This window comes from Streptomyces sp. NPDC042100, assembly GCF_055582325.1.
Genome location: NZ_JBVJDK010000001.1, coordinates 1 through 54,568, shown reverse-complemented (window position 1 = coordinate 54,568; position 54,568 = coordinate 1). Strand labels below are relative to the sequence as shown.

Sequence of the window (54,568 nt, the reverse complement as noted above, 5' to 3'; positions counted from 1 at the left end):
GCATGCTGATGACGATCCTCGACGGCAGCATCGTCACCGTCGCCATGCCCGCCATCCAGAACGACCTCGGCTTCTCCCCCGCCGGCCTCAGCTGGATCGTCAACGCCTACCTGATCGCCTTCGGCGCCCTGCTCCTGCTCGCCGGCCGCCTCGGCGACCTCATCGGCCGCAAGCGCGTCTTCCTCGCCGGGACCGGGCTCTTCACCGCCGCCTCCGTCCTCGCCGGACTCGCCGCCTCCCCCGCCGTCCTCATCGCGGCCCGCTTCCTCCAGGGCGTCGGCAGCGCCATGGCCTCCGCCGTCGGCCTCGGCATCCTCGTCACCCTCTTCACCGAACCCCGCGAACGCGCCCGCGCCATCGCCGTGTTCAGCTTCACCGGCGCGGCCGGCGCCTCCCTCGGGCAGGTCCTCGGCGGCGTCCTCACCGACGCCCTCGCCTGGAACTGGATCTTCTTCATCAACCTCCCCATCGGCCTCGCCGCCCTGCTCGCCGCCCTCCCCGCGCTGCCCGCCGACCGCCCCGCGCCCACCCGCGGCCGGGCCGACCTGCTCGGCGCCCTGCTCGTCACCTCCGGCCTCATGACCGGCATCTACGCGGTCGTCGGCATCGAGGAGCACGGAGCCGGCTCCGCCCGCACCCTGGGCCTCGGCGCCCTCGCCCTCGCGCTGCTCGCCGGCTTCTTCCGCCGCCAGGCCACCACCGCCGACCCGCTGCTCCCGCCGCGCGTCCTGCGCTCCCGCCGCGTCGGCGCCGCCAACCTGATCCAGATGCTGATGGTCGCCGCCCTGTTCTCCTTCCAGGTGCTGGTCGCCCTCCACATGCAGCGGGTGCTCGGCTACGGCGCCGCCGAGACCGGGCTCGGGATGCTGCCCGCCGCCGCCGTCGTCGGGCTCGTCTCCCTCGGCCTGTCGGCCCGCCTGATCACCCGCTTCGGCGAGCGCAACGTCCTGCTCACCGGCCTCGCCCTGCTCGTCGCCATGCTCGTCCTGCTCGCCCGGCTCCCCGTCCACGCCTCGTACGCCGTCGACCTGCTGCCCCCGATGCTGCTCGCCGCCGGCTTCGGACTCGCCCTGCCCGCGCTGACCGCGCTCGGCATGTCCGGCGCCGAGGAGGCCGACGCGGGCCTCGCCTCGGGCCTCTTCAACACCACCCAGCAGATCGGCATGGCCCTCGGCATCGCGGTCCTGTCCACCCTGGCCGCCGCCCGCACCGAGACCCTCACCGCCGCCGGCCGCTCCACCGCAGAGGCCCTCACCGGCGGCTACCACCTGGCCTTCGCCGTCGGCGCCGCCCTGCTGGTCGTCGCCTTCGGGCTCGCCCTCGCCCTGCTCAGGACCCCGAAGCCCGCGCCGAGCGAGCTCACCGTCGCGGCCTGAGCGGACGGGTCGGAAGACGGCTCAGAAGACGGCTCAGAAGACGTCGAGCGTCCACGCGCGCCGGGCGGACCGCAGCAACAGGTCCGCCCGCGCCGCCGCGCCCGGCGCCGCCTCCTCGATCCGGCCCAGCGCCACCAGCCGCGACACGGACTCGTCGCCCAGCGCCAGCCGCGCCAGCTCCGCCACGTCCAGCACCAGGTCCGGCGCCTCGGCGGTCGGCACGCAGGAGCCGCCCTTCGGCGAGGCGTCCAGCCGGAAGCGCCCGCCCGCCAGGCCCGCCGCGTCCCGCACGTCCAGGACGAGCGTGCCCTCCGTCGCGTACGTCCGCGGTTCGAGCACCTTCGGCACGTCGAGGACCCGCAGCCACAGCATGTCCGAGTGGGTCACCACCCGCGCCGCCCGCGGATCGGGCAGCAGCAGCGGCAGCGGGTCGTCCGGGGCCCGCCCGCCCGAGCGCACCTCGGTGACCCAGTCGATCGCGCACACGAACCGCCACAGCGCCCGCTCCGCCGCCGGACCGGCCGCCACCAGCTCCCGCACGCTGACCCTGCCGTCCGGCTGGTTCGCGTCGCTCCACTTGTCCTCGGCCGTGTAGGACACGTACCCCTCGGCCTCGCCCGACTCCCCCCGGTACACCGCGTGGTACGGCTCGGTCCACGGCTTGGCGCGGAAGCCGCCGCCGGTCACGAGCTCCCAGTTGCGGGGCGTGCGCGCGGTGACCCCGGCCCACCGCCCGGCCAGCCGCCGGTGCAGCGCGGGACCCAGCGCGCGGATTCCGGCGGCGTCGGTCAGCTCGACCTCCCCGCCGTCCTCCCCCGCGCCCGGCCCGCGCGGGTCGAGACCGGACCTGGCCACGTCGACGGACCACTCGGTCGCCCAGCTCGCCGGACCGAAGCCGAACCGCCCGTAGATCGGGTACTCGGCGGCGATCAGCGTCGCGCAGGCCGCGCCGCGCTCCTTCGCCGCCGCCAGGTCCTCCCGCATCATCCGGCTGAGCAGCCCGCGCCTGCGGTGGGTCGGGGAGACCGTGACGGCGCTGACCGCGTTCGCCGCGAGGGCGGCCCCGCCGACGGTGCTCAGCTCCTGGTCGAAGGAGCGGAAGGTGGCGACCAGCCGGCCCCGGTCGAAGGCGCCGAAGGTACGCGCCAGTTCGTGGTGCGGGAGCTTGTCCGCGACCTCCTCGTCCGGCACGACGGGCGGGTGCAGGAACGCCACCCGGATGGCCCGCAGCCACGCGCGGAACTCGGACTCGTCGATCGGACGCACCTCAAGGCTCATCCGGCCAACCTAAGCGCCGCCCGAAGCCGCCCGCACCCGGGTTTCCGGGGGCGCGCCCAGGCCCCGCGCCGCCCGGCCGCGTCCGCCCAGGGCCCTTGCCGCCGGCCCGCGTCCGCCCCGCCCCGGCCCGGCCCGCTCAGGCCAGCAGGTCGTCGACCTGCGCCTCGCCCTCGCGGTAGCGGCGGGCGATCTCGGCGCTGCAGTCGTCGGCGGTGTGCTGGAGCTCCTGCCGGCGCCGGGAGACCTGCTGCTCGTACCCGGCCAGCCGCCCCATCGCCGTGTGCAGCTCGGCGTCCGTACGGGCCGACAGGTCGGACAGCTCGACCTCGGACAGCATCTCGGCGGCCAGCCGCCGGTACTCCTCGCTGCGCGGCGTCGACAGCGTCACGTGCCGCGCCGACCTGGCCGCCGCCCCGCGCCGCGACGGCGCGTCGGCCAGGATCTCGGACAGCCGGTCCAGGACCGGCGCCTCCGGGTCGCTACGCCGCGCCAGCTCCGCGCGCAAGATGTCGATCCGGCCCTGCAGCATCCGCCGTACGTAGCTGAGGTCCGCCTCGTCGCCCTGCGCGTCGCGCCGCAGCGCCCGCAGCTCGGGCAGCCGCAGCGCGCCGAGATCCGGCCGCGACCGCTCCGGCAGGCCGGGCTCGGCGCTCCGCTGCGCGGGCGGGCGCCCGACGGCGCCGCCGGTTCGGAACAGCGGAACGGGACCGGACGGCGTGTGCCCGGTGCCAGGTGCACTCATGAGATTCGTCCCCTCGACCGGTGCGGAACCGCACCGCCTGACACGCATGGTGCCACTCCGCCCCCGGCCGACGCAGGCGGTCTGCACCCGTTCGGCCCTCGTTCCTTCGGCCGCCGGGACGATCGGTAGGTTGGTACGCATGCGAGCAGTGGTGCAGAGGGTGGACGGCGCGCGTGTCGTCGTCGCAGGGGAGACCGTCGGCGAGATCGTCGGCGAGGGGCTGTGCGTCCTGGTCGGGGTGACCCATGACGACACCCCCGAGAAGGCGGCGCAATTGGCCAGAAAGCTCTGGTCCGTCCGGGTGCTGGAGGACGAGAAGTCCTGCTCCGACGTGAACGCGCCGCTTCTCGTCATCTCCCAGTTCACCCTCTACGGAGACGCCCGCAAGGGCCGCCGCCCCACCTGGAACGCGGCGGCGCCCGGCCCGGTCGCCGAGCCCCTCGTCGACGAGGTGGTCGAGCAGCTGCGGCGGCTCGGCGCGCGCGTGGAGACGGGCCGCTTCGGTGCCGACATGCGCGTGTCGCTCACCAACCACGGCCCGTTCACGGTCCTGATCGAGGTCTGACCCCGCCCGCTTCGGCGGGGGCCGCGCCTACGGCTCGACGACCGTCTCCTGCGCGGCGGCGGTCGTCCCGGCCACGAGATCGGCGTCGACCGGCACGTTCCGCTTCACCAGCGCCAGCGCGATCGGCCCCAGCTCGTGGTGGCGCGCCGAGCTCGTGACGAAGCCGAGCTGCCGCCCCTCCGCGCCGTCGGCGGCGAGCCGCACCGGCGTGCCGTGCCCGGGCAGCAGCACCTCGCTGCCGTCCAGGTGCAGGAAGACCAGGCGCCTCGGCGGCTTGCCCAGGTTCTGCACCCGGGCCACGGTCTCCTGGCCTCGGTAGCAGCCCTTCTGGAGGTGCACGGCGCCGGGGATGAGCCCCAGCTCGTGCGGGATCGTGCGGTGGTCGGTCTCGAAGCCGAGCCTCGGCCGGTGCGCCTCGACCCGCAGCGCCTCGTACGCGAGGACGCCGGCCGCCGGGCCGTGCGTCCCCGCGAAGGACTCCAGGCCGGCGCGCGGCAGGAAGAGGTCCCGGCCGTACGCCGTCTCGCGCACGACCACGCCCTCGGGCGCCTCGGCGACCGAACCGGCCGGCAGGTGCACGACGGCGAAGTCCTCGGTGCGGTCGGCGACCTCGACCCGGTAGAAGAACTTCATCGACTCCAGATAGCCGACCAGCTCGGCGCGGGTGCCGGGCTCGACGTGCGCCCAGACCGTCTCGCCGTCGTCGACGAGGTACAGGGCGTGCTCGATGTGCCCGTTCGCGGAGAGGATCAGCGCCTCGGTGGCCTGCCCCGGCGGCAGGTCGCTGACGTGCTGGGTGAGCAGCAGGTGCAGCCAGCTCAGCCGGTCGTCGCCGGTGACGGTGATGACGCCGTGGTGCGAGAGGTCGACGAATCCGGTGCCGTCGGCGAGGGTCCGCTGCTCGCGGAACAGATCGCCGTAGTGCGCGGCGACGCCTTCGTCACGGCCCTCGGCGGGGACGGCGCCGGGCAGGGACAGCAGGGGGCTCTTCATGTCCCCAAGACTACGACTCGGCGCCGGCTGCCTTCCGGGCGCAGTCCCGGCAGCGGCCGAAGATCGCGAAGTGCTTCATGTCGGTCTCGAAGCCGAAGTCCCGGCGGAGCTTCGCGGTGAAGTCGGCGGCGACCTCGACGTCGGCCTCGATGACCTCGGTGCAGTCCCGGCAGACCAGGTGGAGGTGGTGGTGCCGGTCGGCGAGGTGGTAGGTCGGGGCGCCGTGCCCGAGGTGGGCGTGGCTGACCAGCCCGAGCTCCTCCAAGAGCTCCAGGGTCCGGTAGACGGTGGAGATGTTGACGCCGGCGGCGGTCTTGCGGACCTCGACGAGGATGTCGTCGGGGGTCGCGTGCTCCAGCACGTCCACCGCCTCCAGGACAAGCTGGCGCTGGGGCGTCAGCCGGTAGCCGCGCTGCCGCAGGTCGCTCTTCCAGTCGGTGCTCACCACGCCCCCCAGTGTAGGAGGGCGCGGCGCACCGTGGCACGGCCCCGCTCGGCCTACTTGAAGAAGGCGATGCCGTCGTCCGGCATGTCGGGGAGGTTGCGCGCCATCTCGGCGACCTCCTCGGGGGTGACGACCTTCTTCAGGTGCGCCGACATGTAGGGCCGCAGCGGGACCTCGGGGGTGGCCTTCTCGCCGACCCACATGAGGTCGCTGTTGACGTAGCCGTAGAGGCGCTTGCCACCGCTGTACGGGCCGGAGGCCTCGGTGCGGGCGACGGCGTCGGTCGCGATGTCGATCTGCGGCTTCTGGTGGGCGAGCTCGCCGTACCAGACCTCGACGACGCCCTGGTCACGGACCATGACGACCTCGACCTTGCGGTCCTTGTCGATGCGCCAGTAGCCGCTCTCGCTCTCCAGCGGGCGGACCTTGCCGCCGTCGGCGTCCAGGACCCAGGAGTGCGAGTGGTACTCGAGGAAGTCCCGGCCGTCGTGGCTGAACGTCACGGACTGACCGAAGTTGCACTTCTCGGCGCCGGGGAAGTCGGAGACGCCCGCGCCCTCCCACGTGCCGAGGAGGAACGCGAGGGGGACGAGGTCCGGATTGAGGTCGGACGGAATCGAGATCATGAGCAGCTCAGGCGATCTGTGATGGAGTGGTTAGCGCTGGCCCTGGTACAGCTTCTTCACGGTCAGTCCGGCGAAGGCCAGGACCGCGACGCAGACGAGCGCCAGCAGGACTTCGAAGAAAACGATCACTTTGGTGCTCCTCGACTGAGCGGTGAAGGCGGAACGGGCCGGACCCCAGCTTAGTGGGCCGGGGTCCGGGGTTCTCGGTGAGGTGGGTCTCGGGGTGACGGCGGGGCCGATCAGCCGAGCAGCTGGTTCTGCAGGGTCACGGTCTGCTGGAAGGGCACGGGCGCGGCCTCGCCCGCGCGGGACTGGCGGACGACCGCGAGCGTGTCACCCGCCTGGATGTACGCCCAGCGGGTCTGCTCGGGACCGTAGGGCTTCGGCTCCTCGAAGATGTACGGCCGGGTGCCCTCGACGTCGATGTCGTCGCCGTAGCCCCCCAGCTTCGCGCCCCGCACGCCGGGCGGCAGGATCTCCGGGACGGCGTCGCCGTCGTCCGAGGCCACCAGGGTGTCCTTGAACTCCTCCGCGTACGCGACCGACCCGAACCGCAGCAGGTGGACACTGCTGCGCGTGCCGTCCGGCATGGTCCAGGACCGGACCGCGATGTGCCGCAGCGTCGAGTCGGCGAGGGCCTGGGCGAGACCGGGCCGGTCGTCCTTCTCGTACAGGGACAGGAAGGCGTCCGTGGTCGCCCAGCCGCCGTCCGCCTTCGCGTCGACCTTGGCGCCCGCCGGGGCGGGCAGCAGCAGGCGGCGCACGTCCGCGTGGTGGACCTCGCCTTCGTTGCCGTCGGCGAAGGGCCGGGGGGAGCCCTCGGGCAGCGCCGGAAGGCTGAGGCGCGGGTAGTCCCAGCGGCCGTCGCTCTCGGTGGCGAGGCCGGGGACGTCGGTGCGCTCCATGGAGGTGATGCCGGCGGCCGTACCGGCGCCGACCCCGCCGCAGACCAGGACGGCCGCCGTCCAGCGGGCGACGGCCCCGAGCACCCGCCGCCGCTTCCCGGAAGGAGCGGCGCTCCCGACGGCCTCGGCCTCGACGGCCTCGGCCTCGACGGCCTCGGCCTCGACGGTCTCGGGCGCGGTCTCGGGCGCGGTCTCGGCCGGGACACCCTCGGGCGCGACGGTCCCGTCCTCCTCCACGGCCGTCAGCTGCTCGCTCATACGTACTCCCCCGGGGACTTGATGTGGTCGAGCTGCTTCTTCACCAGCTCGGCGACGGAGGCCTTCTCGAAGGGCTGCGCTCCGTACGCGCGGACGGAGACCAGCAGGTCGGAGTCGTACGCGGAACAGGTCATGCCGCCGAGGTCCGTGTCGGACCGGTCGTCCTTCGTGTCGTTCCCGCCCTCCTCGAAGTCGGGCAGCAGATAGCAGGCCGAGTTCTTGTGGCCCTCGATCTTCGGGCCCTTGGGGAACTTCAGGAGCTCGCCGAGCTCCTTCTTGAGCGCGTGCAGGTCGTGGACCCGCTGCTTGTTCTTCATCCGGATGATCTGGACCTCGACGACGAGGTCGTTCGAGTCCGCGGTGAACGAGCGCACGCCGACGCCCTGGACGCCGAGCCGGTCGATCCGCTTCTCGAAGTCGCGGCGCTTCTTGCCGGAGAGCCCGCGCGCGTCGCCCTTCAGCAGGGCGGCGGCCTCCTTCTCGCCGAGCTCACCGTCGTTCCCGTACGACTCGATGTCCGGCCCGAGCCCGAAGCCGCTCGGGACCGGCAGCAGGAGCCTGCTCATCGGTGTGTCCGCGCGGCCCCGGGCGGCGTGGGCGGCGGGGTCCTCGGCGGGCTTGCCGGACGGGTCCTCCCAGGCGATCGTCCCGGCCGACCGGTCGGCGTTCGAGACGGTCACGGCGGTGTAGGCGATGCCCCCGCCGGCGGCACCCAGCACGAGGACGGCGGGCAGGACGATCCCGAGCCACTTCCGGCCCGGCGCGGGGACCGGGACCGCCTCGGCGGTCCGATGCTGCTCCGTCACAGACGCTCCAGCTGCTTCTCGGCCAGCGCGCGGATGTCGCTCTTGCTGACCTTCTTCGTGTCGTAGATGTTGATGTCGACCATCACGTCACCGCGCTGGAAGACGGCCCGCGCGCGGTAGAGGTCGAGATAGCCGGCTTCCTTGTGCACCGGATAGAGGTAGTAGCGGCCGTTGCCGCTGCCCTTGATCGGGTCGCCGTCGTTGCCGGCGTGCTCCTTCTCCGGCATGTAGTCCCGCTGCCCCTCGGCGTGCTCGACCGCCCCGAGCGCGTCCGACGGCCGGAACTGCACCAGCTTGACGACCGTCGAACGGTCGGCGCCGGAGTCCCAGCTGCGCACGGCGACACGGCGCACCCGGTTCTCGCTGAGGGACTCCAGCATCCAGCTCTCGTCCTTGAAACCCGCGGCGTACGAGGAGAGGTCGTACCAGCCGTCCGGCGCCGCGAACTCGCCCGCGCGGCCGCCGGGCGGCCTCGGCACCAGGAGCCTGCGCAGGTCCCCGTCCGTCTTCGCCTGGCGGTCCTCGGCCACCGGCAGCGGCTCGGGCTCCCGGCCCTTCGGGAGCGGCTTGGCCGGGTAGGCGAGGCCGGGCTGGTTGAGGGCCGGCAGCGCGGTGGGCTCGCGCTGGGCCTGGACTCCGTAGCCGACGGCCGTGCCGCCGATGACGCCCAGGACGGCGGCGATGCCGATGAGCGCGACCGTGCGCCCGATCCGGCGCGGAGGCCGGACCTCGACGACGGTCTCCGTCGCCTGGTCCGGAGCGGATTCCACCGCTTCCGTCGCTTGTGTCGCTTCCAAAACAGTCCCCCCACGAGACGAGAAGCGCGGATTCCGTGACCCGCGCACTCCACTGACACGTGAGATCCACCGGGGGTTGCGGAAGCTCGCATTACAGTTCGGTATATGGCGAAGAAGCTCGTGATCAAGGTGACCGCCGGGGCCGACGCCCCCGAACGCTGCTCCCAGGCCTTCACGGTGGCGGCCGTCGCCGTCGCCAGCGGCGTGGAGGTCTCGCTCTGGCTGACCGGCGAGTCCTCGTGGTTCGCCCTGCCCGGCCGCGCGGCGGAGTTCGAGCTCCCGCACGCCGCGCCGCTGCCGGACCTGATCGACTCGATCCTGGCGGCCGGCCGGATCACCCTGTGCACCCAGTGCGCGACCCGCCGGGAGATCACCGAGGAGGACGTCCTGGAGGGCGTCCGCATCGCGGGCGCGCAGGTCTTCGTCCAGGAGGTCATGGGCGAGGGGACGCAGGCGCTCGTCTACTAGGGCCTGTCGCCTGCCAGGGCCGCCACGGGGGCGGCCCGGCCTCCGCTAGTCGCCGTCCTCCCGGTCCCGGGGGCCCTTCTTCCCGTCCAGCTCGTCCCACCACTCGTCGGACTTCCGGTCCCCGGAGGGGTCGTCCCACCAGCGGTCCTCCGGCCCCCTCCGGTTCGCGGTCATCGCGGCGACCGGGGGGATCAGCATGGCGACCACGCACATGCCGATGGCGACGGGGACCGAGAAGAGGCGCACGACGGCCCAGGCGCCCACGAAGAGGACCAGGCAGGCACCCATCATCCAGAAGTAGACGCGCCTACGCCGTGCGTACACGTCTCCAGCGTACGGCCGGGGGCCTCGGCCGGGAAGGCGCGCGGCGGGCAAGCCGAAGGGCCGTGCCCCGAGCCTGGTGATGGCGTCCAACCCCCCAGGAGGCACGGCCCTCCGGCCGTTCGTGAACCGCGGGTCAGACCGCGATGGCGACCTCGGCCAGGCCGCCCTTCTGGGCCACGACCTCGCGGTCGGCGGTGCCGCCGGGGACCAGGGCGCGGACGGTCCAGGTGCCCTCGGCCGCGTAGAAGCGGAACTGGCCGGTGGCGGAGGTCGGGACCTCGGCCGTGAACTCACCGGTCGAGTCCAGGAGGCGGACGTAACCGGTGACGGGCTGGCCGTCCTTGGTCACGAAGCCCTGGATCGTGGTCTCGCCGGGCTTGATGGTCGAGGCGTCGGGGCCGCCGGGCTGCGCTCCGCACATGGTGGGAATCCTTACGGTCGAGGGGTCCTGGGGAGGAGGGGTTACTTGTTGGCGCCGAGCTCGATCGGCACGCCGACGAGGGAGCCGTACTCGGTCCACGAGCCGTCGTAGTTCTTGACGTTCGGGACCTCCAGCAGCTCGTGCAGGACGAACCAGGTGAGCGCGGAGCGCTCGCCGATGCGGCAGTAGGCGACGGTGTCCTTCGCCAGGTCCACCCGCTCGTCCTCGTAGAGGGCCTTCAGCTCCTCGTCCGACTTGAAGGTGCCGTCGTCGTTGGCGTTCTTCGACCACGGGATGTTGCGGGCGGACGGGACGTGGCCCGGGCGCTGCGACTGCTCCTGCGGGAGGTGGGCCGGCGCGAGCAGCTTGCCGGAGAACTCGTCGGGCGAGCGCACGTCGACCAGGTTCTGCACGTCGATCGCGGCCACGACGTCGTCGCGGAAGGCGCGGATCGAGGTGTCCTGCGGCTGGGCCTTGTACGCGGTGGCCGGGCGGCTCGGGACCTCGGAGCCGTCGACCAGGTCGCGGGAGTCGAGCTCCCACTTCTTGCGCCCGCCGTCGAGGAGCTTGACGTCCTGGTGGCCGTAGAGCTTGAAGTACCAGTAGGCGTAGGAGGCGAACCAGTTGTTGTTGCCGCCGTAGAGCACGACCGTGGTGTCGTTGCCGATGCCCTTGGCGGAGAGGAGCTTCTCGAAGCCCTCCTGGTCGATGAAGTCGCGGCGGACCGGGTCCTGGAGGTCCTTCGTCCAGTCGATCCGGATGGCGTTGCGGATGTGGTTCTTCTCGTAGGCCGAGGTGTCCTCGTCGACCTCGACCAGGGCGACCTGGGGGTTGTCGAGGTTGGCCTCGACCCAGTCGGCGTCGACCAGGACGTCGCTGCGAGCCATGCTGTTCTCCTCCGGGGCAGTGTGCGGCGGTTCGTGCGGTTCGTGCGGGTACGCGCCATCGCCGTCGGGCGATGGTGGTGCTGCTGCGCAAAAGGTGGCCCCGACGTCACGTCGTAGGGCCCGAGGAATACGGGAGCAGTGCGTCCCGCTCAGACCGGGCGACAGAGCATGGCGGCGACGCGGCACAGGTCTACTGCCCGCCGCTTCGTGAGGTCCGCCTGTCGCTTCATGCCCTCGATCGTAGGGACGGACAGGCGGCCGTGTCACCGGTGTGTCGTATTTTGAGACACGATCGTCCACCATGCGGGATGAGAAGAGGGGCCCGGGGCGCCCGGGAGCCCGTGGGGCGACGTGTCCCGGTTCCGCTTCTGCGGATCGGACAGGGGTGTCTCAGTATGTGATCAGCCCGCCTCGGATACGGGCCGGGGCGGGCTGGAATATGCCGATTCGCACGGGTGGCGCGGGTGCGCGGGACGGCGCGCGGGGCGGGCGCGGGACGGGGCGGGCGCGGGGCGTCAGCCCGCCAGGACCACGTCCCGGCCGGTCACCGAGATCGCCAGGCCGTCCGCCCGCGCCTCCACCTTCGACAGCGTCATGCCCTTGGGCAGGCCCTCGATCCGGCGGTCGAAGTCGGTGCGGGCGCGCACCAGGCCCTCCAGGCCCGGGATGCCCTCGCCGGGCACCGCGTCGGCGCGCACCCGCAGGGTGTCGCCCTCCACCAGCGTCACCGTCGACACCACGCTGCGCGTGAGCGAGCGGCCCATCACCCTCACCCCGCCGGTGACCTTCAGCTTGCCGTCGCCGCCGTAGGCGACCTGGACGTCCCGCCCGGAGGCCGCGCCCAGGTCCGCGTACGAGATCAGCGCGGTGCCGGTGGCGGTGGCCGCGCGGGCGCTCGTGTAGCCCTCGCCGAGGGTGACGTCGCGCAGGGAGGCGGTCAGCTCGCCGATCCGCACCGGGCGGCCCCCGGCGCTCGCCCGGACCCCGGTCAGCCGCACCTCGACCTCGTCGAGGCGCTTGCCGGCGACCTGGGTGAGGAAGGGGAAGCCCTTGATGTCCACGTCGGTGGACTCGGCGCGGACGGCTCCCAGGCTCACCCGGCCGGCCGCCTCCGACTCCGCGTAGGCCACCGCCAGCCGGTCCACGCCGACGAGGATCCCGCCGAGCACGATGGCCAGGATCAGCAGAGTCCGCAGTGCCCGCATGGTTCCCATCCCTTGAGATTCCCCCGGGACGGCCCCGGGACGGCGCCGGAAAAGCTTCCGGCCCTCGACACGGTGATCGACGTGTCGGAGGGCCGGACGGTTCCCCGCGGGACTGTGGCGACGGTTACCCCAGGGCGCGTCCCAGCAGGTAGACGGCGGGCGCGGCGGCGGTCAGCGGCAGCGCGATCCCGGCCGTCATGTGCACGAAGCGGGAGGGGTAGTCGTAGCTGGCGACCCGGAGCCCGATCAGGGCGCAGGCCCCGGCCCCCAGGCCGAGCAGCGCGCCGGAGGAGCCGAGGCCGGTGAGCCCGCCCGCGGCGATGCCGCCGCCGGCCGCCGCGAGCAGCGCCACGACCACGGAGACCGGGCCGGGTAGCGGCACCGCGCGGGCCAGCACGGCCACGGCGACCGCGGCGCCGCCGACGACCACGGCGTCCGGGTCGGCGGCGAGGTGCCCGGCGGCCAGCACCGCGAGGGCCGCCGAGGCGACCGTCGCCATCAGGCCGTACATCCGCTCGTCGGGGTCGGCGTGGCTGCGCAGCTGGAGCACGAGCGCCAGCAGCACCCAGACGCCGAGGGTGCCGAGGATCGCGGCGGGCGCGTTCTCCCGGCCGGCGGCGAGCAGGGCGACGTCGGCGGTGACGCCGCCGAGGAAGGCGAGGGCGATGCCCTGCCGGGCCGGCCACATGCCGTTGAGGCGGAACCAGCCGGCGGCGGTGACCGCCTGGAGCAGCACCAGCGGGACCAGCAGCCCGTACGGGCCGACCCAGGCGCCGGCCGCGAGCAGGGCGCCGAGGACGGCGGTCAGCGCGGCGGGCCGCATCCCGGGCTCGATGACCGGCGAGCGGCCCTCGGCGCGGGCCCGCTGGGCGTCGGTGACCCGGGAGTTCCCGCCGAGGGTGGGCGCCGAGTACGCGGGCCCCCCGGGCCCCTCCTCGGCCGCGGGCGGCTCGGCGACGGCGACCGGCTCGGGGGCCTCGTACGCGTAGGCCGGAGGCTGGTACGAAGACCGCGCCGGGGCCTGCGGCTGGTGCTGCGGCGGCTGGTACCGCTGCGGCGGGTGCTCGTACGCGGGCGGGTACGCCGCCGGGGCCTCCGGCGGCAGCGGGTGCCCGGTGCCGGTGCCGTACGTGTGGCCGTACTCCTGCCCGTACCCCTGGCCGTATCCCTGCCCGTATCCGCCCTGGGCCTGCGGCCCGGCGGACGGACCGGCCTGCGGACGGACCGTCGGCTGGTACTGGGTGTCCCAGGTCTGGCCCTCCCACGTCTGGGTGACGTGCGGGTCGTACGGCTGACCGCCCTGGCCGCTCTGCCGCGGCTCGTACGGGACGTGCTGGTCACTGCTCATGGCGTGCGGTTCACCCTCCTGCGAACGGGGGGAGCACCTCGACCGTGCCGCCCTCCGCCAGCCGTACCGTCTCATGGGCGCGGGTGCCGACGGGGTCGCCGTCGATCAGGAACGAGCACCGCAGCAGGACCCGGGCCAGCTCGCCGGGGTGCCTCTCGCGGGCCGCGTCGAGCGCCTCGGCCAGGGTCTGCGCGGCGTACGGCTCCTCGGCCACGCCCGCCGCCGCCTTCGCGGCGGCCCAGTAGCGGATGGTCCCCGCTGCCATAGCGGCACTCCCTTCGTTCGTGTCGCGCCGCCCCCCATGATGGGCTATGGCCGCGCGAGCCAGCGGCCGAGCCGGTCCAGGAGCTCCGGACCGGCCGCGTTCTCCGCGTGTCCCATGCCGTGTTCCAGCCACAGCTCCGCCGCGCCCTCCGGCGCCGCGGCGAGAAGGCCGCGCGGGTGGTCGAGCGGGAAGTACGGGTCGCGGTCGCCGTGCACGACGAGCAGCGGGGTCGGCGCGATCAGCGGCACCGCCTCCACCGGGGAGAGCGGCACCGGGTCCCAGTCCTTGGCGTCGATGCGGGTGCCGAGGCCGTAGCGCCCGACCAGTCGGCCGGTCCGGCGGGTGATCAGCCAGTGCACCCGGCGCATCGAGGGCGTCCCCCGGTAGTACCAGCGCGCCGGGGCGCTGACGGCGGCGACGGCGTCGGTGTGCGCGCCGGTGCCGCGCTCCAGGGCCGCGTGCCGCAGGACCACCGAGCCGCCCATGGAGAAGCCGGCCGTGACCACCCTTGTGTGGCCGAGCGCGCGGGCCCAGCGGACGGCCGCGGCCAGGTCCAGGACCTCCCGGTCGCCGACGGTGGAGCGCCCGCCGGAGCCGCCGTGGCCTCGGAAGGAGAAGGTGACGACAGCGGCGTGGGCGCGCAGGGCGAGGGCGGCGCGCCGGAGCGCGGGGCGGTCGACCGAGCCGGTGAACCCGTGCGCGAGCACCACCGCCGTATCGGTGACACTTGCCGTGGACGGTTCGTAAACCGCCTCGATCCGGACACCGTCATCGGTACGCAACATCACGCGGCGGACGTCGTGATCATGGACGGAAGTGAGCGAGGAAACATCCACCATGTGAAATCGGCCCTCTGCCTCGGAACTCATGTGGGCTATTCTGCTTGCCGGAGGATCCGGGCAACGCAGCCCCCGGGTCCTTTTGTGTTTTCCGACCGTTGTTACGGGCGGATTACCGAAAGCTCTCAGGGCGCGAGAGCCGAAGGCCACGAAGGCCACAACGGAAAGCAGTGCCGCAGACGTCCTCGCAGGGACCGAGGAGGAACCGACGTCATGGACGAGCTAAGCCAGCACGACCGGAAGACCCGGAACACGACGACCCGGGCAGGTGGGGCGCGATGAGCTCACTGCTGCTCCTGACCAATGCCCTCCAGCCGTCGACCGAGGTGCTCCCCGCCCTCGGCCTGCTGCTGCACAACGTGCGCGTGGCCCCCGCCGAGGGCCCGGCGCTCGTCGACACCCCCGGCGCCGACGTGATCCTCGTCGACGGGCGCCGCGACCTCCCGCAGGTCCGCTCGCTGTGCCAGCTGCTGCGCTCCACGGGGCCCGGCTGTCCGCTGATCCTGGTCGTCACCGAGGGCGGCCTCGCGGCCGTCACCGCCGACTGGGGCATCGACGACGTGCTGCTCGACACCGCGGGCCCGGCGGAGGTCGAGGCGCGGCTGCGGCTGGCGATGGGCCGGCAGCAGATCGTCGCGGACGACTCCCCGATGGAGATCCGCAACGGCGACCTGTCGGTGGACGAGGCGACGTACAGCGCCAAGCTGAAGGGGCGGGTCCTGGACCTGACCTTCAAGGAGTTCGAGCTGCTCAAGTACCTGGCCCAGCACCCGGGCCGGGTCTTCACCCGCGCCCAGCTGCTCCAGGAGGTCTGGGGCTACGACTACTTCGGCGGCACCCGGACGGTCGACGTCCACGTACGGCGGCTGCGGGCGAAGCTCGGGCCGGAGCACGAGTCGCTGATCGGGACCGTCCGCAACGTGGGCTACCGCTTCGTCACCCCGGAGAAGCCGGACCGGACGGACCGGGCCAACGTGACGGACCGGGCCAATGTGACGGACCGGGCCGGCCGGATGGCGGCCGAGGAGGCGCGCGTCAAGGAGCCGGTCCGGGAACTCACTCCGGTGGAGGACCGCTGACGTGGCGTATGCCACAACGCGACCTGCCGGTAGGTAGGTCACCCCGCGTAGACTGCCGCGCGTGGCCAAGGTGACGCGGGATGACGTAGCGCGACTGGCGGGTACTTCGACCGCGGTCGTGAGTTACGTCATCAACAACGGACCCCGGCCGGTCGCCCCGGCCACGCGCGAGCGTGTCCTCGCCGCCATCAAGGAGCTGGGCTACCGCCCCGACCGGGTGGCCCAGGCGATGGCGTCGCGGCGCACCGACCTCATAGGCATGGTCGTCCCGGACGCCCGCCAGCCCTTCTTCGCCGAGATGGCGCACGCGGTCGAGCAGGCCGCCGCCGAGCGCGGGAAGATGGTCCTGGTCGGCAACTCCGACTACCGCACCGAGCGCGAGATCCACTACCTGCGGGCCTTCCTCGGGATGCGGGTCTCCGGCCTGATCCTGGTCAGCCAGGGCATGAGCGAGCAGGCCGCGAGCGAGATCGAGGCGTGGGACGCGCGCGTGGTGCTGCTGCACGAGCGGCCCGAGGCGATCGACGACGTCGCCGTCGTCACCGACGACATCGGCGGCGCCCAGCTCGCCGTCCGGCACCTGCTGGAGCACGGGCACCCGTACGTGGCCTGCATGGGCGGCATCCCGAACACCCCGGCCGTCGGCGACCCGGTCGCCGACCACGAGGAGGGCTGGCGGCGGGCCATGGTGGAGGCCGGGCTCTCCGTCGAGGGCCGGCTCTTCCAGGCCCCGTACAACCGCTACGACGCCTACCAGGTGGCGCTCAAGGTGCTCGCCGGCCCCGACCGGCCGCCGGCCATCTTCTGCTCGACCGACGACCAGGCCTTCGGCGTGCTGAGGGCCGCCCGCGAGCTGCGCATCGACGTGCCGACCGAGCTCGCCGTGGCGGGCTTCGACGACGTCAAGGAGGCGGCGCTGAGCGACCCGCCGCTGACCACCGTCTACTCGGACCGCCCGGCGATGGCGCGGGCCGCGGTCGACCTGGTGCTCGACGACTCGATCCGGGTCTCCGGCTCGCGCCGGGAGCGGGTGAAGCAGTTCCCGTCGGCACTGATCGTGCGCCGCTCCTGCGGCTGCGGCTGAGCCGGACGACTCCGCCGGGCGGGGCCGCCCCCGCCCGGTCTTTATATCGGGCATACGGGCTTCTGTCGGGCTTCTCACTCCGCGCTCAGGCCGTTCTCATGAACGGCGCCGATCGTCGTCACCATGACGGAAAACCAGCAGCCCCAGCAGCAGCCGTACTACCCGCCGCGGCCGCCGTACGACCCGGCGGAGCCCATCAGCACCGAGCCGGGCACCACCGTCTGGCCGTCCGGCGGGCAGCACACCCCGGCCGGCGGCTACCCCCCGCCGCCGCCCCCGCACCAGCCCGCCCACGCCGCCCCGGCGCCCGCCCCCGGGCCGCGCCGCCGGGCCAGGCGCGGCGTCGGCCTGATGGCCGCCGTGGCCATCGCCGCGGCGGCGATCGGCGGCGGCACCGCCACCCTCGTCGAGCGCTGGACCTCCGACGGCGCGGCCACCGCGAGCGGCTCGGTCTCCGGCACGAACGTCTCCGCGAGCAGCAAGGGCACGGTCGCCGGGGTCGCCCAGGCGGTCTCCCCGTCGATCGTGGAGATCTCCGCGAGCTCCACCTCCGGCAAGTCCACCGGCTCCGGCGTGATCATCACCGGCGACGGCGAGATCGTCACCAACAACCACGTCATCTCCGGCGCCTCCCAGATCACGGTGCGGACCTCCGACGGCAAGAGCTACCCCGCCAAGGTCGTCGGCACCGACCCCGACAAGGACCTGGCGCTGATCAAGCTGGACGGCGCCGCCGGCCTCAAGGCGGCCACCCTCGGCGACTCCTCCACGATGCGGGTCGGCGACGAGGTCGTCGCGATCGGCTCCCCCGAGGGCCTCACCGGCACCGTCACCAGCGGCATCATCTCCGCCCTCGACCGCGACGTGACCGTCGCCAAGGACGAGGGGGGCCAGAGCGGCCAGGGCCAGGACGGCCAGGGCGGCCAGGGCGGCCAGGGACAGCAGTGGGACCCCCGGCAGGGCTGGCCCTTCGAGTTCGGCGGGCAGCAGTTCAACGGCGACACCGGCTCGTCCAAGACCACGTACAAGGCGATCCAGACCGACGCCTCGCTCAATCCCGGTAATTCCGGCGGCGCGCTGATCAATATGAACGGCGAGATCATCGGAATCAATTCGGCCATGTATTCGCCCAGCTCCGGCGGCGGCTCCACGGCCGGCAGCGTCGGCCTCGGATTCGCCATCCCCGTCGACACCGTCAAGGCCGACCTGAACAGCCTGCGCTCGGGCGGTGCCGCCTGAACACATGGGACGCTGGCCCCATGACTGGCCAGCAGAACGAAGCCGAACGCGCCGAGCGCATCCTCATCGTCGACGACGAGCCCGCCGTGCGCGAGGCGCTGCGCCGCAGCCTCGCCTTCGAGGGGTACGCGACCGAGGACGCCGTCGACGGGCTCGACGCGCTCGCCAGAATGGAGACGTACGCGCCCGACCTCGTCGTCCTCGACGTCCAGATGCCCCGCATGGACGGCCTCACCGCCGCCCGCCGCATCCGCGCCGCCGGCTCCACCGTGCCCATCCTCATGCTCACCGCCCGCGACACCGTCGGCGACCGGGTCACCGGGCTCGACGCCGGCGCGGACGACTACCTGGTGAAGCCCTTCGAGCTGGACGAGCTCTTCGCCCGGATCCGCGCCCTGCTGCGCCGCAGCTCCTACGCGGCGCAGCAGGCCGACCAGCTCCCCGAGGGCGACGTGCTCGCCTTCGAGGACCTGCGGATGGACCTCACCACCCGCGAGGTGACCCGGGGCGGGCGGCCGGTGGAGCTGACCCGCACCGAGTTCACCCTGCTCGAACTCTTCCTCGCGCACCCCCGGCAGGTCCTCACCCGGGAGCAGATCCTCAAGACCGTGTGGGGCTTCGACTTCGAGCCCAGCTCCAACTCCCTGGACGTGTACGTGATGTACCTGCGCCGCAAGACCGAGGCCGGCGGCGAGCCGCGCCTGGTCCACACCGTGCGCGGGGTCGGCTACGTGCTGCGCGGCGGGGGCGCCGAGTGACCAGCCCCGTGACCTGGTTCCGCTCCCGGCCGCTGCGCTCCCGGCTCGCGCTGCTCACCGCGCTCGCCGTCGCGGTGGCGGTGGCGGCGGTCTCGGTGGCCTGCTGGTTCGTGACCCGGGCCCAGCTGGAGGCGGAGCTGGACGACTCGCTGCGCTCGGCGCAGCTCACCACGCAGGACGCCCAGCGGCTGCTGAGCTCCTGCGGGGCGGCCAAGACGCAGCTCCCGCCGCCGTCGCCGCGCGGCGGGCAGACCCTCCAGATCGTCTCGACCGACGGCGACGTGCTCTGCTCCACCGGCCGCTCGGTGATCCCCGCGCAGAGCTCGGACACGGCGGTCGCGCAGGGCCGGCTCTCCTCCGCGCTGCACACGACGAACGCCGCCGACGGCACCGAGATGCGGGTCTACACGTACCCGATGAAGCTCATCCAGCAGCCGCTCTCGCAGCCCGTCGCCGTCTCCGTCGCCCGCCCCACGTACGAGATCGACAACTCGATGTCCACCCTGGCCTGGGTGCTGCTGCTGGTCTCCGGCATCGGCGTGGTCGGCGCCGGGGCGGCCGGGCTGTGGGTGGCCAGGACCGGTCTTGAGCCGGTGCACCGGCTGACCGGGGCGGTCGAGCACGTGGCCGCCACCGAGGACCTGACGGTCCGGATCCCGGTCGAGGGCGAGGACGAGATCGCCCGCCTCTCCCGCTCCTTCAACGCGATGACCGCCGCCCTCGCCACCTCCCGCGACCGGCAGGCGCAGCTCATCGCCGACGCGGGCCACGAGCTGCGCACCCCGCTGACCTCGCTGCGCACCAACGTCGAGCTGCTGGCCCGCAGCGAGCAGACCGGGCGGGCGCTGCCGCCGGAGGACCGGCGGGCGCTGATGGCCTCCGTGAAGGCCCAGATGACGGAGCTGTCGGCGCTGATCGGCGACCTCCAGGAGCTGTCCCGGCCGGACGCGGCGGCGCGCGGCCCGCTGGAGGTGGTGCCGCTGCACACGATCCTGCGGGCGGCGCTGGACCGGGCGCGGCTGCGCGGGCCGGAGCTGACCTTCGTGACGGACCTGGCGCCCTGGTACGTACGGGCGGAGCAGGCGGCCCTGGAGCGGGCGCTGGTGAACGTGCTGGACAACGCGGTGAAGTTCTCGCCGCCGCGCGGGACGATCGAGGTGACCCTGATGCGGGGCGAGCTGACGGTGCGGGACCACGGTCCGGGGATCGCGGCGGAGGAGATCCCGCACGTCTTCGACCGCTTCTGGCGCTCGCCCTCGGCGCGCAGCCTGCCCGGTTCGGGGCTCGGCCTGTCGATCGTGGCGCGGACGGTCGGGCAGGCGGGCGGTACGGTCGCGCTGACCCCGGCGGAGGGCGGCGGCACGGTGGCGACAGTGCGGCTGCCGGGCGCGCCGACCCCGCCCCCGCCGTCACCGGCGCCGCCCGCGCCCGATGGGTCAGTTGTGCCGGATGAGGGACTCGATCAGGCCTGAGCGGGTGTCGGGGTAGTCCATGGGGACGATCCCGAGCCCCTTCCAGCCGGCGCCCTCGCCGTCGAGCAGGGCGTGGACCTGCGGGTTGAGCCGGTCGGCGTTCCAGCGGGGCGGGAGTCCCGCGGCGGTGGACACGAAGTTGACGTAGAACGGGCCGGGCCGGCCGGCCGCCTCGCGGAACTGGTCCCTGATCTTGGGCCACTTGGCGAAGGGCTCGGCCTGGTAGTCGTCCTGCACGTCGAAGTGCGCCCCGTCGGCCCAGCGCAGTCCGGGCAGCCCCCCGTTGTCGGCGAGGAGCACGACCCGGCCGCGGGCCTGGCCGAGGGTGGGCACGCCGTCGCCGATGCGGAAGAGGGGGCGCCAGCCCCGGTTGTCGAGGTAGTCGTCGAAGACCGCGCGGAAGACGGTGTCGGACTCGGAGGAGTACTCCTGCTTGACCCGCATGAGGACGGTCTCGGTGGGGTGCGCGGCGAGGAAGTCCCAGCAGGCGCCGAGGACGTCGCCGAACATCAGGTTCTGGTAGGAGGCCCCGTGGTGGATCGCGAACGATCCCCCGGTCACCCGGCAGCGCACGTCCAGGAAGCGGATGCCGCTGTCCAACTGCCGGGCGACGGTGGCGCTCTGGCACTCGGTCCAGAGCCCCCCGTAGCGGGCCCCCGAGTCGTGGGTGCCGGGGATCGTGAGCCTCTGGAGCGGGGTGGGGTCGCCGTGCGCGGCCATCCAGTCCTGCGTCCCGAGGGCGGTGGCCGCCCGGGCGGAGGGGGCACCCAGGACGAGGGCACCGGAGGCGGCTGCGGCGCCCGCGAGAAAGCGTCGTCGGTCCATGGCGGCACTATGGCAGGGGTTGACGTGGCCCTGCCAGAGGGCGGACGGGACGGGAGGGGCGGACGAGCAGACGGGCAGACGGGCAGACGGGCAGACGGGCAGACGGGCAGACGAGCAGACGAGCAGACGAAAGGGGCGGGCCGCACAAGCGACCCGCCCCTCCCGTACGTACGGCTGACTACTGCTTACCGCCGCTTACCGCCGCTTACCGCCGTTTACTGCACGACCGTGATCCGGTCGGCGGCCGGGACGGCCAGCGGCTTCGCCGCGGAGGAGTTGGCGGCCAGGTAGGCGTTGAAGACGTCCAGGTCCGAGGCGCCGACCAGCTTGTTGGTGCCGGTGGCCAGGGCCGCGAAGCCGTCGCCGCCGCCCGCGAGGAACTCGTTCATCGCGACGCGGTAGGTCTTCGCCGGGTCGATCGCGGTGCCGTTCAGCTTGACGGAGCCGTCGACGACGCGGTCCGCGCCCGTCTTGGTCATGTCGAGCGTGTAGGTGAGCCCCTTCGAGATCTGGAGGATCTTGATGGAGTTCTGGTTCGAGCCGCTGACCTGCTGCTTCAGCGCGGTGATCAGGTTCGCGCCGGAGAGGTCCACCACGTTCATCATGTTGGTGAACGGCTGCACGGTGAACGACTCGCCGTAGGTCACCACACCGTCGCCCTCGGCGCCGGACGCCTTGAAGACGAGGTCGGAGCGGATGCCGCCCGGGTTCATGAGGGCGATCTGGGCGCCGCCCTTGTCCGCCGGGGCCAGGCCCTCCAGCTGCGCGTCGGCGATCAGGTCGCCGAGCGGCTTCTCGTACGCCGTGGAGCCGCGGCCGTTGATGTCGGCGGCGATGTAGCCCTGCGGGCGGTTGGCGACCGGGGCGGCGAGCGCCTGCCAGTCGGTGATCAGCTTGGTGAGGTCCGGGGCCTTCGGGACGTCACGGGTGACGACGTGGTTGGCCGAGGCGACCGCGGTGCGGACGATGTCCTTGGTGCGGCGGTCGTAGGTCAGCGTGGTGTCGGTGTAGAGCTTGCCGAACGAGGACGCCGAGGTGACCAGGCGCGGCTTGCCCGCCGGGTCCGGGATGGAGCAGACGTACGCCTGGTGGGTGTGGCCGGTGACCAGGGCGTCGACCTGCGGCGAGACGTTCTTGGCGATGTCGACGATCGCGCCGGAGACGCCCTCGCCGGAACCGTCGCCGTCACCGTCGCAGTTGTAGTTGTACGAGGCCGAGGCCGGCATGCCGCCCTCGTGGACCAGGGCGACGATGGACTTGACGCCCTTGCGCTCCAGGACCTTCGTGTACTTGTTGATCGTCTCGACCTCGTCGCCGAACTTGAGGCCCTTGACGCCCTCGGCGGTGACGACGTTCGGGGTGCCCTCCAGGGTCACGCCGATGAAACCGATCTTGACGCCGTCCTTCTCCCAGATGAAGTACGGGTCGAGGAGGGGCTTGCCGGTCTTCTCGTTCGTCACGTTGGCCGCGAGGTACGGGAAGTCGGCGCCCTTGAACTTCTTGCCCTGGACGAAACAGCCGGCGGTCGGGTGACAGCCGCCGTCCTGCATCCGGGCCAGCTCGCGCGCGCCCTCGTCGAACTCGTGGTTGCCGACCGAGGTGACGTCGAGGTCGAGCTTGTTGAGCGCGCCGATGGTGGGCTCGTCGTGGAAGAGACCGGAGAGCAGCGGCGAGGCGCCGATCAGGTCACCGGCCGCGGCCGTGATGGAGTAACGATTCCCCTTACGGGCCTGGCGCAGGTGGGTGGCCAGGTACTCGACACCGCCGGCGTCGATCTTCGTGGTGGTGCCGTCCGGGTTGGTCCGGGTCACCTGGCCGGAGGAGCCGGCCGGGGGCTCCAGGTTGCCGTGCAGGTCGTTGAAGGAGAGCAGCTGGACGTCGACCATCCGCCCCCAGCCCTTGCCGTTGGTGCTGTACGACGCGCCGTCGGCACGCACGTCGTCCTGCGACGCGCCGGCGGGCATCGCGGCGACGAGCGCACCGATGGTGGCCAGCCCCGCACCGGCGACGAGAACCCGCCGCCCGGCCCTGCTCGTCTTCGTCCGCTTCACTGCCATCCGCTCCCCTTGAATCCCGGTCTGTCCTGCGAGCGCAGCCTAGGGTCAACGCGCGTAGCGCAACAGGGGTTGGCTGGTTACGAGCTGGTTGCCATTGATCTGCCCCTGGGCGGCGGGGCGCGGCCGTAGGCTCGTCACCATGACTTCCGACGCGGCGCCGGCCCTTGAACCCGGACGGCAGATCACCAGTTACGAAGAGCTGAGCCCCGAGCAGGTCACGGCGGTCCTCGACCTCCTGGAGGACGCCGCCCGCGCCGACGGGATGCACGCGGTCTCCGAGCAGGGCCGGCTCTATCTGCGCCACGGGCGCCGCGAGGGCGTGCGGCACCTGCTCCTGACGGTCGGTCCGGAGCTCTACGGCTACGCCCAGCTGGAGGAGACCGACCCGGTCGAGGCCCCCGCGGCCGAGCTGGTCGTGCACCCCTCGCACCGGGGGCGCGGCCACGGGCGGGCGCTGGGCGGCGCGCTGCTCGACGCCTCCGGGAAGCGGCTGCGGGTGTGGGCGCACGGCGGCAAGCCGGCCGCCCGGCACCTCGCGCAGGTCCTGGGCCTGACCCTGTTCCGCGAGCTGCGACAGCTCCGGCGCCCGCTGGTGCCGCTGGACATCCCGGAGCCGGTGCTGCCGGAGGGCGTCACCGTGCGGGCCTTCGAGCCGGGCCGGGACGACGCGGAGTGGCTCGCGGTGAACGCCGCCGCCTTCGCCCACCACCCCGAGCAGGGCTCGCTCACCCAGCGGGACCTGGACGACCGGATGGCGGAGCCGTGGTTCGACCCGAAGGGCTTCTTCCTGGCCGAGCGGGACGGGCGGCTGGTCGGCTTCCACTGGACCAAGGCGCACGGCGAGGAGCAGCTCGGCGAGGTGTACGTGGTCGGGGTGCTGCCCGACGCGCAGGGCGGCGGGCTCGGCAAGGCGCTGACGGCGACGGGGCTGCGGCACCTGGCGGCGGAGGGGCTGCCGACGGCGATGCTCTACGTGGACGCGGACAACACGGCGGCCGTGACGGTCTACGAGCGGCTGGGCTTCCGTACCCACGAGGTGGACCTGATGTACCGCACGGAGTCCTGAACCCCGTTCTTCCAGGGGGCGGTTGACACCGCCCCCTGCTTTACACCACCCTTTCACTACTTAACTAGTGAAAGGGTGGTGGAGGGGCGTGCTCGCCTACCGCATCGACCGGCGCAGCGGGGTCGCCACCTACCTCCAGATCGTCCAGCAGACCCGGCAGGCCCTGCGCATGGGCCTGCTGCGGCCGGGCGACCGGCTGCCCACCGCGCGCGAGGTCGTCGAGGCCACGGCCATCAACCCCAACACGGTCCTCAAGGCCTACCGCGAGCTGGAGCGGGAGGGCCTCGTCGAGGCCCGCCGGGGCCTCGGCACCTTCGTCCGCGCCACCCTCGGCACCGGCCCCGCCGACTCGCCGCTGCGCGCCGAACTCGCCGACTGGGCCCGCCGGGCCCGCGCCGAGGGGCTCGGCCGGGAGGACGTCGCCGCGCTCTTCACTTCCGTACTGGACACGTACTCCGAGGGGGACGACGCATGACCACCACACCCGCGTTCGAGGCCGAGGGCCTCGGCTTACGGTACGGAGGCCGCGCCCGCCCCTGGGCCCTGCGCGACTGCTCCCTCGCCCTCCCGGCCGGCGCGGTCTGCGCCCTGGTCGGCCCCAACGGCGCCGGCAAGTCCACCCTCCTGACCCTCGCGGCGGGCCTCCTCCGTCCGACCGAGGGCACGGTGCGGGGGCCGGGACGGGAGGGGCTGGCGTACGTGGCGCAGGACCGGGCCCTCTATCCCCGGCTCACCGTCGCCGACACCCTGCGCCTTGGCCTGGAGCTCAACCCGGGCCGCTGGGACGCGGCCGTCGCCCGGCGGGCCGTCGCCGGGGAGCTCGCTCCCCGCTCCCTCGTACGCGACCTATCCGGCGGGCAGCGCACCCGCCTCGCGCTCGCCCTCGCCCTGGGCAAGCGCCCCGAACTCCTGCTCCTCGACGAGCCGATGGCCGACCTCGACCCGCTCGCCCGCCGACAGCTCATGGGCCTGCTGCTGGCCGAGGCAGCCGAGCACGGCACCACCGTCCTGATGTCCTCGCACATCCTCACCGAGCTGGAAGGCGCCTGCGACCGCCTCCTGCTGCTCGTAGGCGGCCGGATCCGCCTCGACGGGCAGGTCGACGAGCTGCTCGCCGCCCATGCCCTCCTCACCGGACCGGTCTCCGGGCTCGCCCCGCACACGGTCGTCGAGTCCCGCACCACGGGCCGTCAGCTCACCGCACTGATACGCCGCGAGGGCCCCGTCGAAGGCCCGTGGCGGGTCACCGAGCCCACCCTCGAAGACCTCCTCCTCGCCCACCTGCGCACCGCCGAAGGAGCCGCCGCGTGAGCGCCCCCGCTCTCCGGGGCGCCTCCTGGGTGACGGTCCGCCAGTACCGGCGCACCCTGTGGGCGACCGGGGCCCTGGTGCTGCTGTCCTTCGCCCTCATGAGCGGCCTGCGCCTCTGGGACGCGTGGACGCCCGCCCCGCGGCCGGCCGACGACGCCCCGTCGTACGACAGCCTCCCCTACGGCACGCTGCGCATCGCCGTGGAGTACGCGGGCACGGGCCTGCTCCTGCTGCCGCTCCTGGTCGGCGCCTTCGTGGCCGGCCCGCTGGTGGCCCACGAGTTCGAGTCCGGCACCCACCGGCTCGCCCTCACCCAGTCGGTCGCCCCGGCGGCCTGGCTGCGCGCCCGGCTCGCCACCACCACCGTCGTCGCCCTCGCGGCCACCTTCGCCCTCGTCGGCGTCCACCGGCTCGGCTGGTCCCGGGTCGGCGGGACGCACCAGCTCGCCTGGGGCGACCGCGGGGCGTACGAGGGGACCGGCATCGTCCTCGTCGGATACGTCCTCGCCGCCGTCGCCGTCGGCGCCCTCGTCGGCCAGCTGGTCCGGCGGACCCTGCTCGCCATGGCGGCCACCGGCCTCGTCATGGGCCTGGTCCTGCTCGTCCTCGGCGCACTGCGCTGGAGCCTGATGCCCGTGCTCACGGTCACCGGCCCGGTCGCCAAGGACGCCGCACCGCCCATTCCGCCCGACGGCGACTGGCTCATGACGGACACCGGGATGCTCCGCGCCGACGGCGCCCGGCTCCCCGAGTGGGCCTGCTTCGAGCGCACCCACGACGTCACGGACTGCCCGCCCGACCTGGGCATCACCGGGCGGTACCTGGACTACCACCCGTGGTCGCACTTCTGGCCCACCCAGTTCGCGGAGACCGGCATCCTCCTCGCCCTCACCGCCCTCGCCCTCCTCGCCGCCTTCCGCGTCCTGCGGACCCGGCACCCGTAGGACCCGTCCCCGGCGAGCGGACCCGTGGCGGGGTCCATGCGGCCCCGCCACCGATTCCCGGAGGACACGTCCTCGTTACCGACCATTCAGACGCGCTTGCGACGCTCACGCAATGAAGCGCTCCGTGCCCGCCCTTCCCCCGGGACGGCTTCCCAAGGGGAGGCTGCCCTCCCCCACGGCCCGCTCCGACGCGCCCCACCAGCCCTTCGCGCGGAAGAATGGGACCATGAGCCAGCAGCCCGCCGAGGTCCCGGTCCAGCCGTCCGCGAAGTCCGCGAAGTCCGCCGACTCCTCCGCGAAGACGTCCGCCCCGCCGTCCCTCGGATCCATAGCCGCCCACCGCCCGCACGCCGTCGACGGCGCGGCCACGAGCGACCTGGAACCCGACCTCGACGCCGACATCGACGCGTACGAGGAGGGCGACGGCGCCGGGGAGCTGCCCCAGGGCCGCTTCCTCGACCGGGAGCGCAGCTGGCTCGCGTTCAACGAACGGGTCCTCGAACTGGCCGAGGACCCGTCCACCCCCCTCCTCGAACGGGCGAATTTCCTCGCGATCTTCGCGTCGAACCTCGACGAGTTCTTCATGGTCCGCGTCGCCGGTCTCAAGCGCCGCATCGCCACCGGCGTCGCCACCCGCTCCGCCTCCGGACTCCAGCCCCGCGAGGTCCTCGACCTGATCTGGACCCGCTCCCGCGAGCTGATGGCCCGGCACGCCGCCTGCTTCCAGCAGGACGTCGCCCCGGCCCTCGCCGACGAGGGCATCCACCTCATCCGCTGGCCCGAGCTGACCGAGAAGGAGCAGGCGCGGCTCTTCACGCTCTTCCGGCAGCGGATCTTCCCGGTCCTCACCCCGCTGGCCGTGGACCCGGCGCACCCCTTCCCGTACATCTCCGGGCTCTCGCTCAACCTCGCCGTCGTCGTCCGCAACCCGGTCAGCGGCCACCGCCACTTCGCCCGCGTCAAGGTCCCGCCGCTGCTCTCCCGCTTCCTGGAGGCCTCCCCCGAGCGCTACGTCCCGCTGGAGGACGTCATCGCCGCGCACCTGGAGGAGCTGTTCCCCGGCATGGAGGTGCTCGCCCACCACATGTTCCGGGTGACCCGCAACGAGGACCTGGAGGTCGAGGAGGACGACGCCGAGAACCTGCTCCAGGCCCTGGAGAAGGAGCTCATGCGGCGCCGCTTCGGCCCGCCGGTGCGCCTGGAGGTCGAGGAGTCCATCGACCCGTACGTCCTCGACCTGCTGGTGCGCGAGCTGAAGATCTCCGACGCCGAGGTCTACCCGCTGCCCGGCCCGCTCGACCTCACCGGCCTCTTCGGCATCTCCTCCCTGGACCGGCCCGAGCTGAAGTACCCCAAGTTCGTCGCCGGCACCCACCGCGACCTCGCCGAGGTCGAGTCCGCGTCCGCGCCCGACATCTTCGCCGCGGTCCGCGAGCGGGACGTGCTGCTGCACCACCCGTACGACTCCTTCTCCACCTCCGTCCAGGCCTTCCTGGAGCAGGCGGCGGCCGACCCGGACGTCCTCGCGATCAAGCAGACGCTGTACCGCACCTCCGGCGACTCCCCGATCGTGGACGCGCTGATAGACGCCGCCGAGTCCGGCAAGCAGGTCCTCGTCCTGGTCGAGATCAAGGCCCGCTTCGACGAGCAGGCCAACATCAAGTGGGCCCGCAAGCTGGAGGAGGCCGGCTGCCACGTCGTCTACGGCCTGGTCGGCCTCAAGACCCACTGCAAGCTCTCCCTGGTGGTACGCCAGGAGGGCGAGGTTCTGCGCCGCTACTCGCACGTCGGCACCGGCAACTACCACCCGAAGACCGCCCGGCTCTACGAGGACCTCGGCCTGCTCACCGCGGACCCGCAGGTCGGCGCCGACCTCTCGGACCTCTTCAACCGGCTCTCCGGCTACTCCCGCCGCGAGACCTACCGGCGCCTGCTCACCGCCCCCAAGTCGCTCCGCGACGGCCTGGTCACCCGGATCAACAAGGAGGTCGCCCACCACCGCGCCGGGCGGCCCGCCTACGTCAAGATCAAGGTGAACTCGCTGGTCGACGAGGCCATCATCGACGCCTGCTACCGGGCCTCCCAGGCCGGCGTCCCGGTCGACATCTGGGTCCGCGGCATCTGCGCCGTCCGCCCCGGCGTCGCGGGCCTCTCCGACAACATCCGGGTCCGCTCGATCCTCGGGCGCTTCCTGGAGCACTCCCGGGTCTTCGCCTTCGGCAACGGCGGCGAACCCGAGGTCTGGCTCGGCAGCGCCGACATGATGCACCGCAACCTGGACCGGCGGATCGAGGCCCTCGTACGGGTCTCCGACCCCGCCCACCGGGCCGCCCTGACCCGGCTCCTGGAGACCGGGATGTCCGACACCACCTCCTCCTGGCACCTCGGCCCCGACGGGAACTGGACGCGGCACGCGACCGATCCCGAGGGCCAGCCGCTGCGGCACGTCCAGGAGATGCTCATCGACGCGCGGAGGCGCCGGCGTGCACAACCCTGACATCACCTCCGAGGTCTCGGCCGGAGAGGTGCTCGCCCCCTACCTGCACGCGCGGGCCGCGGACTTCCTCCGCGGCCTGCGGCTGCACGGGGACAGCGGCGCCGACACCGCGGGCGCCGAGGAGGCCACCCGGACGCTGCGGGCCGCCGCCCGCCGCATCGGCGGCACCCTCCACACCTTCCGGCCGCTCCTCGACCCCGGCTGGGCCGACCAGCTCCGCACCGAGCTGGCCTGGCTCTCCGGCACCCTGGCCCTGGAGCACGCCTGCACCTCCCGCCTGGTCCGGCTGGTGGACGCGCTGTCCCGGCTCTCGGGCGGCGGCGCGGGCCTGACCAGGACCTCCGGGCCGGTCCCCGCCGCCCGCCGCACCGAGGGCGGCGGGCCCGGCCTCACCATGGGCGCCGCCCGCGCCGGCGCGCTCCTGGAACGCCAGCTCACCCTGGCCAGGACCCGCGCCCACTCCGCCGCCCTCCAGGCCCTCGGCTCCGCCCGCTTCCACGCCGTCGCGGACTCCGTCGCCCTGCTCGCCTCCGAGGTCCCGCTGGGCCCGGCCGGCACCTCCCCGGCCGTCGAGGTCCTGGACGCCCCGGCCGCCGCCGTCGAGGTCCGGCTGCTCGACGCCGTCGCCGCCCTCCCGCTGACCCGGGCGGCCCACCCGTACAACGCCGAGGCCCTCGCGCTGGCCGCCGGCGAGCACCAGGACGCGCCCTGGCACCAGACCCGCGCCCTGCTGCGGCTGCACCGCTACGCCGCCGAGGTGCTGCACGCCGGCGCCGAGCCGGACCCGGTGCTGTACGAGGCGGGCCGCGCCCTGGACCGGCACCGCGACGCCGCCGAGGCCGCCGCCGCCGCGGCCACCGCCGCCCGCACCCCCCGGATCGCCCCGGCCACCGCGTACGCCCTCGGCGTCCTCCACGCCGACCAGCGGCACGACGTCGAGGCGGCCCGCTTCAGCTTCCAGCACGCCTGGTCCCGGGCGACGGCCGGCGTCCCGTGATCCTCGCCGCCGGCTGCGTCCTGTGGCGCCCCGGCCCCTCGGGCCGGGGCATCGAGATCGCCCTGGTCCACCGCCCGAAGTACGGGGACTGGTCGCACCCGAAAGGCAAGCTGAAGCGCGGCGAGAGCCTGGCCGCCTGCGCGCTGCGCGAGGTACGGGAGGAGACCGGCCACGCCTGCGAGCTGGGCGCCCGCCTGCCGAGCCTCCACTACCCGGTGAACGGGCAGCCGAAGGAGGTCCACTACTGGGCCGCGCGCGCCCTCGGCGGCGCCTTCGTCCCCTCCCGCGAGGTGGACGTCCTGGCCTGGCTGCCCCCGGCCGCCGCCCGCGCCCGGCTCACCCGGCCCCGGGACCGCGAGCTCCTCGACGCGCTCCTGACGACAACGAGCAGGTAACGGCCCGCACCTCACCTTCCGGCACGGTTCACTTCCCGTTCACTCTCCCCCGCCGACCACGTCACCTGTTCTGCCTAATTTCGGCTGTACAAGGTGCACGGCACAGCCCGGACACCCACCACCCCGACACACGCCGCCGTACAACGTTCAGGACAGCAAGGTCCACGCCAGGCGGCTCCTGGAAGGAACACCCGAAAGTGAAGCTTTCGCGAAACGGGCTTCGCGCCTCCGCGATCGGTGCCCTCGTCGTCTCCGGCGCGCTCGTTCTCTCGGCGTGTGGTTCGGACAACAACACCGAGCCCACCAAGGACGGCGGCAAGACCTCCGCCGCCGCGTCGAACGTCAAGTGCGACGGCGCCAAGGGCCAGCTCCTCGCCGCCGGCTCCAGCGCGCAGAAGAACGCGATGGACCTGTGGGTCAAGAACTTCCAGGCCGCCTGCGCCGGTGTCGAGGTCAACTACCAGGGCATCGGCTCGGGCGGTGGCATCACCAAGTTCAACCAGGGCCAGGTCGCCTTCGCCGGCTCCGACTCCGCCCTCAAGGACGAAGAGGTCGCCGAGTCCCAGAAGATCTGCAAGGGCGGCAAGGGCGTCAACCTGCCGATGGTCGGCGGCCCCATCGCCATCGGCTACAAGCTGGAGGGCGTGGACAACCTGGTCCTGGACGCCCCCACCCTGGCCAAGATCTTCGACGTCAAGATCACCAAGTGGAACGACCCGGCGATCGCCAAGCTGAACCCGGGCGCCAAGCTCCCCGGCTCCACCATCCAGGCCTTCCACCGCTCGGACGAGTCGGGCACCACCCAGAACCTGGGCAAGTACCTCTCGGCCACCGCCCCGGCGGACTGGAAGTACGACCCGAAGTCGAAGTCGTGGCCCGCCCCCGACGGCCAGGCCGCCAACGGCTCCTCCGGCGTCGCCACCGCGGTCAAGGACGCCGAGGGCTCCATCGGCTACTTCGAGCTCTCCTACGCGACCGCCAACAAGATCTCCACGGTCAGCCTGAACACCGGTGCCGCCGCCCCGGTCGCCGCCACCTCGGAGAACGCCTCCAAGGCCATCGCCGCCGCCAAGATCAAGGGCACCGGCAGCGACCTGGCCCTCTCCCTCGACTACACCACCAAGGCCGAGGGCGCCTACCCGCTCACCCTGGTGACGTACGAGATCGCCTGTGACAAGGGCAACAAGGCGGACACCCTGCCGACCCTGAAGGCCTTCCTCAACTACACCGTCAGCGAGGAGGGCCAGAAGGTCCTCTCCGACGCCGGCTACGCCCCGCTCCCGGCCGAGATCGCGGCCAAGGTCCGCGAGATCGTCCCCACCCTGTCCTGACCCCCCGGCCGGGCCGGCCCCTCACCTCCCGTGGAGGGGCCGGCCCGGCATCCGGTGCACCGCCGCCAGGAGCCCGTACGCCCCCCGTACCGGCCCCGCAGACCGGAGAAGCAGATGGCTACGACATCACCCGACACACCTGACATACGGAGCAGCCGCCGCGCCACGAGCGTGGGCCGCGCCGGGGACCGCGTCTTCAGCGGTCTGTCCCGCGGCTCCGGCATCACCCTCCTCGTGATCATGGCCGCGATCGCGGTCTTCCTCACGTACCGCGCCGTCCTCGCGATCTCGCAGGACAGCACCAACTTCTTCACGACCTTCGAGTGGAACCCCGCCGCGAACCCGCCGGCCTTCGGCATCGCGGTCCTCGCCTTCGGCACGGTCGTGTCCTCGGTGATCGCCATGGCGATCGCCGTCCCCGTCGCGATCGGCATCGCGCTCTTCATCTCGCACTACGCCCCGCGCAAGCTGGCCAAGCCGCTCGCGTACGTGGTCGACCTGCTCGCCGCCGTCCCCAGCATCATCTACGGCCTGTGGGGCGCGATCTTCCTCGTCCCGTACCTGGACGGCCTCAACAAGTGGCTCGACCAGTACATGGGCTGGACGTACATCTTCGACAAGTCCAGCGACGGCGTCGCCCGCAACATGTTCACCGTCGGCATCCTGCTGGCGATCATGATCCTCCCGATCATCACCAACGTGACCCGTGAGGTCTTCCTCCAGGTCCCGCGGATGCACGAGGAGGCCGCGCTCGCCCTCGGCGCCACGCGCTGGGAGGTCATCCGCATGTCGGTGCTGCCCTTCGGCCGCTCCGGCATCATCTCCGCCTCGATGCTCGGCCTCGGCCGCGCCCTCGGCGAGACGATGGCCGTCGCCGTCGTCCTCTCCCCCAGCTTCGTGCTCTCCGGCCACCTGCTCGACCCGGGCGGCGGCACCTTCGCCCAGAACATCGCCGCGAAGTTCAACGAGGCCAACGAGTTCGGCCGGGACGCCCTGATCGCCTCGGGTCTCGTCCTCTTCGTCATCACCCTGCTGGTCAACGGCGCCGCCCGCATGATCATCGCGCGCCGCAAGGAGTACTCGGGGGCGAACGCATGAGCCACGCCATACAGGAACGCCCGGTGGCCACGGCCGAACCGCGCCGCTCCCTCTCCCACGCGCGCCTCCCCCGCTGGACCCCCGCCGCCGTCGCGGTCGGCTCGATCGCCGCGGGCTGCGGCATCGGCCTCGCCGCCGGCTGGCACAGCAGGGTCCAGTGGGGCATGGTCTCCGCGCTGCTCTTCGTCCTCGCCACGTACGCCATCACCACCAAGGTGGAGGGCTCCCGCCAGGCCAAGGACCGCGTCGCCACCAGCCTCGTCTGGGTCTGCTTCGTGCTCGCCGTGGTCCCGCTGCTCTCGCTCGGCTGGGTCACGGTCAGCAAGGGCCTGGAAGTCCTCGACCCGTACTTCCTGACCCACTCGATGAACGGCGTCCTCGACGCCGAGGCCGGCGGCGGTCTCTACCACGCGCTGCTCGGCACCATCGAGCAGGTCGCCATCGCGACCCTGATCGCCGCGCCCATCGGCCTGCTCACGGCGGTCTACCTCGTCGAGTACGGCGGCGGGAAGCTCGCCCAGGCCGTCACCTTCTTCGTCGACGTCATGACGGGCATCCCGTCGATCGTCGCGGGCCTGTTCATCCTCGCCACCTGGAACCTGATGCTGGGCTTCGGGCCCTCCGGGTTCGCCGGCGCGATGGCCCTCGCGATCCTGATGATGCCGGTCGTCGTCCGCTCCACCGAGGAGATGCTGAAGCTCGTCCCGAACGAGCTGCGCGAGGCCTCCCTGGCCCTCGGCGTCCCCAAGTGGCGCACGATCCTGAAGGTGGTCCTGCCCACCGCGATCGGCGGCATCACCACGGGCGTCATGCTCGCGGTCGCCCGCATCACCGGCGAGACGGCCCCCGTCCTGCTCCTCGTGTTCGGTACGAAGCTCATCAACCCGAACCCCTTCGAAGGCGCCCAGTCCTCCCTGCCGCTCTACGTGTACGAGCAGTACGCGGTCGGCACCGACGCCGCCGTGGCCCGCGCCTGGGCCGCCGCGCTCGTCCTGATCGCCTTCGTCATGATCCTCAACATGGTGGCCCGCGGCATCGCCCGCTGGAAGGCCCCCAAGACCGGCCGCTGACCGCGGCGAAACTGGAAGTGATTCAGATGGCCAAGCGAATCGACGTCAGCGGCCTCTCCGCCTACTACGGCAACCACAAGGCGATCGACGACATCTCCATGACCGTCGAGCCCCGCTCCGTGACGGCCTTCATCGGCCCGTCCGGCTGCGGCAAGTCCACCTTCCTGCGCACCCTGAACCGGATGCACGAGGTCACCCCCGGCGGCCGCGTCGAGGGCAAGGTGATGCTGGACGACGAGAACCTGTACGGCGCCAACGTCGACCCGGTCGCGGTCCGCCGCACGGTCGGCATGGTGTTCCAGCGCCCCAACCCCTTCCCCACCATGTCGATCTTCGACAACGTGGCGGCGGGCCTGCGCCTCAACGGCAGCTACAAGAAGGCCGAGCTGGCCGAGATCGTGGAGCGCTCCCTCAAGGGCGCCAACCTCTGGAACGAGGTCAAGGACCGGCTCAACAAGCCCGGCTCCGGCCTCTCCGGCGGCCAGCAGCAGCGCCTGTGCATCGCCCGCGCCATCGCGGTCGAGCCCGACGTCCTGCTGATGGACGAGCCCTGCTCGGCCCTCGACCCGATCTCGACCCTCGCCATCGAGGACCTGATCGGCGAGCTCAAGGAGCGCTTCACGATCGTCATCGTGACGCACAACATGCAGCAGGCCGCCCGCGTCTCCGACCGCACGGCCTTCTTCAACCTGGCGGCCGTCGGCCAGCCCGGCAAGCTCATCGAGCTGGACGACACCGAGCGCATCTTCTCCAACCCGAGCGTCCAGGCGACCGAGGACTACATCTCCGGCCGCTTCGGATAGCCCACCGACCATGCGGCCCGGCCGCGTGGCGTCTGCGGTGCTGCATGGCGGTGCCACCGCACGACGAACAGGGCCCGGCTCCCCTCAGGGGAGCCGGGCCCTTCTACGTTTCCCGGGGATTACCGGGGATTACCGGGGATTACCGGGGATTACCGGGGATTACCCGAAGACCAGCGCCACCGCGTAGTAGCTCACCGCGGCGACCAGCGCCGCCGCCGGCATGGTGATGAACCAGCCGAGGATGATGTTCTTGGCCACACCCCAGCGCACCGCGTTGACGCGCTTGGTGGCGCCCACACCCATGATCGCCGAGGTGATGACATGGGTGGTGGAGATCGGCGCGTGGAAGAGGAACGCCGAGCCGAACATGATCGAGGCGCCGGTGGTCTCCGCCGCGAAGCCCTGCGGCGGGTCCAGCTCGATGATCTTGCGCCCGAGGGTCCGCATGATCCGCCAGCCGCCCGCGTAGGTGCCCAGCGACAGCATCACGGCACAGGCGATCTTCACCCAGACCGGGATCTCGTCGCCCGCCTGCTGGACGTCGGCGATGACCAGGGCCATCACCACGATGCCCATGGTCTTCTGCGCGTCCTGGAGACCGTGGCCGAGCGCCATGCCGGCCGCCGAGACGGTCTGCGCGATGCGGAAGCCGCGCTTGGCCTTGTGCGGGTTGGCCTTGCGGAAGAGCCAGAGGATGGCGCACATCACCAGGTAACCGGCGATGAGGCCGATCACCGGCGAGAGGAACATCGGGATGACGATCTTGTCGAGCACGCCCGACCAGATGACCTCCACGCCACCCGCGAGCGCGGCACCCACCATGCCGCCGAACAGGGCGTGCGAGGAGGAGGACGGCAGGCCGAAGTACCAGGTGACGAGGTTCCAGATGATCGCGCCGACCAGCGCGGCGAAGAGGATGCCCATCCCCTTGTCGCCGTGCGGCGTCTCGATCAGACCCTCGCTGACCGTCTTGGCGACCCCGCTGCCCATGAAGGCACCGGCGAGGTTCATGACCGCCGCCATCGCCAGCGCGGCCCGGGGGGTCAGCGCCCGGGTCGACACCGAGGTGGCGATGGCGTTGGCGGAGTCGTGGAAGCCGTTCGTATACGTGAAGCCGAGCGCGACGCCGATGGTCACGATCAGGGCGAAGGTGTCCACGAAGCTCAGGACTCCTTGACCGCGATGGTCTCCACCGTGTTGGCCACGTGCTCGAAGGCGTCGGCCGCCTCTTCCAGGACGTCCACGACCTGCTTCAGCTTCAGCACCTCGATGGCGTCGTACTTGCCGTTGAAGAGGTGCGCGAGCAGCTTGCGGTGGATCTGGTCCGCCTGGTTCTCCAGCCGGTTGACCTCGATCCAGTACTCGGTGAGGTTGTCCATGGTCCGCAGGTTCGGCATGGCCTCGGCGGTGAGCTCGGCGGCCCGCGCCAGCACCTCGATCTGCTGCTCGACGCCCTTGGGCAGTTCCTCGATGTTGTAGAGGACGACCAGGTCGACGGCCTCCTCCATGAAGTCCATGATGTCGTCGAGGGAGGACGCGAGGGCGTAGATGTCCTCGCGGTCGAACGGCGTGATGAACGAGGAGTTCAGCTGGTGGAAGATGGCGTGGGTCGCGTCGTCGCCGGCGTGCTCCGCTGCCCGCATCCGTTCCGCGATCTCGGCCCGGGCGGAGGCGTCCGCTCCGAGCAGTTCCATCAGGAGCTTGGCGCCCGTGACGATGTTGTCCGCGGAAGCGGCGAACATGTCATAGAAGCTCGTCTCCCTGGGGGTCAGACGAAATCGCACGTGAGGTCCTCGGGGTGCTGGGTTTCGGTCAGGCTGATGCTAGGCGCATCATCCGGCCACGGCTAACCGGCGTCCCTTCAGTGTCCTCCATCAGGCACAGTGATCTGCACAGGGCCCGCACCGTTCGCGCGGGGATCGGTACCATATACCCACGAGGGGTATACCCCCCCTTTCTGGACAACGGGAGGACGCGATGACGACCACCGAGGCGGACCAGCTCGCCCCCGAGGCCACGGCCGACCCGGCGGTCGGCGCCGCCGCCGGCGGCACGGACCACGACCACGGCGTGCACGGCTACCACAAGCAGAAGGACGAGCACCTCAAGCGGCTGCGCCGCATCGAGGGCCAGATCCGCGGACTGCAGCGCATGGTCGACGAGGACGTGTACTGCATCGACATCCTCACCCAGGTCTCGGCGTCCACGAAGGCCCTGCAGTCCTTCGCGCTCCAGCTCCTGGAGGAGCACCTGCGGCACTGCGTCGCGGACGCGGCGACGAGCGGCGGCGACATCGAGGCCAAGGTCGAGGAGGCCACGAAGGCCATCGCCCGCATGATGCGCACCTGAGCCCCCGCGCGGGCCCCGGCGCCGGACCCCTCCGGCCCCGCAGGGCCCCGCCCGGGGCGCCCCGGGACAGCCCGCCGACCGCCGGTGCGGCCGCCGGCGGCCCGCCGCGGCGCTAGGTGGCGCGCCGGGCGCCGACCCGGAGGACCTCGTCGATGCGGTCGGCGCTCAGCCGCTCCTCGGCGGCGGCCGAAGCCGCGATGATCAGCTCACCGCACAGTTCGATCTCGGCCAGGGCGATGCACTCGGGGTCGCTGAGCGCGGTCGCGGTGGCGGGCGGCGGAGCCATGCGCTTTCACCTCTTCCTGCCGGAGTCGGTATCCCAGCGTAGGGAGCGACCTACGGAACGCACATGACACGTCCGGGCCATTTGGCCATGGCCACGCCGGTCCGCGCGCCGGTCGGCGCCCCGCTCAGACCTTGACCTTCCCGGCGTAGATGTCCCGGTGGTCCGGCAGCGTGACCGTCACCCGCGCCCCGAACCCGTACAGCAGCGTCGTCGACGCCACGGCGACCGTGCGCCCCTGGTTGCTGAAGCTGAACTGGTGCCGGACCTTGCGCAGCAGCCCCTCCGCGTCCAGATACGCGTCGAAGGGCACGGCGTCCGTGGTGAACCCTTTCGCCGCCGCCGCGAGCGCCCCGCGCACCTGCGGCGAGGCGTGCCGGGCGGCCTCCCCGATGTCGGCGACGCCCCGGTAGTGGCGCACCTTCACCCCCGCGAGGTCCACCTCGCCCACGTACACCACCGACCGCGCACCGCGCAGCAGCTCGGCGGCGGCGGCCGGGTCGGTGGCCCCGCCGGTGACCAGATTGCCGTCGTCGAGGGTGGTGGTGTCCACCCGCACCCACTTGTCGGCGGGGACCCCGGCGCCCCGGTTCTTCATGTACAGCGCGCCGGGGGCCAGCAGCTCCGTGATCGGCCGGTGCTCGCTCTCGCCCGCCGCGTCCTTCGGCAGGATCACCTGGAGGCTGCCCGTGCGGCGGCGGAAGTCGTAGCCGCCCTCGCCCCGGATCGTCACCCGCGTCCCGCCGGAGGCCATCTCCATCGAGGTGCTGGCCTTGGAGGAGCCGGCCCGGGCGAGCGCCTCGGCCGCCCCCCGTACCGTCTGTGCCGGGTCACCGCCCGGCTCGGCGTCGTCGCCGGGGCCCGAGCAGCCGCCGACCGTCACCGTCCCCATGAGCGCGGCGGCGACGGCCCACGCCCCGCCCGAGCGTCCGTTCCGCACCAGCATCGCCTGCCAACCCCCAACGCCGTACCGTGTCCGGGTCCCACCCGTCCGGATAACGACGGTCGGAGCGGCCCGTCACGCGCAGTACCGTGGAGGGCGTGCATCAGACGGAGACCACGGAACGCGGTTCCTTCGCCATCGCCCGGTGCAGCTGCGGCTGGATCGGACCGGCCCGCAGATCCCGCGAACGGGCCCGCACGGACGCCGCGGACCACCTGGCCGAGACCGGAGCCGGGGCCGAGACCGGGGCCGAGGACGCGGCCCTGGTGCCCGCACCGGCATCCTCACCGGTGCCGGCACCCGCCAGGCGTCCCTAGGCCGCGAGGTCCCGTGCCCCGGAGGCGGTCCGGGGCTCGGGCATCCCCACCGTCCCGGCCAGCGCCAGATGCTCGTCGGCGCCCCGCGAGCGCACCAGCCGCGCCCCGCGCGGGGAGCGGGCGACGGCGGAGACGACCGGGGTGAGCAGGGCCAGCGCGGGCGGCGCGAGGAGCAGCGCGACGGCGGTGCCGAGGGCGAGGCCGCCGACGACGTCGGTCGGGTAGTGCACGCCCATGTAGACGCGGCAGAAGCCCTCGGTGAGCGCGAGGCCGATGGCGACCAGGCCGAAGCGGCGGTGCGCCACGAAGATCCCGACGGCGATGGCCATCGCCATGGTGGCGTGGTCGCTGACGAAGGAGAAGTCGGTCTTGCCCTGGACCAGGACCTCCAGGCCCTGGTGGTCGTTGAACGGCCGGGGCCGCTCGACGAAGCCCCGGATCGGGATGTTGACCAGCAGCGCGACGCCGGCCGCGAGCGGGGCCCAGATCAGCGCGGCGAGCCCGGCGACCGAGTCGGCGGGGGTGCCGCGGCGGCGCACGCTCCACCAGCAGCCGAGCCCGACGAGGACGAGGCCGAGCATGATGCCGTACTCGCCCACGAAGCCCATGACGCGGTCGAACCACGGCGGGGCGGCCTTCGCCAGCCCGTTGATGTCGTAGAGCAGGCTGACATCGGGGTTCGAGCCGTCCGATGCGAGTCCAGCCATCTGCTGCGGCCCCTTGCTGTGTGTGGGTGGTGTCCAACCCCCGCGGTCGGAGTGGTCGGATCGGTGAACGATCCACCAGAAGGCAGCGTTCCGCTCTCCGCCCAAGATCACGAGGACGTTATCGAAAGGTGACGGGTCGTCGTACCGCGGGGCCGCCGCCGGACGATGACTTCCGGCCAGACCCCGTCGCGCGGTCCGCCGCCGCGACGGCGGGCGGTCTCCGCGACGGCTACCGCGACGGCTACTGCGGCAGCCCCTTGGGCAGCGCCGCCGCCCCGTCCGCCGTCACCCGGGTCGCGCCGAAGTAGTCCGGGGTGTCGATCCGGTCGAAGCGGATCACCGCCCCGGTGCGCGGGGCGTCGATCATGTAGCCGCCGCCCACGTAGATGCCGACGTGCCTGATGGCGCGCGAGTTGGTGAGGTCGTCGGAGAAGAAGACCAGGTCCCCCGGGAGCAGCTCGTCGCGGCTCGGGTGCGGCCCGGCGTTGTACTGGTCGTTGGCCACCCGGGGCAGCTCGATCCCGACCTCCAGATACGCCGCCTGGGTCAGTCCGGAACAGTCGAACCGGCCGTTCTGCGCCGCCGTGCCCGTACCGCCCCACAGATACGGGGTGCCGAGCTTGCGCTGCGCGTAGTCGATCGCCCCGGCCGCCTGCCGCGAGGGGTCGACCCGGCCCACCGGGCGGGCGAAGCTCTTCTCCAGCGAGCGGATGATCCGCACGTAGTTCTGCGTCTCGCTGATCCGGGGCACCCCGCCGGACCTGATGACCCGGTAGGCGCCCGCGTTGTACGCGGCCAGCATGTTGTTGGTCGGGTCGCCCGGCACGTCCTTGACGTAGCCGGCCAGCTCGCAGTCGTACGAGGCGGCCGAGGGGATCGCGTCCGCCGGGTCCCACACGTCCCGGTCGCCGTCCCCGTCCCCGTCGATGCCGTGCCCGGCCCAGGTGCCCGGGATGAACTGGGCGATGCCCCGGGCGTTCGCCGGGGACACGATGGTCGGATTCCAGCCGCTCTCCTGGTAGAGCTGCGCGGCGAGCAGCGCGGGGTTGATGGCCGGGCAGAGGTTGCCCCACTTCTGCACCAGCCCCTGGTACGCGGCGGGCACGGCCCCCTTGGCCAGCCCGACGGTCCCGTTCCGCCCGGCGCCGGCACCGCCGATGAGCCCGGCCGCCGCCGAGTACGTCCCGACGACGACCAGGGCGACGAAGCTGAGGCAGACACCGAACACCCCACCGGCCACCAGCCACGCCCCGCGCGCCTTACGCACCGTCAACCACCCCTCGGCTCCTGGCAGTACGCCCCGACACGCCAGTCTAGGCGCGACCCTCCCGCTCGTCCCCCCTGACGGCTCCGACGCCGCCCCAAAGGTGCCACAACGACAATCATTGCCCGGAGTCACCCTCCGTGATACACAGAGTGACCATACGCGTCTTCGCATCCAAACCGGCCGCACCGTCGCAGGTCAAGACGGTCGGATCGGTCAGGTGTGCGGTGATCGGGTAAAGAGAGCCGCCAAGCCGTCACACGCGGGCGGTTTCATCAGCGAAGATAGGTCGACGACCCATGCCGTCCGGCAGGGGCCGACGAACTACCCAACAGGGGCGGTGAGTTACATGTACCTGGCGGCCGAGAAGGGCGACATCACCACCATCATCGGTGGAATCGCCCCGAACTGGGGGCCTTTCGGGAGCCTGGGCGCCGAGGCCAAGGTGATGATCGAGGTCGTGATGGCCGTGGCCATCCTGCTCTGCCTCGGCATCGCCATCTGGGGAGCCGCCAAGCAGCGGATCGGTGCGACCGCGCTGCGCGACACCTTCAGCGCCGAACAGGGCAAGGGCCTGATCGTCGCCGGACTCACCGGCGTCTTCATCATCGGCTCACTGGGGACGCTCTTCACCATCGTGTACGGGATGGCCGTCTAACCCGTTTCTCACCACCGAGGTCGCGTTCCCTGATGTCCAGTCACCACGCCGCGCCCGCGCGGCACACCGTACGGCGCCCGTCGCCGTACCCGCGCACGGCCGAAGGGGCGTACCCGGCATGAGCCTCGGCGACGAACACGACGGCCAGACCCGCACCCGGCTCCCCGAGACCGGCGCCCCCCGTCCGCCCGCCCGCAGCTCCCGCTCCCTCATCGCGGTCGTCGGCGTCGTGGTGCTGCTGATCGCCGCCATCGCCCTCGCCAACCGCGGCGGCGGCGAGCCGTCCGACGGCAAGGCGGGCCCCGCCGACACGCCCGCGCGCGGGGGCGCCGCCACCGCGGCCACCGGCACCCGCCCGGTCACCGGCCGCAGCGGCGACATCCCGGCCGGCTTCGCGCGCGACGAGCAGGGCGCCCAGAGCGCCGCGGCCAACTACGCCGTCGCCCTCGGCTCGGTGGACATGTTCCAGCGCGGCCCGCGCGAGAGCATCATCCGCGCCACCCACGACCCCGCCGTCGCGGACACCCTGGTGAGGAACCTCGACACCGCCTACTCCACCGCGTTCCTGGCCAACGTCGGCCTCGACGCCAACGGCACCGCCCCCACCGGACTCACCTTCGTCTCCCGCACCGTCCCGGTCGGCACGAAGGTCAAGGACTTCACCGGCGAGACCGCCACCGTGGAGGTCTGGTCCACCGGACTCGTCGGACTCGCCGGCGAGGGCTCCACCAAGCCGGTCACATCGACGTGGTTCACCCTCACCGAGAAGCTCCGCTGGACCGGCGACGACTGGAAGATCACCAGCTCGGAGCAGGCCGAGGGCCCCACACCAGTCAACGGCGACAACCGCGCCTCGCTCGCGGACGACATCGCCAAGGCCGTCGAGGGTTACGGAGGCTTCACCTATGCCCGCTAGCCGACGCTCCCCGCTGCGCACGCTCGCCGCGGGCGCAGCCGCCGTCCCCGCCGCCCTCGTCCTCCTCGCCTCCCGGGCGTACGCGGCCCCGACCCCGACCCCCACCCCCACGGCCCCCGGCTCGACCCCGTCGCCGGGGGCGTCGAACAACCCGTGCGCGCTGATCGTGGGGCAGGCGCGGGAATACTGCGAGAACGGGCAGCGCGCGGGTGGAGGCGCGCCTCGGATCACCGACCCCACCAGCAACCCCGACCCGCTCGCCTCCCTCGCCAACGGCTGCGCCAAGGCCGCCGCCTGGGTCGTCGACACCCTCTCCGCCGCCGTCAAGCAGACCGCCCAGGTCGACTTCACCAACACCCAGTTCCTCGGCCGCTACGCCATCGTCTTCGCCGCCGCCACCTTCCTCACCCTCCTCCTGTGGCTGCTCGCCGTCGCCAAGCGCGCCATCCGCGGCGTGCCGCTGACCACCGCGCTCTCCGAGGCCATCGGCTTCCTCTGGCTGACCGTCCTGGCCTCCGCGTTCACCCCGCTGATCCTCTACACCGTCGTCAACGCCACCGACGCCGTCACCGAGGTCATCGCCTCCGGCACCGGCCAGCAGACCGACGTCTTCTTCGGCAGCTTCAAGCAGGCCCTGGAGAAGGGCGACAGCATCGGCGGCGGCCCGATCATGCTGATCATCGTCTCCCTGGTGACCGTCCTCGCCGCCGGCGTGCTCTACCTCGAACTCGTCCTGCGCGCCGTCCTGCTCTACGTCGGCGCCCTCCTCGGCGTCGTCGTCTACGCCGGGCTCGTCGACAAGAACATGTGGGGCCACGTCCGCCGCTGGGCCGGCATCATGATCGCGGTGATCCTGGTCAAGCCGGTCATCGTCATCGTGCTCGGACTCGCCGGAGCGCTGTCCTCCGGCACCGGCCCGGACGCCTTCTCCGCCGTCGTCTCCGGCCTCGCGATCATCCTGCTGGCGATCTTCGCCTCCGCCATGATCTACCGCTTCGTGCCCGGCTTCGGCGACGAGATCGTCGCCTCCCGCGACAACCGCCTCCACCGCGCCGGCGAGAACACCGCCGCCGCCGTCATCTCCTCCCCCGCCTCCCTCGTCTCCCAGGGCATCAAGACCCACAGCACCCGGGGCGACGGCGGCTCCTCCGGCAGCGGCGGCGGCGCGCCCCGCCCCGCCAACCCGCTCGCCGGCGGCGTCGCCGCCCACAGCAGCCGAGGCACCGGCGGCTCCGGCGCCACGCCCCCGCCCGCCCCCCGCAGCGGCAGCCCCACCGCGGGCACCCCGCACACCAGCCGCAGCAGCAACAGCAAGAACTCAGGAGGTGGAGGGCGTTGACGACCCAGTCCCAGCCGGTCGCGCCCCGCCGCACGTATCTGATCGGCCGTGCCCGGCCGAACGCGATCGTCGGCAAGAACCGCGAGACCGGCGAGATCGCGCTGATCATCGCCGGCGCCTTCCTCGGCATGATGAGCGGGCTGATCGTCCCCGTCCTGTCCCTGCGCATCGCGCTGCTCACCGGCTTCCCGATGCTCGCGCTCGCCGCGGTCTACGTCCCGTACAAGCACCGCACCTTCTACAAGTGGTTCGAGATCAACCGCAGCTACAAGCGGATGCTCAAGCGCGGCACCGCCTACCGCTCCGCCACCATCGAGGCAGGCACCCGCCTCGACGGCCGCGAGGTCGAGGTCGGCCCGCCCCCCGGCATCGGCCACATCGGCTGGCTCGCCGCCCCGTTCGGCCCCGACGAGATCGCCGTCCTGCTCCACGCCGACCGGCGCACCGTCACCGCCGCCATCGAGATCGAGGGCCCCGGCGTCGGCCTGCGCGACTCCGAGGACCAGGAAGCCCTCGTCGACCGCTTCGGCACGCTGCTCAAGCACGTCGCCAACGGGGACGGCTTCGTCACCCGCCTCCAGATGCTCGCCCGCACCCTCCCCGCCGACCCCGACGCCCACGCCAAGGACGTCGCCCAGCGCGGCGACCACCACGCCCCCGGCTGGCTCCAGGAGTCGTACGAGCAGCTCCAGTCGATGGTCTCCACCTCCAGCGAGCAGCACCGCGCCTACCTCGTGGCCTGCATGCACTACACCCGCGAACTCGCCGCCGAGGCCGACGCCATGGCCCGCGCCGCCCGGCACGCCTCCGGCGCCCGCAAGCTCGACCGCGACGGCGGCCTCGCCGTCGTCATGGCCCGCGAGCTCACCGACATCTGCGCCCGCCTCGCCGAGGCCGACATCCGCGTCCGCCAGCCCCTCGGCCAGTCCCGGCTCGCGTCCCTCGTGCACTCCATGTACGACCCGGACCACCCGATCGACCACATCCAGGCCATGACGAAGCGCAACGCCTGGCCGGCCGAGCTGGACGCCATGGAGGCCACCTACCTCCAGGCCAAGACCCGCGAGTCCGCCACCCGCGCCCCCTGGTGCCACGCCACCGCCTGGGTCAAGGAGTGGCCGATGACCCCCGTCGGCGTCAACTTCCTCGCCCCGCTCCTCGTCCACACCCCCGACGTCATCCGCACGGTCGCCGTCACCATGGACCTGGAGCCCACCGAGGTCGCCATCGAGCGGATGCTCACGGAGAAGACCAACGACGAGGCCGAAGCCTCCCGGCAGGCCAAGATGAACCGCACCGTCGACCCCCGCGACATCGCCGCCCACGGCCGGCTCGACCAGCGGGGTGAAGATCTGGCGAGCGGCGCCGCCGGCGTCAACCTCGTCGGGTACATCACCGTATCGTCGCGCTCCCCCGAGGCCCTGGCCCGGGACAAGCGCACGATCAGGGCCTCCGCGGGCAAGTCGTACCTGAAGCTGGAGTGGTGCGACCGCGAGCACCACCGGGCCTTTGTGAACACCTTGCCGTTCGCGACCGGCATCCGCCGCTAGGGCCGAAGGGGCACAGACCGATGCGAGATCCGCTGTCCGTCCTCACCGAAGCCTTCACCTCCTTCCTCTTCGGGAAGGTCGAGACGACCCGCCTGCCCGTCCGCACCTCCACGGGCCAGGCCCAGGCCGTCTACCTGCCGACCGCGGCCCCCGGCCTCGGCGACTCCGGCGTGATCATCGGCCGCGAGGTCTACAGCGGCAAGGGGTACATCTACGACCCCTTCCAGCTGTACGGCCAGCAGCTCCCGGCCCCTCACTGGCTGGTCCTCGGAGAGTCCGGCAACGGCAAGTCGGCGCTGGAGAAGACCTACGTCCTGCGCCAGCTCCGCTTCCGCGACCGCCAGGTGGTGGTCCTCGACGCCCAGGGCGAGGACGGCGTCGGCGAATGGAACCTCATCGCCCAGGAGCTGGGGATAACTCCCATCCGCCTGGACCCGATGGTCGCCAACGACGACGGCATCCGCCTCAACCCCCTGGACCCCTCGATCACGACCACGGGCCAGCTGGCCCTGCTCCGCACCATCATCGAGGTGGCGATGGGCCACGGCCTGGACGAGCGCAGCGGCTTCGCGCTCAAGGTCGCCCACGCCTACGTCAACGAGCACATCACCGACCGCCAGCCGATCCTCACCGACATCGTCGAGCAGCTCCGCCACCCCGAGGCGGAGTCCGCCGAGGCGATGAACGTCGACATAGACGATGTACGGGCCTGGGGCCTCGACGTCGCCCTCGTCCTCGACCGCCTGGTCGACGGCGACCTGCGCGGCATGTTCGACGGCCCCACCACGGTCGGCATCGACCTGGACGCCCCGCTCATCGTCTTCGACCTGTCCCACATCGACCGCAACAGCATCGCCATGCCGATCCTCATGGCGATCGTCGGCGTCTGGCTGGAGCACACCTGGATCCGCCCCGACCGGAAGAAGCGCATCTTCCTCGTCGAGGAGGCCTGGCACATCATCAACAGCCCCTTCGTGGCCCAGCTGTTCCAGCGCCTCCTGAAGTTCGGCCGCCGCCTCGGCCTGTCCTTCGTGGCCGTCGTCCACCACCTCTCCGACGTCGTCGACGGAGCGGCGGCGAAGGAAGCGGCGGCCATCCTCAAAATGGCGAGCACCCGCACCATCTACGCCCAGAAAGCCGACGAGGCCCGCAACACGGGCCGCGTCCTGGGCCTCCCCCGCTGGGCGGTCGAGATCATCCCGACCCTCACCCCCGGCATCGCGGTCTGGGACGTCAACGGCAACGTCCAGGTCGTCAAACACCTCATCACCGAACGCGAACGCCCCCTGGTCTACACGGACCGCGCGATGACCGAGTCGTCCAGCGACCCGGAACTCGAATGGGAGACGGAGCAACGGGCCCTCCTGGTCGAGCAGATGAACGACCCGCACTCCACGGTGGCGTAGCCGATGCACAGGGAACGACACCAGGCCGGCGGCATCCCCGACGGCCTGGTGGTGGGCCTCCTGGCCCTCCTCCTCAGCCTGACCGTCCTCCTGTGGACGGCGACGGGCCTGGCCGCCCTGCTCGCCCACGGCGCCTGGCCCGAGGGCATCGCCTTCACCCACACCCCCGAGGCCCTCCGCAGCCTCATGACGGCCCCCACGGACCTCGCCGCGGCCTGGCCGCAGACACCGCCCCACACCCTCCCCGGTTACGGCCTCTTCTGGGGCATCGCCATCGGCGAGGCCATGATCCTGGCCGTCCTCACGGTCTTCGCCCTCGGCACCCTGGCCCGCTGGAAGGCGGTACGGACGAACCGCAGAGCGGGCCTGTACGAGACGTACGCGAAGCCCGCCGCCCCCGGCGACGGCGAGCGGTGGGACGGCGCGGGGGCGGGGGTGCCCGGACGCGGCGGCGCCCGGAACGAGCGAAGCGAAGCGGAGACCGCGGTCCGGACACCCCCGCCCCCGCGCCGTCCCCCGGCCGAGGCACCACCGGCCGAGCCACCGCGGGCAGAGGCGCCACCGACAACGCCCGCCCCGCCCCCGCTCCCCCAGAACGTCGTCTACGCCCCCCAGAGCACCCGCCGTCCCACCGCCACCGAAGCGATCCGGGAAGCGGCGGGCCCGGCCCTGATCGTCACCTCCGACCCCACCCTGTGGGCGGACACGAAGGACGCCCGCGCCAAACTCGGCCCCGTCCTCGTCTACGACCCCGGCCACCTCTGCGACACCCCCGCCCGGCTCCACTGGAACCCGGCGGAGGGCTGCGAGGACCCGGCCACCGCCCAGGACCGCGCCGGCGCGCTCCTCGCCCCCGTACGCCCCCAGTCCCGCCTCGACGCCGCCCTCGCCGACACCGCGGAAACGCTCCTCCGCTGCTGGCTGCACGCCGCCGCCGTCGACGGCCGCCCCTTCAAGCAGGTCCACCGCTGGGCCCAGGGCGTCGACGCCCACGACCCGGTACGGATCCTGCGCACCCACCCCAAGGCGGCATCGGGCCAGGCCGGACTCCTCGAATCCGCGCTCACCGCCCACCCCGAACGCCGCCAGGCGGCACAGCAGCTGACGGCCCGTACGCTCTCGGCCCTCTCCTCGATCCACATCAGGGACGCCTGCACGCCCAACCGAACGGACAGCCTCACGCTGGCATCTTTCGTGGCCGAACAGGGCACCCTGTACGTGGTGGGTGAACCGATCGAGGACCCGCGCACCCACCCCGGCGCGATGCCCCTCCTCACCGCGCTCGCCGCAAGCGTGGTCGAGCACGGCCGCCGCATGGCCGCACGGTCATCCGACGGTCGGCTCGACCCACCACTGAGCCTGGTCCTCGACGACATCGCCGCCGTCGCCCCGCTCCCGGCCCTCCCGGCGCTCCTCGCCGACGGCACCGCCCAGGGCCTGCCGACCCTCGCCCTGATGCGCTCGCGGGAACAGGCCAGGTCCCGCTGGCCCGACCCGCTCCCGACGCCCTAGGGACACCCCGACAACGCGCCCTGGGGGAGTCCCCAGAGACTCCCCAGAGACTCCCTAGGTACTCCCCCAGAGACTCCCTGGGGACTCCCCCAGAGACCCCCTAGGGACGCGGATACTCGTACTCCAGCTCATACGCGCCCGAGTCCCCGGGCATCGCCACCTTCGCCCCCGTCGCCACGAACCCGAAGCGCCGGTAGAAGGCGGCCGCCCGCGCGTTGTCCTCGTGGACGTACAGCCGCGCCCGCCGCACCACCGGCTCCGGCAGCGTCCAGGACCACTCCACGGCCGCCCGGAACAGCGCGTCGGTCACCCCGGCCCCGCGCGCCTCGGGGCGCACGTACACCCCCACGACGTGCGTCTGGTCCACCACCGCGGCCGCGCCGAACCGCACCTCGTCCGTGGGCCGTTCCACGAGCACGCTCACCGTCCCGAGCCACCGCCCGTCCGCCGCCTCCGCCACGAACTGCCGCGCCGCACCGCCCCCGCTCTCGGACGCGCCCTCGGCCCGCTCCCGCCAGAAGGAGTCGGGCCGCTCGACGGCGGCGTCATAGGTGTCGAGGAAGGCGATCGAGGCCACCGGATCCAGGAGCGCGGCCAGCCGGATCTCCCGGGCCCGCTCCCACTCGTCGGCCCGGATCACACGCACAGAAAAGTCCATGCCGGCGATCCTCCCCACCCGCACACCCCCTGACAAGGCGTTTTGGAACCCGGCCCGCGCCCACGTCATACCGGGGTACGACCCCCGCCCGCCCCCTGCCACCCCAGGTCCGACGCCCGCGCCCGCCCCGCTCCCTACCGTCGAAGCATGATCCGCGCAGAGCACCTCACCAAGCGGTACGGCTCCCGGACCGTCGTCCAGGACCTCTCCTTCACTGTCCGCCCCGGCACCGTCACCGGCTTCCTCGGCCCCAACGGCGCCGGAAAGTCCACCACCCTCCGGATGCTCCTCGGCCTCGACGCCCCCACCCGGGGCCGCGCCACCATCGGGGGCCGCCCGTACGCCGGACACCCGGCCCCGCTCACCCAGGCCGGCGCCCTCCTCGAAGCCCGCTCGCTGCACCCGGGCCGCACCGCCCGCCACCACCTGACGGCCCTCGCCCTCACCCACGGCATCCCGCGCTCCCGCGTCACCCACGTCCTCGGCGTCACCGGCCTCACCGAGGTCGCCGACCGCCGGGTCAAGGGCTTCTCACTCGGCATGGGCCAGCGCCTCGGCATCGCCGCCGCCCTCCTCGGCGACCCGGCGGCCGTCCTCCTCGACGAACCGGTCAACGGCCTCGACCCCGAAGGCGTCCGCTGGATCCGCACCCTCCTCACCGACCTCGCCGCCGAGGGCCGCACGGTCCTCGTCTCCTCCCACCTCATGAGCGAGATGGCCCTGACCGCGGACCACCTGATCGTCATCGGCAAGGGCCGGCTCCTCGCCGACACGACCGTCGCCGAACTCGTACGCCAGGCCGGCGGCACCACCGTCACGGTCGTCACCCCGGAGGCGGACCGCCTGCGCGCCCTCCTCCCCGCCGCGACCCGCATCGCCACCGAGGCGGCCGACACCCTCAGCGTCACGGGCCTGGAAGCCCCGGAGATCGGCCGCGCGGCGGCGGCCCACGGCATCCCCCTGCACGCACTCACCCCGAAGACGGCGTCCCTGGAACAGGCGTTCATGGACCTCACCCGAGACGCCGTCGAATACCAGGGAGCAACCCGATGAACGAGCGCCAGAACCCCTCCGTCCACCTCAGCACCCCCCGCGTCCTGCACGCCGAATGGCACAAGCTCCGCACCCTCCGCTCGACCTGGACGACCCTCGGCACCACCGCGGCCCTCATCCTCGGCGTGGGCGTCCTGATGGGCTCCACGTACACCTCCGGCGGCGGGGACTCCGACGTCGACACCGTCGTCCTCACCCTGTACGGCTCGCAGCTCGGCGCCGTCTCCCTCGCCGTCCTGGGCATCCTGGTCACGGCCGGCGAGTACGCGACCGGCCTGATCCGCGCCACCTTCACCGCCGTCCCCCGCCGCCTCCCCGTCCTCTGGGCCAAGGCCGCGGCCTACACGGCCGCCGTCCTCCCCCTCTCCCTCGCCACCAGCCTGCTGACCTTCGTCACCGCCCAGTTCTTCCTCGGCGACACCGACCAGGCCGCCTCCCTCACCGACCCCGGCGTCCTCACCGCCCTCGCCGGCAACGCCGCCGGCCTCACCCTGCTCGGCCTCATCGCCCTCGGCCTCGGCGCCGCCCTCCGCTCCGTACCCGGCGCGCTGGGCGCGTTCATCGGCGGCGTCCTGGTCCTCCCCCAGGTCCTCGGAATGCTCCCGTACGCCTGGATGGAGACCGCCGTACGCCACTTCCCGCTCCAGGCCGCCGGCGCCCTCGGCACCGCCACCCCGGCCCCCGGCGCCCCCACCCCCGCCACCGCGCTCCTCACCCTCGCCCTCTGGACCGCCGCGGCCCTCGCCGTACCGGCCCTGTCGCTGCGCCGCCGCGACGTATGAGGATGGCCCGGTGACCATGGACCTGAGCGGCGCCCTCCACCGATCCGCCTCCCGGATACGGGCGTTCGACACCGCCCGCCCCCGGGTCTGGGACACCCTCCTGACCCTGGTCTGGACGGGCGCCGCCCTGGCCGACGCGACGGGCGGCGGCTGGCGCAGCACCGCCGCCGACCCGACCGCCCCCCAGGCCCTCGTGACGGCCACGGCCCTGGCCCTGACCCTCCCGCTGTACGCGCGCCGCCGCCACCCCGCGGCGGTCCTGGCCGCGCTGGCGGGCGCGGCCCTGGTCAGCGCCGCCTCGGGCGCGCTCCTCCAGGCCGCGTACCTCCAGGCGATCCCCCTCTACCACCTGGCCGGAACCCGCCCGCCCCGCACCCTGGCCCGCACGGCCCTCCTGCTCCTCCCGGCACTGGCGGCGACGGCGGCTGCCGCGGCCCACTCCCCCCGGACCACCTGGACGACCGCCCTCCTCCCGCCCCTCGCCGTCTACGCCGTGGCCACCCTCCTCGGGCTCACCACCCGCGCCCGCGCCGAGCGGCGCGCGCACGAGGTCCACCTGGCGGCCGTGTCGGAACGGGCCCGGATCGCCCGCGAGATGCACGACATCATCGGCCACAGCCTGTCGGTCATCACGGGCCTGGCCGACGGCGGACGGTACGCGGCGGCGAAGCGCCCCGAGCGCGCGGCCCAGGCCCTGGAGGCGATCGCGGACACGAGCCGCGAAGCCCTGGCCGACCTCCGCCGCCTTCTGGGCGTCCTCCGCGAGGACGCCCAGCACGACGCGGTACGCACTCCCCAGCCGACCCTCGCCGACCTGGAGACCCTCCTGGAAGGCGTACGGAACGCGGGCCTGAAGGTGACGGCCGACCTCCCCCAGGACATCGCTCCCGCCCTCTCCCCCGGCGCCCAGCTGACGGTGTACCGGGTGATCCAGGAGTCCCTGACGAACACGCTGAAACACGCGGGCGCACGGGCGGAGGCCCACGTACGGATGCGGTCCACCCACGACACCGTGACGGCGACGATCACCGACACGGGCACGGCGACACCGACCGCCCCTCACCGAAGCCATGGCCAAGGTCATAGCCAAAGCCAAGGCCAAGGCCAAGGTCTGACAGGAATGCGCGAGCGCGCGGCCCTCTACGACGGCACACTCGAATGCGGCCCGTCGCCGAGCGGCGAGGGCTGGCACGTCAAGCTCCGACTCCCGCTCGCCGTACCCCCGGAGGCCCGCCCGTGACGACCGTCCTCATCGCCGACGACCAGGCGATGCAACGCTTCGGCTTCCGGATGCTGCTGGAGAGCCAGGACGACATGACCGTCGTCGCGGAGGCCGCGAACGGCACCGAGGCGGTCCGCCTCGCCGACCGGCACCACCCGGACGTGGTCCTGATGGACATCCGGATGCCGGGCCTGGACGGCATCGAGGCGACCCGCCGGATCGTCGCCACGGGCGCCCGCACCCGGGTCCTGATCGTCACGACCTTCGACCAGGACGCCTACGCGTACGACGGCCTGCGCGCGGGCGCGAGCGGCTTCCTGGTGAAGGACGCCCAGCCGGAGGAACTGCTGGCCGGCGTACGCGCGGTGGCGAGCGGCGACGCGGTGGTGGCCCCGTCCCTGACCCGCCGGCTCCTCGACGCGTACGTCCACCACCTCCCCCACGCCCCGGGCACGGCACCGGAGCCCCGCCAGGACCCCCGCCTGTCCCCCCTGACCGACCGCGAACGCGAGATCCTGACGGTCGTCGGCCAGGGCTGGACGAACACGGAGATCGCCACGCGGCTGCACCTGGCGGAGTCGACGGTGAAGACCCATGTGACCCGCGTCCTGGCGAAGACGGGCTCCCGGGACCGCGTCCAGGCGGTCATCCTGGCCTACGACACGGGCCTGGTGGCCCCGGACCGGTGAGCCCGCCTCAGGACAACCCCACGGTCCCGTCCCACCTCGCGGTCCCGCGATCCGCTCCGTCGAGACGCGCGTCGGTGAGATCGGCACGGGTGAAGTCGGTCCGGGTGAGCTTCGCCGCGGGCAGCTTCTGCGCCCCGTCCTCCCCGAGATCGGCGCCCCTGAGCGAGGCGCCGGTCAGATCGGCGTCCGTGAGGTCGGCACCCGACAGATCCGCGCCCTGCAGGCCGACGTACGACCCCTCGGTCTCCGGGTCCAGCGACGCCCCCTTGAGGTCCGCGCTCGTCAGGTTCGCGTCCTCGAAACTGGCACCGCCCCAGACGACGTTCTCCATGTCGGTGCCGATGAACTCCGATTCCTCGAAATCGCCGTCGTCCATGCGCGCCCCGCGCAGGATCGCACCGCTGAACCACACGTTCTCGAACTCCCCCCGCAGCTGCGCGAACGTGAGGTCCGCGCCGCGGAAGTCGGCGTCGGTGAAGTTCCCCTCGGTCATGTCGGCCCCCACCAGATAGGCCCGGCGCAGGTCCATGACCGGCTCCCCTTCCACCCCGAGGGGACGCGCTCCCAGCACGTTCAGGGCCGCCTGCACGTCCTCCGCCGGCTGTGTGTCCGGATTCCCGTGCGCGGCGGCGACCTTGGCCTTCGCCGGCGCCTTGGCCTTGTCCCGTACGTAGGCACACAGGATCGCGACGATCGCGGGCTGCTCCCGGGGCGACTCCTTCATGATCCGCTGAAGGGCGTAGATGCTGCTGATCCGCACGTTCACGGAGTCGTCGCCGAGGTTGGCGACGGTGTCGTTGTAGCTCGACGCCACCTGGTCCCGCTCGGTGACCCTCAGCGCGTCCCGCGCCTGACCGATCGTCACCGCCGTGAGCGCGAGGGCCAGCAGCGCGGGAACCGCCGGCAGCGCCGTCGCGAACGCCATGTACCGCTGCCAGCGCCCGCCCTCCGCCGGCCCGGCCCCGGACACGGCGGGCCCACCGGGCGGCGGGGCGGGCGCGGGAACGAGGAGCGGGGCGTCCAGCAGCGCCAACCACCGAGACGCGTGCAGCCGGTCCTGCACCTGGGCCAGCAGTGCTACGAGAGCGGGCAGCGCGACCGGCACCCCTTCCCGCAGCACCCGCCCCGAGGCCTCGTGCAGCGTCGCGGCGACACGACCGGCGTGCTCCTCAAGCTCCGCCCGCCGCCCGGCGTCCGCGGGCGGCCCGCACCGCGCGAAGTCCTTCAGACCCGCGCCCAGTTCCGCGATCGCCGCGTCGAGGACGGACACCTGGGGAGCGGGCGTACGCAGGGCCTCACGGCACCCCTGGAGCGCCGCGAGGCACGCGGACAGCGGCGGCTCCTGCCGCTCCCACACGGCGAAGCCCCGCACGGCGGAACGCCGGAGCCACCAGGCACCGACGACGAGCGCCACGGCGACCCCGAAGGCGAAGCCGGCCTCGGCACCCGACCACCAGGGAACGAACTCCCCCTCGCAGCCGCGCAGGAGCGACCACCCCAGGCACTCGTCCTGTCCGTCGACGAACCCCCGCTCACCGAACAGCACCCGGAAGACCTCGTCGGGGCCGAGGAGCCAGGCACCCGGACCGCGCGCGACGTCCTCGTACGTCACCACCCAGGTCCCCAGGGCGAGTCCGCCCGCCAGCAGCAGCCCCGGCACGCCCACGGTCCACACGCGCCGGCCCCCACGCAGCAGCCGGGCCGCGCGCTCGGCCTCCGCGGCACGCGCCAACAGCTCGCCCGGGGGTATCCCGCTCGCCACCCCCTGGTGCCGGCGCAGGGCCACGACGCTCCGCACCACGGCCCGCAGGGCCCGCGGCCGAGGCCGCACCAGCCCGCGAGGCACCAGCGGGATCCGCCGCCCGGTCCGCAGGTGCGGATCCCGGTAGCCGACCCACCACGTGACGCCCCACCAGAGCAGCACGATCGCCGAACCGGCGACGCACACCCCCAGAAATGCCCGGACCCAATCACTCCACGAAGCGAATGCCACGTCCGCGTTCCCCCCGGTTCGCCCGCATGACCCAGAACGCAAAAATGCCTCAACCCCCGGACATAGTCCAGGGGTTGAGGCTAAAAATTGTTCGGCGGCGTCCTACTCTCCCACAGGGTCCCCCCTGCAGTACCATCGGCGCTGAAAGGCTTAGCTTCCGGGTTCGGAATGTAACCGGGCGTTTCCCTAACGCTATGACCACCGAAACACTATGAAGTTGAACTCAAGCCGCACCCCCGAAGAGGGGCGAGTTCGTTACTTCAGAACTAACACAGTGGACGCGAGCAACTGAGGACAAGCCCTCGGCCTATTAGTACCGGTCAGCTCCACCCATTACTGGGCTTCCACATCCG

Annotated in this window: 57 protein-coding genes and 1 rRNA gene (1 of these 58 cut by a window edge); 31 read left to right on the top strand and 27 right to left on the bottom strand. The window is 72.7% G+C overall.

The features are described 5' to 3' along the window. Window positions 1-1,376: the 3' portion of an MFS transporter gene (locus ACZ6J5_RS00290; protein ID WP_469386115.1), read on the top strand. Its footprint begins 43 nt before the window's first position; the window shows 1,376 of its 1,419 coding nt (coding positions 44-1,419); its start codon lies beyond the left edge, outside the window; the stop codon is at window positions 1,374-1,376. Window positions 1,377-1,409: 33 nt separating this feature from the next. Here the strand turns inward: ACZ6J5_RS00290 and ACZ6J5_RS00285 are convergent, their stop codons facing one another. Together ACZ6J5_RS00285 and ACZ6J5_RS00280 are read right to left on the bottom strand one after the other, a co-directional pair. After that, window positions 1,410-2,654 carry a GNAT family N-acetyltransferase gene (locus tag ACZ6J5_RS00285; RefSeq protein WP_469386113.1) on the bottom strand — a complete coding sequence of 415 codons (1,245 nt, stop codon included), beginning with the start codon at window positions 2,652-2,654 and terminating at the stop codon, window positions 1,410-1,412. A 136-nt stretch (window positions 2,655-2,790) separates the two neighbouring features. Next, entirely contained in the window at window positions 2,791-3,396 is a 606-nt protein-coding gene (locus ACZ6J5_RS00280) for an RsiG family protein (protein ID WP_469386111.1), read from the bottom strand. 139 nt (window positions 3,397-3,535) lie between these two features. Here ACZ6J5_RS00280 and dtd point away from each other — a divergent pair, with 139 nt between their 5' ends. Then, window positions 3,536-3,961 (top strand): D-aminoacyl-tRNA deacylase, encoded by a 426-nt coding sequence (dtd, locus tag ACZ6J5_RS00275; protein ID WP_362481786.1) that lies wholly within the window; start codon window positions 3,536-3,538, stop codon window positions 3,959-3,961. Window positions 3,962-3,988: 27 nt separating this feature from the next. On the opposite strand, the gene ygfZ is transcribed toward dtd, so the two are convergent. From ygfZ to ACZ6J5_RS00245, 6 genes are all read right to left on the bottom strand, one after another. Further along, complete coding sequence (gene ygfZ / locus ACZ6J5_RS00270; RefSeq protein ID WP_469386108.1) at window positions 3,989-4,954, bottom strand: CAF17-like 4Fe-4S cluster assembly/insertion protein YgfZ; 966 nt, start codon at window positions 4,952-4,954, stop codon at window positions 3,989-3,991. Window positions 4,955-4,964: 10 nt separating this feature from the next. Further along, a complete protein-coding gene (locus ACZ6J5_RS00265) occupies window positions 4,965-5,402 on the bottom strand; it encodes a Fur family transcriptional regulator (protein ID WP_362481779.1) in 438 nt (145 codons plus the stop codon). A 50-nt stretch (window positions 5,403-5,452) separates the two neighbouring features. Further along, window positions 5,453-6,025: a heme-binding beta-barrel domain-containing protein gene (locus tag ACZ6J5_RS00260; RefSeq protein ID WP_469386106.1), complete on the bottom strand. Its 573-nt coding sequence runs from the start codon at window positions 6,023-6,025 to the stop codon at window positions 5,453-5,455. A gap of 239 nt (window positions 6,026-6,264) precedes the next feature. Next, complete coding sequence (locus ACZ6J5_RS00255) at window positions 6,265-7,188, bottom strand: hypothetical protein (protein WP_469386104.1); 924 nt, start codon at window positions 7,186-7,188, stop codon at window positions 6,265-6,267. Continuing rightward, entirely contained in the window at window positions 7,185-7,994 is an 810-nt protein-coding gene (locus ACZ6J5_RS00250) for a hypothetical protein (RefSeq protein ID WP_469386102.1), read from the bottom strand. Before ACZ6J5_RS00250 ends, ACZ6J5_RS00255 begins: the two co-directional genes overlap by 4 nt. Then, a complete protein-coding gene (locus tag ACZ6J5_RS00245) occupies window positions 7,991-8,764 on the bottom strand; it encodes a hypothetical protein (protein WP_469386100.1) in 774 nt (257 codons plus the stop codon). Before ACZ6J5_RS00245 ends, ACZ6J5_RS00250 begins: the two co-directional genes overlap by 4 nt. Window positions 8,765-8,896: 132 nt before the next feature. Here ACZ6J5_RS00245 and ACZ6J5_RS00240 point away from each other — a divergent pair, with 132 nt between their 5' ends. Beyond that, a complete protein-coding gene (locus tag ACZ6J5_RS00240; RefSeq protein ID WP_469386098.1) occupies window positions 8,897-9,259 on the top strand; it encodes a DsrE family protein in 363 nt (120 codons plus the stop codon). 45 nt (window positions 9,260-9,304) lie between these two features. Here ACZ6J5_RS00240 and ACZ6J5_RS00235 read toward each other — a convergent pair whose 3' ends face one another. The 8 genes from ACZ6J5_RS00235 to ACZ6J5_RS00200 all read right to left on the bottom strand — a co-directional run bounded on the left by ACZ6J5_RS00235 (window position 9,305) and on the right by ACZ6J5_RS00200 (window position 14,578). Beyond that, window positions 9,305-9,583, bottom strand: coding sequence for a DUF3099 domain-containing protein (locus tag ACZ6J5_RS00235; protein WP_469386096.1), 279 nt, complete (start codon window positions 9,581-9,583; stop codon window positions 9,305-9,307). A gap of 133 nt (window positions 9,584-9,716) precedes the next feature. Next, window positions 9,717-10,004 carry a DUF1416 domain-containing protein gene (locus tag ACZ6J5_RS00230; protein ID WP_469386094.1) on the bottom strand — a complete coding sequence of 96 codons (288 nt, stop codon included), beginning with the start codon at window positions 10,002-10,004 and terminating at the stop codon, window positions 9,717-9,719. A gap of 41 nt (window positions 10,005-10,045) precedes the next feature. Continuing rightward, on the bottom strand, window positions 10,046-10,891 hold the full coding sequence (locus ACZ6J5_RS00225; protein WP_469386092.1) for a sulfurtransferase: 846 nt from the start codon (window positions 10,889-10,891) through the stop codon (window positions 10,046-10,048). 149 nt (window positions 10,892-11,040) lie between these two features. After that, a complete protein-coding gene (locus ACZ6J5_RS00220) occupies window positions 11,041-11,121 on the bottom strand; it encodes an Ms5788A family Cys-rich leader peptide (protein WP_351229977.1) in 81 nt (26 codons plus the stop codon). A gap of 285 nt (window positions 11,122-11,406) precedes the next feature. Next, a complete protein-coding gene (locus ACZ6J5_RS00215) occupies window positions 11,407-12,096 on the bottom strand; it encodes an LmeA family phospholipid-binding protein (RefSeq protein WP_469386090.1) in 690 nt (229 codons plus the stop codon). Between the two features lie 124 nt (window positions 12,097-12,220). Further along, window positions 12,221-13,444, bottom strand: coding sequence for a hypothetical protein (locus ACZ6J5_RS00210; RefSeq protein ID WP_469386088.1), 1,224 nt, complete (start codon window positions 13,442-13,444; stop codon window positions 12,221-12,223). A 10-nt stretch (window positions 13,445-13,454) separates the two neighbouring features. Next, complete coding sequence (locus tag ACZ6J5_RS00205) at window positions 13,455-13,709, bottom strand: MoaD/ThiS family protein (RefSeq protein WP_469386086.1); 255 nt, start codon at window positions 13,707-13,709, stop codon at window positions 13,455-13,457. Between the two features lie 44 nt (window positions 13,710-13,753). Next, window positions 13,754-14,578: an alpha/beta hydrolase family protein gene (locus tag ACZ6J5_RS00200; RefSeq protein WP_469386084.1), complete on the bottom strand. Its 825-nt coding sequence runs from the start codon at window positions 14,576-14,578 to the stop codon at window positions 13,754-13,756. Window positions 14,579-14,826: 248 nt separating this feature from the next. On the opposite strand from ACZ6J5_RS00200, the gene ACZ6J5_RS00195 reads away from it, so the two are divergent. The 5 genes from ACZ6J5_RS00195 (at window position 14,827) to ACZ6J5_RS00175 (ending at window position 20,180) form a co-directional block, all read left to right on the top strand. Beyond that, entirely contained in the window at window positions 14,827-15,627 is an 801-nt protein-coding gene (locus tag ACZ6J5_RS00195) for a response regulator transcription factor (RefSeq protein WP_469386082.1), read from the top strand. 61 nt (window positions 15,628-15,688) lie between these two features. Further along, window positions 15,689-16,711, top strand: coding sequence for a LacI family DNA-binding transcriptional regulator (locus tag ACZ6J5_RS00190; RefSeq protein ID WP_046908570.1), 1,023 nt, complete (start codon window positions 15,689-15,691; stop codon window positions 16,709-16,711). Window positions 16,712-16,834: 123 nt separating this feature from the next. Next, window positions 16,835-17,950 carry a S1C family serine protease gene (locus ACZ6J5_RS00185; protein ID WP_469386080.1) on the top strand — a complete coding sequence of 372 codons (1,116 nt, stop codon included), beginning with the start codon at window positions 16,835-16,837 and terminating at the stop codon, window positions 17,948-17,950. Between the two features lie 20 nt (window positions 17,951-17,970). Next, window positions 17,971-18,708, top strand: coding sequence for a response regulator transcription factor (locus ACZ6J5_RS00180; RefSeq protein WP_469386079.1), 738 nt, complete (start codon window positions 17,971-17,973; stop codon window positions 18,706-18,708). After that, window positions 18,705-20,180 (top strand): sensor histidine kinase, encoded by a 1,476-nt coding sequence (locus ACZ6J5_RS00175; RefSeq protein ID WP_469386078.1) that lies wholly within the window; start codon window positions 18,705-18,707, stop codon window positions 20,178-20,180. The genes ACZ6J5_RS00180 and ACZ6J5_RS00175 overlap by 4 nt, the downstream gene beginning before the upstream one ends. Here the strand turns inward: ACZ6J5_RS00175 and ACZ6J5_RS00170 are convergent. Together ACZ6J5_RS00170 and ACZ6J5_RS00165 are read right to left on the bottom strand one after the other, a co-directional pair. Then, a complete protein-coding gene (locus ACZ6J5_RS00170; RefSeq protein ID WP_469386077.1) occupies window positions 20,145-21,005 on the bottom strand; it encodes a phosphatidylinositol-specific phospholipase C in 861 nt (286 codons plus the stop codon). The genes ACZ6J5_RS00175 and ACZ6J5_RS00170 overlap by 36 nt on opposite strands. A 215-nt stretch (window positions 21,006-21,220) precedes the next feature. Continuing rightward, window positions 21,221-23,062 carry a bifunctional metallophosphatase/5'-nucleotidase gene (locus ACZ6J5_RS00165; RefSeq protein ID WP_469386075.1) on the bottom strand — a complete coding sequence of 614 codons (1,842 nt, stop codon included), beginning with the start codon at window positions 23,060-23,062 and terminating at the stop codon, window positions 21,221-21,223. 139 nt (window positions 23,063-23,201) lie between these two features. Here ACZ6J5_RS00165 and mshD point away from each other — a divergent pair, with 139 nt between their 5' ends. The 11 genes from mshD (at window position 23,202) to pstB (ending at window position 34,574) form a co-directional block, all read left to right on the top strand. Next, complete coding sequence (mshD, locus tag ACZ6J5_RS00160; protein ID WP_469386074.1) at window positions 23,202-24,128, top strand: mycothiol synthase; 927 nt, start codon at window positions 23,202-23,204, stop codon at window positions 24,126-24,128. 88 nt (window positions 24,129-24,216) lie between these two features. Next, window positions 24,217-24,603 carry a GntR family transcriptional regulator gene (locus ACZ6J5_RS00155; RefSeq protein WP_469386073.1) on the top strand — a complete coding sequence of 129 codons (387 nt, stop codon included), beginning with the start codon at window positions 24,217-24,219 and terminating at the stop codon, window positions 24,601-24,603. Next, window positions 24,600-25,439 (top strand): ATP-binding cassette domain-containing protein, encoded by an 840-nt coding sequence (locus tag ACZ6J5_RS00150; protein ID WP_469386072.1) that lies wholly within the window; start codon window positions 24,600-24,602, stop codon window positions 25,437-25,439. The genes ACZ6J5_RS00155 and ACZ6J5_RS00150 overlap by 4 nt, the downstream gene beginning before the upstream one ends. Next, the gene (locus tag ACZ6J5_RS00145; protein WP_469386068.1) at window positions 25,436-26,383 is read left to right on the top strand and encodes an ABC transporter permease; all 948 of its coding nucleotides are present in this window, start codon (window positions 25,436-25,438) and stop codon (window positions 26,381-26,383) included. The genes ACZ6J5_RS00150 and ACZ6J5_RS00145 overlap by 4 nt, the downstream gene beginning before the upstream one ends. 226 nt (window positions 26,384-26,609) lie before the next feature. Beyond that, window positions 26,610-28,880, top strand: coding sequence for an RNA degradosome polyphosphate kinase (locus tag ACZ6J5_RS00140; RefSeq protein WP_469386066.1), 2,271 nt, complete (start codon window positions 26,610-26,612; stop codon window positions 28,878-28,880). Further along, entirely contained in the window at window positions 28,867-29,877 is a 1,011-nt protein-coding gene (locus ACZ6J5_RS00135) for a CHAD domain-containing protein (RefSeq protein WP_469386064.1), read from the top strand. Before ACZ6J5_RS00140 ends, ACZ6J5_RS00135 begins: the two co-directional genes overlap by 14 nt. Next, window positions 29,874-30,272: an NUDIX hydrolase gene (locus ACZ6J5_RS00130; protein WP_469386062.1), complete on the top strand. Its 399-nt coding sequence runs from the start codon at window positions 29,874-29,876 to the stop codon at window positions 30,270-30,272. Before ACZ6J5_RS00135 ends, ACZ6J5_RS00130 begins: the two co-directional genes overlap by 4 nt. 197 nt (window positions 30,273-30,469) lie before the next feature. Further along, window positions 30,470-31,603, top strand: a complete 1,134-nt coding sequence (pstS, locus tag ACZ6J5_RS00125; RefSeq protein WP_469386060.1) for a phosphate ABC transporter substrate-binding protein PstS — start codon at window positions 30,470-30,472, stop codon at window positions 31,601-31,603. Between the two features lie 114 nt (window positions 31,604-31,717). Then, the gene (gene pstC / locus ACZ6J5_RS00120) at window positions 31,718-32,701 is read left to right on the top strand and encodes a phosphate ABC transporter permease subunit PstC (protein WP_469386059.1); all 984 of its coding nucleotides are present in this window, start codon (window positions 31,718-31,720) and stop codon (window positions 32,699-32,701) included. Beyond that, a complete protein-coding gene (pstA, locus tag ACZ6J5_RS00115) occupies window positions 32,698-33,771 on the top strand; it encodes a phosphate ABC transporter permease PstA (RefSeq protein WP_469386057.1) in 1,074 nt (357 codons plus the stop codon). Before pstC ends, pstA begins: the two co-directional genes overlap by 4 nt. A gap of 26 nt (window positions 33,772-33,797) precedes the next feature. Continuing rightward, window positions 33,798-34,574: a phosphate ABC transporter ATP-binding protein PstB gene (gene pstB / locus ACZ6J5_RS00110; protein WP_351656529.1), complete on the top strand. Its 777-nt coding sequence runs from the start codon at window positions 33,798-33,800 to the stop codon at window positions 34,572-34,574. A gap of 159 nt (window positions 34,575-34,733) precedes the next feature. Here the strand turns inward: pstB and ACZ6J5_RS00105 are convergent, their stop codons facing one another. Both ACZ6J5_RS00105 and ACZ6J5_RS00100 read right to left on the bottom strand, forming a co-directional pair. Then, window positions 34,734-35,732 (bottom strand): inorganic phosphate transporter, encoded by a 999-nt coding sequence (locus tag ACZ6J5_RS00105; protein ID WP_469386056.1) that lies wholly within the window; start codon window positions 35,730-35,732, stop codon window positions 34,734-34,736. A gap of 5 nt (window positions 35,733-35,737) precedes the next feature. Next, window positions 35,738-36,358 (bottom strand): DUF47 domain-containing protein, encoded by a 621-nt coding sequence (locus ACZ6J5_RS00100; RefSeq protein ID WP_469386055.1) that lies wholly within the window; start codon window positions 36,356-36,358, stop codon window positions 35,738-35,740. A gap of 193 nt (window positions 36,359-36,551) precedes the next feature. Here ACZ6J5_RS00100 and ACZ6J5_RS00095 point away from each other — a divergent pair, with 193 nt between their 5' ends. Continuing rightward, a complete protein-coding gene (locus tag ACZ6J5_RS00095; RefSeq protein WP_469386054.1) occupies window positions 36,552-36,923 on the top strand; it encodes a metal-sensitive transcriptional regulator in 372 nt (123 codons plus the stop codon). Between the two features lie 112 nt (window positions 36,924-37,035). Here the strand turns inward: ACZ6J5_RS00095 and ACZ6J5_RS00090 are convergent, their stop codons facing one another. Together ACZ6J5_RS00090 and ACZ6J5_RS00085 are read right to left on the bottom strand one after the other, a co-directional pair. Then, window positions 37,036-37,209, bottom strand: coding sequence for a hypothetical protein (locus ACZ6J5_RS00090; RefSeq protein WP_469386053.1), 174 nt, complete (start codon window positions 37,207-37,209; stop codon window positions 37,036-37,038). 124 nt (window positions 37,210-37,333) lie between these two features. Then, complete coding sequence (locus ACZ6J5_RS00085) at window positions 37,334-38,152, bottom strand: SCO4651 family lipoprotein (RefSeq protein WP_469386052.1); 819 nt, start codon at window positions 38,150-38,152, stop codon at window positions 37,334-37,336. 95 nt (window positions 38,153-38,247) lie between these two features. Between ACZ6J5_RS00085 and ACZ6J5_RS00080 the strand changes: the two genes are divergently transcribed. Continuing rightward, complete coding sequence (locus ACZ6J5_RS00080; protein WP_469386051.1) at window positions 38,248-38,466, top strand: hypothetical protein; 219 nt, start codon at window positions 38,248-38,250, stop codon at window positions 38,464-38,466. Here ACZ6J5_RS00080 and ACZ6J5_RS00075 read toward each other — a convergent pair. Next, the gene (locus ACZ6J5_RS00075) at window positions 38,463-39,173 is read right to left on the bottom strand and encodes a phosphatase PAP2 family protein (RefSeq protein ID WP_469386050.1); all 711 of its coding nucleotides are present in this window, start codon (window positions 39,171-39,173) and stop codon (window positions 38,463-38,465) included. The two genes, ACZ6J5_RS00080 and ACZ6J5_RS00075, sit on opposite strands and share 4 nt — an antisense overlap. A 241-nt stretch (window positions 39,174-39,414) precedes the next feature. Then, window positions 39,415-40,446: a C40 family peptidase gene (locus ACZ6J5_RS00070; protein WP_469386049.1), complete on the bottom strand. Its 1,032-nt coding sequence runs from the start codon at window positions 40,444-40,446 to the stop codon at window positions 39,415-39,417. A 340-nt stretch (window positions 40,447-40,786) separates the two neighbouring features. Here ACZ6J5_RS00070 and ACZ6J5_RS00065 point away from each other — a divergent pair, with 340 nt between their 5' ends. The 6 genes from ACZ6J5_RS00065 to ACZ6J5_RS00040 all read left to right on the top strand — a co-directional run bounded on the left by ACZ6J5_RS00065 (window position 40,787) and on the right by ACZ6J5_RS00040 (window position 47,818). After that, entirely contained in the window at window positions 40,787-41,095 is a 309-nt protein-coding gene (locus ACZ6J5_RS00065; protein ID WP_046908545.1) for a hypothetical protein, read from the top strand. 118 nt (window positions 41,096-41,213) lie between these two features. Further along, entirely contained in the window at window positions 41,214-42,011 is a 798-nt protein-coding gene (locus tag ACZ6J5_RS00060) for a hypothetical protein (RefSeq protein WP_469386048.1), read from the top strand. Beyond that, window positions 42,001-43,350 carry a hypothetical protein gene (locus ACZ6J5_RS00055; RefSeq protein WP_469386047.1) on the top strand — a complete coding sequence of 450 codons (1,350 nt, stop codon included), beginning with the start codon at window positions 42,001-42,003 and terminating at the stop codon, window positions 43,348-43,350. The genes ACZ6J5_RS00060 and ACZ6J5_RS00055 overlap by 11 nt, the downstream gene beginning before the upstream one ends. Further along, window positions 43,347-44,900: an SCO6880 family protein gene (locus ACZ6J5_RS00050; RefSeq protein ID WP_469386046.1), complete on the top strand. Its 1,554-nt coding sequence runs from the start codon at window positions 43,347-43,349 to the stop codon at window positions 44,898-44,900. The genes ACZ6J5_RS00055 and ACZ6J5_RS00050 overlap by 4 nt, the downstream gene beginning before the upstream one ends. A 20-nt stretch (window positions 44,901-44,920) precedes the next feature. Next, a complete protein-coding gene (locus tag ACZ6J5_RS00045; protein WP_469386045.1) occupies window positions 44,921-46,306 on the top strand; it encodes an ATP-binding protein in 1,386 nt (461 codons plus the stop codon). Window positions 46,307-46,309: 3 nt separating this feature from the next. After that, window positions 46,310-47,818 carry a type VI secretion protein gene (locus ACZ6J5_RS00040; RefSeq protein WP_469386044.1) on the top strand — a complete coding sequence of 503 codons (1,509 nt, stop codon included), beginning with the start codon at window positions 46,310-46,312 and terminating at the stop codon, window positions 47,816-47,818. 100 nt (window positions 47,819-47,918) lie between these two features. Here ACZ6J5_RS00040 and ACZ6J5_RS00035 read toward each other — a convergent pair whose 3' ends face one another. Then, window positions 47,919-48,476 carry a GNAT family N-acetyltransferase gene (locus ACZ6J5_RS00035; RefSeq protein WP_469386042.1) on the bottom strand — a complete coding sequence of 186 codons (558 nt, stop codon included), beginning with the start codon at window positions 48,474-48,476 and terminating at the stop codon, window positions 47,919-47,921. 147 nt (window positions 48,477-48,623) lie between these two features. Here ACZ6J5_RS00035 and ACZ6J5_RS00030 point away from each other — a divergent pair, with 147 nt between their 5' ends. From ACZ6J5_RS00030 to ACZ6J5_RS00015, 4 genes are read left to right on the top strand one after another with little or no spacing between them, the layout of a single operon-like run. Continuing rightward, on the top strand, window positions 48,624-49,529 hold the full coding sequence (locus tag ACZ6J5_RS00030; protein ID WP_469386040.1) for an ATP-binding cassette domain-containing protein: 906 nt from the start codon (window positions 48,624-48,626) through the stop codon (window positions 49,527-49,529). Next, on the top strand, window positions 49,526-50,311 hold the full coding sequence (locus ACZ6J5_RS00025; protein WP_469386038.1) for an ABC transporter permease: 786 nt from the start codon (window positions 49,526-49,528) through the stop codon (window positions 50,309-50,311). The genes ACZ6J5_RS00030 and ACZ6J5_RS00025 overlap by 4 nt, the downstream gene beginning before the upstream one ends. A gap of 16 nt (window positions 50,312-50,327) precedes the next feature. Then, window positions 50,328-51,551, top strand: a complete 1,224-nt coding sequence (locus tag ACZ6J5_RS00020; protein WP_469387384.1) for a sensor histidine kinase — start codon at window positions 50,328-50,330, stop codon at window positions 51,549-51,551. After that, a complete protein-coding gene (locus tag ACZ6J5_RS00015; RefSeq protein ID WP_469386036.1) occupies window positions 51,548-52,222 on the top strand; it encodes a response regulator in 675 nt (224 codons plus the stop codon). The genes ACZ6J5_RS00020 and ACZ6J5_RS00015 overlap by 4 nt, the downstream gene beginning before the upstream one ends. 7 nt (window positions 52,223-52,229) lie before the next feature. Here ACZ6J5_RS00015 and ACZ6J5_RS00010 read toward each other — a convergent pair whose 3' ends face one another. Beyond that, window positions 52,230-54,170, bottom strand: a complete 1,941-nt coding sequence (locus tag ACZ6J5_RS00010; protein ID WP_469386034.1) for a pentapeptide repeat-containing protein — start codon at window positions 54,168-54,170, stop codon at window positions 52,230-52,232. A gap of 134 nt (window positions 54,171-54,304) precedes the next feature. After that, a 5S ribosomal RNA gene (gene rrf, locus ACZ6J5_RS00005) occupies window positions 54,305-54,421 on the bottom strand. Window positions 54,422-54,568: the final 147 nt, after the last annotated feature.

What these genes read in the sequence shown, in the direction of transcription:
- ACZ6J5_RS00285 (WP_469386113.1), bottom strand. Translation starts at nt 2,654, where the DNA reads ATGAGCCTTGAGGTGCGTCCGATCGACGAGTCCGAGTTCCGCGCGTGG.
- ACZ6J5_RS00280 (WP_469386111.1), bottom strand. Translation starts at nt 3,396, where the DNA reads ATGAGTGCACCTGGCACCGGGCACACGCCGTCCGGTCCCGTTCCGCTG.
- dtd (WP_362481786.1), top strand. Translation starts at nt 3,536, where the DNA reads ATGCGAGCAGTGGTGCAGAGGGTGGACGGCGCGCGTGTCGTCGTCGCA.
- ygfZ (WP_469386108.1), bottom strand. Translation starts at nt 4,954, where the DNA reads ATGAAGAGCCCCCTGCTGTCCCTGCCCGGCGCCGTCCCCGCCGAGGGC.
- ACZ6J5_RS00260 (WP_469386106.1), bottom strand. Translation starts at nt 6,025, where the DNA reads ATGATCTCGATTCCGTCCGACCTCAATCCGGACCTCGTCCCCCTCGCG.
- ACZ6J5_RS00255 (WP_469386104.1), bottom strand. Translation starts at nt 7,188, where the DNA reads ATGAGCGAGCAGCTGACGGCCGTGGAGGAGGACGGGACCGTCGCGCCC.
- ACZ6J5_RS00240 (WP_469386098.1), top strand. Translation starts at nt 8,897, where the DNA reads ATGGCGAAGAAGCTCGTGATCAAGGTGACCGCCGGGGCCGACGCCCCC.
- ACZ6J5_RS00230 (WP_469386094.1), bottom strand. Translation starts at nt 10,004, where the DNA reads ATGTGCGGAGCGCAGCCCGGCGGCCCCGACGCCTCGACCATCAAGCCC.
- ACZ6J5_RS00225 (WP_469386092.1), bottom strand. Translation starts at nt 10,891, where the DNA reads ATGGCTCGCAGCGACGTCCTGGTCGACGCCGACTGGGTCGAGGCCAAC.
- ACZ6J5_RS00220 (WP_351229977.1), bottom strand. Translation starts at nt 11,121, where the DNA reads ATGAAGCGACAGGCGGACCTCACGAAGCGGCGGGCAGTAGACCTGTGC.
- ACZ6J5_RS00215 (WP_469386090.1), bottom strand. Translation starts at nt 12,096, where the DNA reads ATGCGGGCACTGCGGACTCTGCTGATCCTGGCCATCGTGCTCGGCGGG.
- ACZ6J5_RS00210 (WP_469386088.1), bottom strand. Translation starts at nt 13,444, where the DNA reads ATGAGCAGTGACCAGCACGTCCCGTACGAGCCGCGGCAGAGCGGCCAG.
- ACZ6J5_RS00205 (WP_469386086.1), bottom strand. Translation starts at nt 13,709, where the DNA reads ATGGCAGCGGGGACCATCCGCTACTGGGCCGCCGCGAAGGCGGCGGCG.
- ACZ6J5_RS00200 (WP_469386084.1), bottom strand. Translation starts at nt 14,578, where the DNA reads ATGAGTTCCGAGGCAGAGGGCCGATTTCACATGGTGGATGTTTCCTCG.
- ACZ6J5_RS00195 (WP_469386082.1), top strand. Translation starts at nt 14,827, where the DNA reads ATGAGCTCACTGCTGCTCCTGACCAATGCCCTCCAGCCGTCGACCGAG.
- ACZ6J5_RS00185 (WP_469386080.1), top strand. Translation starts at nt 16,835, where the DNA reads ATGACGGAAAACCAGCAGCCCCAGCAGCAGCCGTACTACCCGCCGCGG.
- ACZ6J5_RS00180 (WP_469386079.1), top strand. Translation starts at nt 17,971, where the DNA reads ATGACTGGCCAGCAGAACGAAGCCGAACGCGCCGAGCGCATCCTCATC.
- ACZ6J5_RS00170 (WP_469386077.1), bottom strand. Translation starts at nt 21,005, where the DNA reads ATGGACCGACGACGCTTTCTCGCGGGCGCCGCAGCCGCCTCCGGTGCC.
- ACZ6J5_RS00165 (WP_469386075.1), bottom strand. Translation starts at nt 23,062, where the DNA reads ATGGCAGTGAAGCGGACGAAGACGAGCAGGGCCGGGCGGCGGGTTCTC.
- mshD (WP_469386074.1), top strand. Translation starts at nt 23,202, where the DNA reads ATGACTTCCGACGCGGCGCCGGCCCTTGAACCCGGACGGCAGATCACC.
- ACZ6J5_RS00150 (WP_469386072.1), top strand. Translation starts at nt 24,600, where the DNA reads ATGACCACCACACCCGCGTTCGAGGCCGAGGGCCTCGGCTTACGGTAC.
- ACZ6J5_RS00140 (WP_469386066.1), top strand. Translation starts at nt 26,610, where the DNA reads ATGAGCCAGCAGCCCGCCGAGGTCCCGGTCCAGCCGTCCGCGAAGTCC.
- pstC (WP_469386059.1), top strand. Translation starts at nt 31,718, where the DNA reads ATGGCTACGACATCACCCGACACACCTGACATACGGAGCAGCCGCCGC.
- pstA (WP_469386057.1), top strand. Translation starts at nt 32,698, where the DNA reads ATGAGCCACGCCATACAGGAACGCCCGGTGGCCACGGCCGAACCGCGC.
- pstB (WP_351656529.1), top strand. Translation starts at nt 33,798, where the DNA reads ATGGCCAAGCGAATCGACGTCAGCGGCCTCTCCGCCTACTACGGCAAC.
- ACZ6J5_RS00095 (WP_469386054.1), top strand. Translation starts at nt 36,552, where the DNA reads ATGACGACCACCGAGGCGGACCAGCTCGCCCCCGAGGCCACGGCCGAC.
- ACZ6J5_RS00090 (WP_469386053.1), bottom strand. Translation starts at nt 37,209, where the DNA reads ATGGCTCCGCCGCCCGCCACCGCGACCGCGCTCAGCGACCCCGAGTGC.
- ACZ6J5_RS00085 (WP_469386052.1), bottom strand. Translation starts at nt 38,152, where the DNA reads ATGCTGGTGCGGAACGGACGCTCGGGCGGGGCGTGGGCCGTCGCCGCC.
- ACZ6J5_RS00075 (WP_469386050.1), bottom strand. Translation starts at nt 39,173, where the DNA reads ATGGCTGGACTCGCATCGGACGGCTCGAACCCCGATGTCAGCCTGCTC.
- ACZ6J5_RS00065 (WP_046908545.1), top strand. Translation starts at nt 40,787, where the DNA reads ATGTACCTGGCGGCCGAGAAGGGCGACATCACCACCATCATCGGTGGA.
- ACZ6J5_RS00060 (WP_469386048.1), top strand. Translation starts at nt 41,214, where the DNA reads ATGAGCCTCGGCGACGAACACGACGGCCAGACCCGCACCCGGCTCCCC.
- ACZ6J5_RS00055 (WP_469386047.1), top strand. Translation starts at nt 42,001, where the DNA reads ATGCCCGCTAGCCGACGCTCCCCGCTGCGCACGCTCGCCGCGGGCGCA.
- ACZ6J5_RS00045 (WP_469386045.1), top strand. Translation starts at nt 44,921, where the DNA reads ATGCGAGATCCGCTGTCCGTCCTCACCGAAGCCTTCACCTCCTTCCTC.
- ACZ6J5_RS00040 (WP_469386044.1), top strand. Translation starts at nt 46,310, where the DNA reads ATGCACAGGGAACGACACCAGGCCGGCGGCATCCCCGACGGCCTGGTG.
- ACZ6J5_RS00035 (WP_469386042.1), bottom strand. Translation starts at nt 48,476, where the DNA reads ATGGACTTTTCTGTGCGTGTGATCCGGGCCGACGAGTGGGAGCGGGCC.
- ACZ6J5_RS00030 (WP_469386040.1), top strand. Translation starts at nt 48,624, where the DNA reads ATGATCCGCGCAGAGCACCTCACCAAGCGGTACGGCTCCCGGACCGTC.
- ACZ6J5_RS00025 (WP_469386038.1), top strand. Translation starts at nt 49,526, where the DNA reads ATGAACGAGCGCCAGAACCCCTCCGTCCACCTCAGCACCCCCCGCGTC.
- ACZ6J5_RS00020 (WP_469387384.1), top strand. Translation starts at nt 50,328, where the DNA reads ATGGACCTGAGCGGCGCCCTCCACCGATCCGCCTCCCGGATACGGGCG.